This is a genomic window from Streptomyces sp. SudanB25_2051 (assembly GCF_964272635.1).
Taxonomy (GTDB): Bacteria; Actinomycetota; Actinomycetes; order Streptomycetales; family Streptomycetaceae; genus Streptomyces.
In genome coordinates this window covers 5,681,641-5,738,231 of sequence record NZ_OZ186787.1, presented here as the reverse complement: position 1 = coordinate 5,738,231, position 56,591 = coordinate 5,681,641, and the positions used below count along the sequence as shown (strand labels likewise).

Here is a 56,591-nt window from a genome sequence, read left to right as displayed (position 1 = left end):
TTCCCGGACTCGCGGGGCGACGCGGCGGCCTGGCTGCGGCTCCTCCAGCGGTCGGGGGCCGCCGACGCGGTGGTGGCGGGCCGGGTGACGCCGGAGGGCGGGGTCGCCGGATGGCTGGGGCGGTACACGCGGATGTACTCCCACGGGCGGCGCGGCGGCGGTGTGGTCCGGCAGCCGATGCCGCAGGAGCTGTTCGACCTGGTGGCCCGGTTCGCGCCGCGGCTGCGGGCGGCGGAGGCGCCGGTGCGGCTGCACGAGGACCGCTACCGCTATCCGGGGCTCGACGCGGACCTGCTGGACGCGTGCCTGGCCGAGGGGGTCGCGGTGGAGGACCCGGGCGACGCGGTGCGGCTGGAGTTCTGGGGCGAGCGGTCGCGGCGCGATCTGCAGGCGCTGGCCGCGGACCCGGTGTTCGGGCGGCGGCTGGAGGGCACGGTCCACGCCGGGCTGCGCGGGGGCGGCACGGCCATCACGCGGATGCCGGAGAACTCCGGCATCGCGGCGGAGGTCCGCGCCCGGATCGACGCGCTGCTGCGGGAGGTGCGCGGTGGCGGGCTCGCGGCGGCCGACGAGGCGGTGGACGAGCTGGCGCGGCTGCTGGACCGGCCGACGGCCACGGCCCTGGACGGTGTCGACGAGGCGCTGGCGGGCCTGGACCTGACGGGGCCCCTGGCGCGCTCCCTGCGGGCGGGCCTACCGGAGGAGCTGGGCTGGCCCGCTCTGGAGGAGGCGGTCGCGGAGCTCGGCCCGGACGGGGTGCGGGGCGTGACCTGCACCTGGCCGGTGCTGACCGTGTACGGGCGGGACCGGGCCGTCGCCGTGGACCACGCGGGGCGGCGCGCCGCCTGCGCGTTCGCCGTCCCGCAGGACGCGACGATGCACGTCGCGCACTTCGCCGGCGGGCGGTTCCTGGTGAGCTGGACGGACGAGGAGAAGGGCACGTTCGCGCGGCGCGCCTTCTGGTCCGACCGGCCGGAGGAGGTGTTCGAGCCGGAGCGGGTGTCCGGTCTGCGGCCGTTCGACGGGCTCGTCGACGGCGCGTTCGGCTTCCAGTTCGCCACCCCGGACGGGGGCGGGCGGCACGACGGGACCCGGGTGCTGCGGCCCGGCGACCGGGGCGGAGTCGACGACGACGGCGAGCTCCAGATGGGCGACGGCACGCGGCTGTGGAGCGCGCGGGTCTTCCGCGGCGACTGGGAGCGCGTGGACCCGGCGACGGGCGCGCGGCTGGGGGACCGCGCGCTGCCCGCGTTCCACCGGGACGGCGAGGTGCCTTTGGGCCGGGCGGTGTTCGCGGACTCGCTGTCGCTCGCGGCCCTGCCGGAGGGCGCCCCGCCGTCGCCGCTGGGGCAGGACGGGCGGCTGGTCGGCTGCCGGGTGCTGTACGGGACGCCGTACGCCGGGCCGTCGCCGACGGACTTCGTGCTGGAGGGCGTCGACGGCCGCTGGGCCCGGTTCCGCAGTGCGCAGCCGGGGCGGCACCCGTGGGGTGTGCTGCGGATGCCCGCGGGCGGCGAGGACGCGGTGCTGGTCGAGCCGGACAACGTCCGCGCGTACGCCGCGCGGGACGGCTCGCTGCTGTGGGAGGCGCACGGCTTCCCCGGCGGCGAACGGCACCGGTGGCGCCGCCCGTCCGGGCACGCGGTCGGGCCGGTGCCCCCGCCCGCGTACTGGCACTTCCTCACCCCGCGCGACGAGGCGGCGTCGAAGGCGCTGCGCGCGGCCGGCGACGAGGCCGTGCGCGCCCTGCTCGACGCGGCGCTCGGCGGCGGCGCGCCCGGGGGCCGCGGCGGCGCGGACGGCGCGGCGCCCGGCGGGGCCGGGGCGGCGGTGCGGGAGGCGCTCGCGCGGGTGCTGCCCGAGGTGGCCGAGCCGCGGGTGGTGGCCGGTGTGGTGCGGGCGGCGCTGCTCGCGGCGGATGTGCTGCGGCGTCGTGAGGAGCTGTCCCGGCGGGTCGCCGTCATGCGGTCGGGCCCGGTGGTGACGCTGCCCGCCGAGGTGCCGGACACGGTGCTGCTGCCCGCCCTGTACGGGCTGCTTCCGCAGCTGCGCCCGTATGCCGCGCCGAAGGTCCGGCCGCTGGCGGCGACGCTCACGGCTGTCGCGGCGGACGGCCGCCATCTGCGGGGCGGGATCGACGCGGAGACCGCGGCCCTGGCGCTGCCCGCGACGCCCGGCGAGTGGACGGCCCTCGCGGGGCGGATCGACGCGGTGTGCTGGCGCGCGGCGGTGGAGACGACGCCAGGCGAGGAGCGGGACGCCCTGGCGGCGCTGCTGCGGGTGTGGAGCGGGCAGCCGTTCGCCGAGCGCGGCAGCCGGTGGCGCACGGGCCGCGCCCCGTACGCCGGTGTGGAGGCCCGCCGGGCCGCCGGCGGGCTGCTGGCCACGGGCGCGGGGCAGGACGGGGCGGTGCGGTTCCTCCAGTCCGCCGCCGAGCCCGCGCCGGACGGCGCCGAGGACGTGGCGACGGTGACCGTCGGGCGGGACGACGCCGCGCGGCTGCCGGGGCTGCTGGAGCTGGTGGAGCGGCACGGGCCGCTGCCGTTGGCGGCGGAGGCGGTGGACGTGTTCGCGCGGCGGACCGGGGTGCGGCGGCCCGTCGCGGCGCTGGTGCTGGCCGGGCTGCCGCGCCGCGAGGGGTACGACGAGGACCGGAGGATGCTGCGGTCGAAGCCGTACGCCGCGACGAAGGCCGTCGTCGACGCGTACCGGTCGCTGTGGAACGGGCTGGGCGCGCAGGGTCGGGCAGCGGTCCTCGCCGCGGGTGTGCCGGAGGACCCGGCGGAGCTGTGGGCGGCCGGCGGGATGGCGGCCGCCGCCGGGCGGATGGCCGAGGTGTGGGTCCGTCTGGTCGGCAGGCAGGTGTACGTCGACGAGGACCTGACCGCCGCGGTGGAGGAGGACCTTGGGCTGGGCGGCGAGTGGGCGCGGAGCCTCGCCACCGGGGAGCCGCCCGCCGGGGTGGCGGGCTTCGGCGCCACCGGGTTCGTCCTCGCGGAGGACGGCCGGGGCGGGCTCGATGTGCACGAGGCGGAGGCGGACGGCACGGCCGGCGCGTACGTGGGGCCGCGTGTGGTGGACGCCCGGCTCGTGTCGCTGATCGTGTGGGCGCTGACCGAGCGGCCCGTCGGCGATCCGGCCGCGGCCGCCGCCGTGCGGCTCCACGGGCGGCTGGCCGCGCTGATGGACGATCCGGGGACCCTGGTCCCGCTGTACGGGGAGCGGCGGCTGGCGGAGGCGCTGGCCGCCGACCCGGCCGTGCCGCCGTACCGGGGGACGGTCGCGCCCTGCCCGCGGGAGGGTGCGGGACGGAGCGTGCCGGTGGAGGCCGTGTACGACGACGGGACGTTCGTCGTCGCGCTGCCGAGCGGCGACACCTGCCTGCGGACGGCGGCACTGGCCGACCCCGTGCGGCTGGAGCGGGCCTTGCGGCTCTGCCGCGAGCTGGACCGGCCGTGGCTGCGGCAGAGGATCGAGCGGCTCGGGGCGATACGCGGCGGCGGGGTGGCCCGCCTGGTGGAGCGGGCGGCGTCGACGCCGGTCCCGGCCGGCGGGTACGAGCTGAACCCGGCGCTGAGCGTGCCCGCTCTGGTGGCGGAGGCGGCCGGGGCGCTCGGGGTGGGCGCGGACGCGGCGGCGCTGTATCTCCAGCTGCTGGCGCTGGCGCGGCCGACGGATCGCAACGTGCGCCGCTGGAACGGCTGGTCGCCCGCCCGCCACAAGGCCGCCCAGGCGGAGCTGGCGGCCGTGGGCGCCGTCGAGACGGGCCGCAGGGCACGGGCGGGGCGCACCGCGTTCGTACCGGGCCCGTGGACGGAGGTGAAGGCGCCGGAACTGCCGCTGGAGACGGCGAAGCTGGCGGCGTACCACGCGACGGTCGCCCGCAAGGAGGTGTCGTCCCCGTGCGTACGCCTGCTGCCGCTGCTGCCGCCGCACGAACTGTTCGCCCGCGCGTGGGAGTCGCGGCCGGACGCGGCGTAGGGGCACGGGCCGGCCGCCCGCCGACCGCCCCGCCACGCCGGCGCCCAGGCGCGGCGCTACGGGTGGACGGGCGGGCGGTGTTCGTGCCAGCGGAGGTCGTCCTCCAGTTGGGCGGCGAGGGAGACGAGGACGGCCTCGCCGCCGCGCGGTCCGAGCAGTTGGGCACCGACCGGCAGGCCGTCCCGGGTGAAGCCGGCCGGGACGCCGACACCGGGCCAGCCGAGCACGTTCCACGGCCAGGCGTACGGGCAGGCCGCCGCCATCGCCAGGTCGGTGCGCCGGCCGGACAGCCCGTCGAACGCGCCGATCCTCGGGGGCGGCGCGGCCGTCGTGGGCGTGAGGATCACGTCGTACGCGGCGAACAGCGCGCCGATCCTGCGGTGCTGGTGGCGTTCGCGGGCGCGGGCGGCGCGCAGGGCCCGGCCGCCGAGGAGGTGGCCGGCGCGGGTGGCGCCGCGGGTGCGCGGATCGAGGAGCGCGGGGTCGGGGTGCCGGTCGGCGTACGCGGCGATCCCGGCCGTGGCGCGCGGCAGGAAGCTCAGGCCGATGAGCCCGTAGCGGGGCCTGGCCTCCTCGACGGTGTGGCCGAGGCGGGCCAGGGTCTCGGCGAGGCCGGTGACGGCGCGGCGTATGTCGGGGTGGAGCGGCGTCGGGGTGGCGGTGAAGGGCGGCCGCCAGGCGAGGGCGACGCGCAGCCGGCCGGGGTCGCGGCGGGCGGCGGCCGAGGCGTCCACGGCGGGCAGCGGGTGCGGCTCGCCCGGGTGCGGCCCGGCGGCGGCGTCGAGGAGGAGCGCCGCGTCGGCGACGGTGCGGGCGAGGGGGCCGTTGACGGTGAGGCCCTCGAAGCAGTCGTCGTAGGGGTGGACGGAGACGCGGCCCCGCTGCGGTTTGATGCCGACGAGGTGGGTCCAGGCGGCGGGGATGCGGATGGACCCAGCGCCGTCGGAGCCGAGCGCGGCGGGCACGATCCCGGCGGCGACGGCGGCGGCGGACCCGCCGGAGGAGCCGCCGGGCGTGTGGCCGGCGTGCCACGGGTTGCGGGTCGCGCCGAAGGCCGGGCCCTCGGTGAACGCCCACTGGCCGAGCTCGCAGGTGTTGGTCTTGCCGACGACGATCGCCCCGGCGGCGCGGAGCCTGCGGACGGCCTCCCCGTCGGCGGTGGCGGGCGGGAGGTCGCCGGGGCAGCCGAAGCGGGTGGGCAGCCCGGCGACGTCGGTGTCGTCCTTGACGGCGACGGGCACGCCGAGGAGCGGCGCCCTCTCCCCCGCCGCGAGGCGCCGGTCGGCCTCCTCCGCCTCGGCGAGCGCGGCGTCGGCGCGGAGGCAGCGGAAGGCGTTGAGGGTGGCGCGGGTGGCCTCGGCGCGTTCGAGCGACGCCCGCACCAGGGCGGTGGAGGTGGTCAGGCCCTCCCTCAACCGCCGTGCCTGCTCTACGAGTCCGAGATCGCCGGGGGTGGCTTCGGTGGTCATGCGCGCGGAGCTTACCGCCCGGTAACCCCGGTGTCAGGAGGGCCCGCGGCTTCGGATGCGCCGCAGCAGGAGGTACGTGCGGCTGCTGGCGTGCTCGACGGCGGGGTCCGGTGCCCGGTCGAGGCGCGCGGCCGGGGTGAGGCCCGCGCGGGCGAGGGCTTCCGTCTCGGCCTCGGGGTCGAGGAAGTGAAAGGTGAGGTCGACCGGGTGGTCCCACCAGGTGGTCAGGCGCCTGGCCGTTCCGGGGGCCGCCTCGGCGTCGCCCGTGTGGAAGGCGAGGAGCGCGTGGCCTCCGGGGCGCAGGACCCGCGCGAACTCGGCGTACGCGGCGTCCCGCCCCGCCTGGTCCAGGTGGATCACGGCGTACCAGCACAGCACGCCCGCGGCCGCGCCGGAGCGGACCGGCAGCGCGGTCATGTCCGCCGCGGCGTACGGCAGGGCGGTGGTGCGGCGCGCCACGGCGCACATGCCCGGCGACAGGTCGAGGCCCAGCACCGGCGCCCCGCCGCGCGCGGCGAGGCGGGCCGCGGCGTGGCCCGGTCCGCACCCGACGTCGAGGACGGGCCCGTCGGCGGCGAGTTCGGCGAAGGCGTCCAGCAGCGCGCGGTCGAGCGGTTTGCCGTCGAGCTCGCCCGCGATCTGTGCCGCGTACCGTTCGGCGACCGCGTCGTAGCCGCGCCGTGTCCCGTCCGGCGCCCCGGTGCTCCGTGAGGTGGTCATCGCACCAGCCTGCCCGGCGGGGCACGCGCCGGGGAACCCCCGCGGCGGCTGCCCGGCGGGGAAGCCCCCCGCGGCGGCGCGCGGCCCGGTCCGGGCTCCGCACGCGCACGCCGGGGCGGGGCCGCGCGGACGCGGCGGACACGGGGGCGGTTCAGAACGTCTCGACGTACTCCTCCGGCGGGCCGAGCCCGGGCCGGTCGCGCAGCTCGATCCGGTCGCCCATGCGGTGCAGTTCCAGCACGGTCACGGTGTTGCGTCCCGCGCGCACCAGGGGAGCGGGCAGGTACAGGGTGGTCTGCGGGCCGGTCTCCCAGTGGCGTCCGAGCAGGGTGCCGTTGACCCAGACGAAGCCCTTGGCGAAGCCCGGCAGGGCGAGGAAGCCGTCCGCCGGCTCGCGGGTGGTGAACCGGGCCGTCGCGAAGCCCGCCGTACCGGACGGGGCGGCGGCGCGGACCGCGCGGGCGAGGTCGTCCGCCGTCCACAGGTCCAGGGGCAGCGGGTGCGACCGCCAGCCGTGGACCTGCCGCCTGCCGACGGTGACCGCGCCGAGGATGCCCTTGCGGCCGCCGAGCAGGTGCCCGTAGTTGACGCGTCCCAGGTTCTCCACGAGGAGGTCGAGGCGGACCCGCCGCCCGGTGCCGGTGACGTCGAGCGAGGCGGTCTCCCGGTCGAGGACGCCGGCCGGCACGCCGTCGAGGAACACCTGGGCCCGGTCGTGCAGGCCGTGCACCGTCAGCGGGTACGTGCCGGGCGGCAGCAGCGGCTCCGCCCGGTACAGGACGAGGCCCGACGCCTGGCCCAGCTCCTCGAAGGAGGGCGGGCAGGGCGTGGCGGCCGGCTGGGACATGGCGCCCAGCGACTGAAGGAGTCCCGCGCGGGGGACGGCCGCGAAGGAGCGGGGCGCGAGCAGCCGGGGGTCCGGCGGCAGGGGCGGGGCGGGCCCGCCGGTCGCCTGGAGGATGCGCGCGCGCAGGGCGTGGAACTTGGGTGTGAGGGCGCCGTGTTCGGCGATCGGCGCGTCCGAGTCGTAGCTCGTGACGGTGGGCCGGATCGCGGTGCCGTCGTGGTTGGCGCCCGCCCACAGCCCGAAGTTGGTGCCGCCGTGCGCCATGTACAGGCTGACGGAGCCGCCCGCGTCCAGGATGTCGGAGAAGGTCTTCAGGGCGCTGCCGGGCGCACGCACATGGTGGTTCCCGCCCCAGTGGTCGAACCACCCGTTCCAGAACTCGGCGCACAGCAGCGGCTCGTCCGCGCGGCGCGAGCGCAGCAGCGCGGCGGCCTCGCGGGCGCGTGAGCCGAGGGTGACGGCCGCGAGGTGGCCGGACAGGGAGCCGCCGTCCTGCATGAGGGCGGTGGGACCGTCGGCCGTGTAGAGCAGTTCGGTGATGCCCCGCTCCACCAGGGCGTCCCGTATGCGGCGCAGGTACTCCCGGTCGTCGCCGTGGCTGCCGTACTCGTTCTCGATCTGCACCGCGACCACCGGGCCGCCCCGGCCCGCCTGGAGGGCGGCGACACGCGGGATCAGCTCGTCGAACCAGCGCGTGACCTCCTCCAGGAACGGCGGGTGGGAGCAGCGCGGGCGCATGCCGGGCCGGCCGGTCAGCCAGGCCGGCAGGCCGCCGTTGTCCCATTCGGCGCAGATGTACGGGCCGGGCCGCACGATCGCGTCGAGCCCGGCGTCCCGGGCGAGCCGCAGGAACGCCTCGACGTCGTGGCCGCCGGTGAAGCGGTACCGTCCCGGGCTCGGCTCGTGGAAGTTCCACGGGACGTAGGTGTCCACGGTGTTGAGGCCCATGGCCGCGAGGCGCGCGAGCCGGTCGGCCCACTGGCCGGGGTGGACGCGGAAGTAGTGCAGCGACCCGGCGAGGACCCGGTGCGGGCGGCCGTCGCTCAGGAACGCGCCGTCGCGGTGGGTGAGGACGGGCGAGGGCCGGGGCGCGGGGCCCGGCGGGGGCGTACGGCTCATGTCGCGGCTCCCGCGGGCGGTCCTCCGCCGCGGCGCGTGGTCCGCACGGCGCTGGCGCCGCCGCGGCGCGTGGTCCGCACGGCGCTCACGCCGCCGCGCCCGCGAGCAGGTGCAGGAGGCGGGCCGCCTCCGTCGCCACGGCGGCGCGGGCGGGGCCGAGGTACTTCCGGGGGTCCACCACGGCGGGATCGGCGGCCAGGTGTTCCCGTACGGCCCGGGTGAACAGCTTGTTCAGATGGGTGGAGACGTTCACCTTGGTCATGCCCGCGGCGACCGCCTTCGCGAGGCCGCCGTCGCTCACCCCCGACGAGCCGTGCAGCACGAGCGGGACGCGCGCCTCCTCCCGCAGCCGGGTGATCAGCGGCAGGTCCAGCTCGGCGTCACGGGTGAGCATGGCGTGGGAGCTGCCGACCGCGACGGCCAGGGCGTCGACCCCGGTCGCCCGGACGAAGGCCCTCGCCTCGTCGGGGTCGGTCCGCACACCGGGGGCGTGCGCCCCGTCCTTCCCGCCGACCTCCCCCAGCTCGGCCTCCACCCACACGTCCGCCCGGTGGCAGCGCTCCGCGACCTCGCGGGTGAGGGCCACGTTCTCCTCGTACGGCAGCCGGGAGGCGTCGAACATGACGGAGCTGAAGCCGAGTGCGACCGCCTCCTCCACGAGGCCGACCGACTCGGCGTGGTCGAGGTGGACGGCGACGGGTACGCGCGCGGACCGGGCGAGGGCCAGCGAGGCGAGGCCGACGGGTGCGAGCGCGCCGTGGTAGCGGACGGTGTTCTCGCTGATCTGGAGGATGGCGGGGCGTCCGGCGTGCTCCGCCCCGGAGACGATGGCCTCGGCGTGCTCGATCTGCACGACGTTGAAGGCGCCGACGCCGGTGCGCGCGGTGTGGGCCGGGCCGACGATGTCGCCGGTGCGGGCGAGCGGCATGGTCGGCCTCCTCAGGGGCGCGGTGCGAGGACCACGGACCGGGTGAGGTTGCGGGGCCGGTCGGGGTCGAGCCCCCGCCGCAGGGCCAGGTGGACGGCGAGCCGCTGGACGCGCACCAGGTCGGCCATCGGGTCGAGACCGGTGTCCGGTCCCCCGGACCCGGCGACGAAGGTCCCCCCGGTCGCGGCCACGTCCCGGTCCAGGCCGTCGGGGGCCGGGCCGAACAGCCACGCGACCCGTCCGGGCCCGGTGACGCTGATGGGCCCGTGGCGGTACTCCATCGCCGGGTACGCCTCGGTCCACGCCCCCGCGGCCTCCCGCATCTTCAGCGCCGCCTCCAGGGCGATGCCGTAGCACCAGCCGGCGCCGAGGAAGGTGAACTGCCCGGCCTCGCGGACCGCGGGGGCGAGGGGCTCGGCGATCGCCCGTTCCGCGTCCTCGACGGCCCGCGCGAGCGGCCGCACCCCGGGCGGCGGGGCGCCCTCCTTCTCCAGGTGCGCGCGGAAGAGGGCGAGGACGGTGGTGGCGAACCGCGTCTGGACGACGGACCGCTCGTCGGCGAAGTCCAGTACGGCGACGGTGTCGGCGGCCCGCATCACCGGCGTTCCGGGGTCGGCGGTGACCGCCGCGGTCGGCACGGTGCCCCGCACCCGGTCGAGCAGCTCCAGGACCTCCGTGGTCGTCCCGGAGCGGGTGACGGCCACGATCCGGTCGTACGCACGCCCGTACGGGAACTCCGACGCGGCGAACGCGTCGGTGGCGCCGTGACCCGCGTCCTCCCGCAGCCGGGCGCAGGCCAGCGCCATGTACCACGACGTGCCGCAGCCCACCACGGCCACCCGCTCGCCCCGGCGCGGAAGCGCGTCGGCCACCCGGCCCGCGGCGTCGGCCGCCGCTCTCCAGGTGCGCGGCTGGGAGGCGATCTCGGCGGACGTGCGGCACTCCAGCGGATCGGGCATGGGCCAACTCCTTCTGACGGCACATCAGGCGGCCGGGGCGGCACCTGACCGTAACGGCCCGCGCCGCGCCCCGTCCAGGCTCCGCGGCCCGGCCGGCGGTCAGCCGTTCAGCGCGGGGATGACCTCGGAGCCGTACGCGTCGATGGCGGTCTCCTCCGCGTCGTGCATGGCGTACACGGCGAACTGGTCCACGCCGAGGTCCCGGAGGCGGCGCAGCCTGTCGATGTGGGCCCCGGCGGGGCCGAGGAGGCAGAAGCGGTCGACGATCTCGTCCGGGACGAAGTCCGCGGAGGGGTTCCCTGCGCGGCCGTGGTGGCTGTAGTCGTAGCCCTGGCGGTCCTTGACGTACGCGGTGAGGGCCTCGGGCACCAGGCCCGAGCGCTCGCCGTAGCGGGAGACGAGGTCGGCCACGTGGTTGCCGACCATGCCGCCGAACCAGCGGCACTGCTCGCGGGCGTGCGCCAGGGCTCCGGGCGAGCCGTCGGCCGTCACGTAGGCGGGGGCGGCCACGCAGACGGTGACGGCGCCGGGGTCGCGGCCCGCCCGCTCGGCGGCGTCCCGTACGGCCTTGACCATCCACTCGGTGAGGAACGGGTCGGCGAGCTGGAGGATGAAGCCGTCGGCCTTGCGGCCGGCCAGGGCGAGGGCCTTGGGGCCGTACGCCGCCATCCACACCGGCAGCTTGCCGTCCCTGATCCACGGGATGCGCACGGGGTTGCCGTCCACGACCGCCTCGCGCCCCTCGGCCAGGTCGCGGATGACGTCGATGGCCTCGCCCAGCCGCGCCAGGGTGTCCGGCGCGCGGCCCGCCACGCGCATGGCGGAGTCGCCCCGCCCGATGCCGCAGACGGTCCGGTTGCCGTACATGTCGTTGAGCGTGGCGAAGGTGGAGGCGGTGACCTCCCAGGTGCGGGTGCCCGGATTGGTGACCATGGGGCCGACCCGCAGCTTCGTGGTGTGCTCCAGGATCCGGCTGTAGATCACGAAGGGCTCCTGCCACAGGACGGCGGAGTCGAACGTCCAGCCGTAGCGGAAGCCGTTGCGTTCGGCGCGGCGCATCAGGCCGACGACGCGGGAGGCCGGGGGGTCGGTCTGCAGGACGAGTCCGAAGTCCATGGCTGCGTCCTCTCAGCTCAGGTACTGGCAGGTGGCGCGCGGGGTGTACACGCCGTGCCCGGCGCGGCCGGTGAACTTCCGCCCGTCGATGACGGGTTCGCCGCGCGACAGGACGGTCTCCACCCGGCCGGTGACGGTCCTGCCCTCGTACGCGGAGTAGTCGACGTTCATGTGGTGGGTCTCGGCGGACAGGGTCTGCACGGCCATCGGGTCGTAGACGACGATGTCGGCGTCCGCGCCGGGCGCGATGGTGCCCTTCTTCGGGTAGAGGCCGAACATGCGGGCCGGGGTGGCGCAGGCGATCTCGATCCAGCGGCGCCGCGAGATGTGGCCGTCCACGACGGCCTGGTGGAGCAGGTCCATGCGGTTCTCCACGCCCGGCAGCCCGTTGGGGATGCGGGAGAAGTCGCCCCGCCCCAGCTCCTTCTGGCCGCGGAAGCAGAACGGGCAGTGGTCCGTGGACACCACCTGGAGGTCGTTGGTGCGCAAGCCCCGCCACAGCGCCGCCTGGTGCTCGCGCGGCCGCAGCGGCGTGCTGCACACGTACTTGGCGCCCTCGAAGTCCGGCTCCGCCAGGTGGTCGGCGGAGAGGAACAGGTACTGCGGGCAGGTCTCGCCGAAGACCGGAAGGCCCTTGTCGCGGGCGGCGGCCAGCTCGGCGACCGCCTCCTGGGCCGACACGTGCACCACGTACAGCGGCGCCCCGGCGACCCGGGCCAGCTGGATGGCGCGGTGCGTGGCCTCCGCCTCCAGCAGCACGTGCCGGGTCTCGCCGTGGAACCGGGGGTCCACGTCGCCGCGGGCGAGGGCCTGCTCGATCAGCACGTCGATGGCGATGCCGTTCTCGGCGTGCATCATGATCAGCCCGCCGTTGAGGGCGGAGCGCTGCATGGCGCGCAGGATGCGGCCGTCGTCGCTGTAGAGCACACCGGGATAGGCCATGAAGAGTTTGAACGAGCTCACGCCCTCCTCGACGAGGCCGTCCATCTCCCTCAGCGACGACTCGTCGACGTCCGACATGATCATGTGGAAGGCGTAGTCGATCGCGCACTTGCCGTCGGCCTTGGCGTGCCAGGCGTCGAGGCCCTCGCGCAGGGTGTGGCCGACGCTCTGGACGGCGAAGTCCACGATGGTGGTGGTGCCGCCCCAGGCGGCGGCGCGGGTGCCGCTCTCGAAGTCGTCGGAGGCGAACGTCCCGCCGAACGGGAACTCCATGTGGGTGTGGGCGTCGACGCCGCCCGGGATGACGTACTTGCCGGTGGCGTCGATGAGGCGGTCGGCGGTCCACGCCCGGGCCGCCGCGCTGCCGTGGGCGGCGAGCGCGGCGACCCTGCCGTCCTCCACGAGGACGTCGGCGTGGGTCTCCTCGGCGGCCGTGACGACGAGGCCGCCGCGGATCAGGGTGCGGGTGCTCATGGTGTGGGGCCCCTTGCTGTGGCTTACCGGAGGACGCGCAGGGCCTGTTCGAGGAGGGCGGCGCCTTCCTCGGCCTCGGCGACGGTGAGGGAGAGCGGCGGGGCGATCCGCAGGACGCTCGTGTCGTGGCCGCCGCCCTTGCCGATCAGCAGGCCCTGCTCCCTGGCCGCTTCGAGGACGGCCGCCGCGGCCTCGGGGTCGGCGGCGCCGGTGGCGGGGTCGGCCAGTTCGACGCCGATCATCAGTCCGCGTCCGCGCACCTCGCGCACCCGGTCGACGCCGGCCCCGATGGCGCGGATCCGTTCGGCGAGCAGGCCGCCGACGCGCCGGGCGTTGCCCTGGAGGTCGTGTTCGATCAGGTACGCGAGGTTGGCGAGCCCGGCGGCCATGGTGACCGGGGAGCCGCCGAAGGTGGAGATGGAGTTGGCGGTCAGGCAGTTCATCACCTCGGCGCGGGCGACGACGCCGCCGATGGACATGCCGTTGCCGATGCCCTTGGCGAAGGTGAGGATGTCCGGCGGGCCGCTCGCGGCGTGCGCCTGCCAGCCCCAGAAGTGGTCGCCGGTGCGGCCCCAGCCGGTCTGCACCTCGTCGCTGATCCACAGGATGCCGTGCCGGTCCAGGACCTCGCGGAACGCCGCGTACAGCCCGTCGGGCGGGAAGGTGAAGCCGCCGACGCCCTGGACCGGCTCGGCGATCAGCGCGGCGATGTCGCCGGTGTGGCCGATCAGGTCCTCCAGGTCGGCGACGCACGCGGCGGTGAAGTCGGCGTCGCCGAGGTGCGCGAAGGGGCCCCGGTGGCGCACGGCGCCGTGGACGTACAGCGTGTGCAGGCCGGAGTGTCCGGTGGTGGTCCAGGCGCGGTTGCCGGTGACGGAGACGGCGGAGAAGGACCGTCCGTGGTAGCTGTTGCGCATCGCCAGGACCTGGTTGCTGCGGCGGTACGCGGTGGCGAGGAGCAGCGCCGTGTCGTTGGCCTCGGTGCCGGAGGTGGTGAAGAAGACGCGGGCGTCGGGGATGCCGGAGAGCGCGGCCACCCGCTCGGCCAGCTCCACCATGGGCCGGTTGAGGTAGAGCGTCGAGGTGTGGATGATCCGCCCGGCCTGCTCCGTGACGGCCTTGGTGACCTCGGGCAGCGCGTGGGCGGTCATGGTGGTGAGGATGCCGCCGAAGAAGTCGAGGTACCGCCTGCCCTCGGCGTCCCAGACGTGGCGGCCCTCGCCGTGGGTGATCTCGATGGGCTCGTCGTAGTAGAGGGACAGCCAGTCGGGCAGGACGCCGCGGTGGCGGTCGTGGAGGTGGCGGTGGACGTGGAGGGTGCGGTCGGTGGTCACGGTCGTACCAGCCCTTCGTACGCGTCGGGTCGCCGGTCCCGGTAGAAGGCCCACTGCTGCCGGACCTCGTCGATGAGGCCGAAGTCGAGGTCCCGCACGAGGAGTTGCTCCTTCTGGTCGGAGGCGGTCTCCCCGACCGTGCGGCCGCGCGGGTCGACGAAGTAGCTGGTGCCGTAGAAGTCGTTGTCGCCGTACTCCTCGCGCCCGACGCGGTTGATCGCGGCGATGTAGTAGGCGTTGGCGACGGCGGCGGCGGGCTGCTCCAGCTGCCAGAGATGGGAGGAGAGGCCGCGGTGGGTGGCGGACGGGTTGTAGACCAGCTGGGCGCCGTTCAGCCCGAGTTGGCGCCAGCCCTCCGGGAAGTGGCGGTCGTAGCAGATGTAGACGCCGACGCGGCCGACGGCGGTGTCGAAGACGGGCCAGCCGAGGTTGCCGGGCCGGAAGTAGAACTTCTCCCAGAAGCCCTTGAGCTGGGGGATGTGGTGCTTGCGGTACTTGCCGAGGTAGGTGCCGTCCGCGTCGACGACGGCGGCGGTGTTGTAGAAGAAGCCGGGGCCCTCGGACTCGAAGACGGGGGCGACGACGACCATGCCGGTCTCGCGGGCCAGTTCCCGCATGCGGGTCACGGTCGGGCCGTCGGGCACGGGCTCCGCCCAGCGGTAGTGCCCGGCGTCCTGCACCTGGCAGAAGTACGGGGCGTTGAACACCTCCTGGAACCCGATGATCCGCGCGCCCTGGTTCGCGGCCTCGCGGGCGTACTCCTCGTGTTTGGCGATCATCGATTCGGTGTCGCCGGTCCAGGTCGCCTGGACGAGCGCGGCGCGCACGGTCGGGGACATGAGCTGCTCCTTCGGCAAGGCGTCGACGAGCCTCTACGCACGTAGAGCGATGGGTAGGAGGAGAACGTAAGCCTCGTCACATCCCGGGGCAAGACCGTCGCCGCCTGCCGTCCGACTCGATCATTTTTCATACCCGAGTGGTCCATAACGAACGCGCCGGGTACTGAGATCGGCCGGGTTCGTACGCTCCGGGGGCGCGGCACGCCGCGCGCCCCCGGACGCGCCCCCCTGGCGCCCCGGAGCCGCCCCCGGAGGCCCGGCGGGCGTGAAGGCCGGCGCCCCCGGACGCGGTCGGCCGGGTCAGCCGGCCGGGCGGACCACCATCGCGGACCCGCCGCCGCGCCGGACCGTTTCGGCGGCGGCGAGCCAGCGGCCGTCGGGGAGCCGCTGGACCCCGGTGGCGGCGCCGATCTCCGGGTTCTCGCGGAAGGCGTGGCCGAGCGCGGCGAGACGGGCGCGCAGCGGGCTGCCGTACAGGGCCGGTTCGAGGTCGGTGACGGGCTGGTTGCGCTGGCTTGCGCGGGGCGCGGCGATGGCGTCGACCAGCGGGAGGCCCCGGTCGACCACGCCGGTGAGGGTCTGCAGGACCGTCGTGATGATCGTGGCGCCGCCGGGCGAGCCGAGCGCGAGGACGGGCCGGTCGTGCCGGTCCAGGACGATCGTCGGGGACATGGAGGAGCGGGGCCGCTTGCCGGGGCCGGGCAGGTTCGGGTCGTGGACGGCCGGGTCGGCGGGGGCGAACGAGAAGTCGGTCAGCTCGTTGTTGAGCAGGAAGCCCCGGCCGGGCACGGTGATGCCGCTGCCGCCGGTCGACTCGATGGTGAGGGTGTACGCGACGACGTTGCCCCACCGGTCGGCGGCGGTCAGATGCGTGGTGTTCTCACCCTCGTACGTCGTCGGCGCGGCCTTCCCGCCCGTGGCGCACGGCTCGGGGCGGCGCGGGTCGCCAGGGGCGAGCGGGCTGGTCAGCGCCCGGTCGTCGCGGATGAGGCAGGCCCGCGCGTCGGCGAACCGCTGCGACAGCAGACCGCCCACCGGGACGTCCTCGAACGCCGGGTCGCCGACCCACCGCCCCCGGTCGGCGAAGGCGACGCGGCTCGCCTCGATGAGCCGGTGCAGGTACGCCTCCGGGGTGGCGCGCCGCAGGTCGGTTCCCTCCAGGATGTTGAGCGCCTCCCCGACGGTGGTGCCGCCCGAGGAGGACGGCGCCATGCCGTACACGTCGAGGCCGCGGTAGGAGACCTGCGTGGGGCGGCGGTCGACCGTCTCGTACTCGGCGAGGTCGCGGAGGGTCAGGTCGCCGGGGCGCACGGTCCGGTCGGCGCCGGGGCGCACGGGCGGGGTGCGGACGGTGCGGACGATGTCGCGTGCGAGGTCGCCCCGGTACAGCGCGCCGGTGCCCTGCCGGGCGAGTTTGTCGTAGGTGCGGGCGAGGTCGGGGTTCTTCAGGACGGAGCCGACGACGGGCAGTTCGCCGCCGGGCAGGAACAGTTCGGCGCTGGCGGGGAAGTCCCGGAACCGCTCCTCGTTGGCGCGGGTCTGCTCGCGGAACGTCTCGTCGACGACGAAGCCGTCCCTGGCGAGCCGCACGGCCGGTTTCAGCAGGTCCTTGAGCGGTTTGCTGCCCCACGCGCCGAGCGCGGCGTCCCAGGTGGCGGGGGTGCCGGGGGTGCCGACGGACAGGCCGCTGGTCATGGCCTCGGCGAAGGGGAGGGGCTTGCCGTCCTCCAGGAAGAGCGACGCGTCGGCGGTGCGGGGCGCGGTCTCGCGGCCGTCGACGGTGTGGACGGTGCGGGTGCGGGCGTCGTAGTAGACGAAGTAGCCGCCTCCGCCGATCCCCGCCGAGTACGGCTCGGTGACCCCGAGGGCGGCGGCGGTGGCGACGGCGGCGTCCACGGCGTTGCCGCCCGCGCGCAGCACCTCGATCCCGGCCGCCGACGCGTCGGGGTCGACGCTCGCGACGGCCCCGCCGTACCCGACGGCCACCGGCACCTTGGCGGGCGCCGCGGAAGCGGGCGCGGGGGCGGGGGCGGCGGTGCCCGGCGGGGCGGCGGCACCGAGGGCGAGGACCGTCGTGGCGACGGCGGCGAGGGAGACGTTCCGTACGGTGGAGCGACGCATCCGGTGTACCTCCAGTCAACGGCCGTCCGCGCAGCGTAACTTCATGCCGCACGGCGCGTCAGGACCGCTAGCATGCGCGCCCATGGACCAGGACCTGTGGAACATCGTGCTCGGCGTGGCCGCCAGTGGGCTCAGCGCGTCACTCGGATGGCTGGGCCGGGCGGCGCTGGCGCGCCGCCGGCTCCGCCGCGAGCAGGGGTTCTTCGGGCTCCCGGACGACTCCGACTGCCTGCTGGTGGTGAACCGGGAGGCGGGCGGCGAGGGGGTGCACCGCAACGACGTGTTCGCGCTGCTGGAGCTGTCGGCGCTGATCCGCGACTGCGGGGCGCACGCCAGGATCGTGCGCCACGACCAGGCGGTCCAGGGCTTCGGGGACCGTACGGAGTTCTGCCTCGGAGGGCCCACGTCGAACCAGCGGATGCGGGCCCATCTGCGCACCCTCCTGCCGGGGCTGGTCCTGGAGGAGTCCCCGGACCGCAGCCCGGACGTGTACCGGGTCGGCGGGGAGGTGTACCGGGCGGAGCACGGGGTGAGGGAGTACGTCGTGCTGGCGCGGCTCACCGCGGGCGAGGGGCGGCGGCCGGTGTTCCTGTTCTGCGGCCAGAAGGCGGTCACGAACCAGGCGGCGACCCGCTATCTGGTGCGCCACCACGAGGAGCTGGCCCGCCGGTACGGGCGCGGGCCGTTCGTGCTGCTGCTGAAGGTGGTGAACTCCGAGGCGTACGGTCCCGACGTGGTGGAGCTCGCGGCCGATGTGACGGACGCGGCGACCCGCCCGCCGGCGGCTCCCGCGCCGGTCCCGGCACCCGCGACCGCGGCGGACGGCGACCAGGCGGGCGACGCCGGGGACGGGGACGGCGGACACGGTGGCGGCGAGGCGGGCGAGGCCCCGGCGGGCCCGGCCGATCCGGCAGCCGGCTCCGCGACCGGACGGACCCCCCGCAGGAGCCGCGGCTCGCGGTCCGGGGGGCCGGCGGGGACCGGGGCGTCCGGGACCTCCGGGTGAACTGACGGCCCGTCAGTCCCGTGCGTACGCCGTGAAGGGTCTGGGGGGCGTCGTGTAGGCGCCGTAGCGGGCGACGACGATCCGGTCCTTGTACACGAAGAGCGTGTCCGCGGGGCCCGGGTCGTCGGGGAAGTCGCGGGCTTCGCGCTGCTCGGCCGTCGCGGGGTCGAGGACGCGCAGGCCGTGGTCGGAGCCGTCCGACGTGGCGAGGACGAGGAGTTTCCCGTCCTGGAACTGCAGGTGGTAGCCGGTTTCGCCGTCGAGGCGGTCGTCTTCGAGGGTGCCGCCCCAGACGGGCTCACCGGTGGCCAGGTCGAAGGCGGTCAGGCGGTACTCGAAGCGGCTGATCCTCACCCGGTGGTAGGGCAGGACGTAGAGCCTGCCGTCGCCCACGGCCGCCGTGAGCCTCCTGTCGCGGCTGATCTCGCCGTAGGAGCCCTTGAAGTCGATGGGCGGGTTCGGGCGTCCGTTCCCGCCGAAGGAGAAGTAGGCCCCGAAGTCGGAGTCGGATGACTCGGAGGCGGCCACGACCACCGGGTCGGCCGAGACGAAGGCCGCCGCGGCGTCCCAGCCGACGGCGCGCCGGTCCCCGAGCGGGCCGGACCACAGCAGCGCGCCGGTGTCCGGGGCGAACGCGGCGGCGTGCAGCTCGGCGCCGTCCGGCACCTTCTCGTCCCAGCGCTTCCCGGTGCCGCCGCACGCGAGGAGGGCGGCGACGTGCCGCTTCGCCGTCGCGGTCCTGCCCGGCACACAGCCCTTGGGGAGGGCCGCCTTCCAGCGCGGCTTGCCGGTGCGCGCGTCCACGGCCCGCAGCTGCTCGCCGGTGAGGAGCACGGCGATGCCACCGCCGGCGGACACCGTGTAGGGCTGGAGGCGGTGGAGAGCGGGGTCGGTGACGGAGAGGGGACGCTCCCACAGGACGCGGCCGTTCGCCATGTCGATCGCGACGGCGGTGGCGCACGGCTCGCCCTTGGCGGTGGCGGATGCGCCGTCCCGGTCGCGGGTGAGGACGAGGACGGAGCCGTCGGTGTCGGCTGCGGCGTGGCAGACCGCGGAGCGGCCGGGCGGCACGTACTCCCAGCTCCGTCTGCCGCTGGAGGCGTCGTATCCGCGTACGGCGTCGAAGCGGCTGCGGACCAGGGTGTCGCCCGCCAGCCAGGCGCCGTTGCCCTGCGGTTCGCCCTTGCGGTCCGCCGGGGTGTCCCAGACGACGCGCATCTCGTCGGGGCCGAAGAGGGAGCACCCGGTGGCGAACGCGCAGAGGGCCACCAGCGCGGCCCCGGCCCTGGCCAGAGCGCGCCTGGTGCGTCTGGTGCGTCCGGTGCGTCTGCCGGACGGTGTGTCGTTCCTCTGCGCGGTCACGTCCGCTCCCCCGTGTATCGCCGTCGACGGCCCGCCGGACCGCTCGCGCTTCCGGCGGCGATCATGTTACGGAGCGGGCCGCGGCGAGCGGAAGGGACGGCCGTGCCCGAGGGGGCGGCGTACGGTCCGCGCGCGCACCCCCGCGGTGGGCCGTGATTGAGCGAGCCGCCCCCGCGCGGGTCCGCCGCCGTGCGAGTCGCTGTGCGGGGCCGCGGCCCTGCGAGTCGTCGGTGCGGGGCCGCGGCCCTGTCGGCTCGCGGCCCGGCGCGGTACGGGTGCGGTCAGGCGGCGTCCGGGTTCTGCCCGGCGGCGGCCTTGCGGATGCGGTCGATCTGGAGCCGGGCGAACTCGCCGAGGACCTTCTCGTCCACGACGTCGTTGCCCTGCATGCGGATCATGACGGCCCCGCCGCGCATGACCACCTCGGCGTCGCCGTCCTTGTCGGCGAACGCCTCCGCCGCCTCGGCGCCCGTGTCGACCTTCAGCTCACGGGTGCCGCTCCCGGCGTCCTCCCGCTCCTGGGCGAGGGTGCCCTTCATCGCGACCGAGGCGTTGTCCACCGTGTCGAAGGCGTACACGCTGTACTTGATCTTCTGGTCGGACTCGCCGTCGCGGTAGTACCGGCCCCCGCCCGCGGCGCCGAGGCCCGCGCAGTTCGACGCGGTCTCCTCCTGGCAGGCCTCCAGGGCGCGGGAGCCGTCATCCGTCTCGGGGTCGCCGGCCTCCCACCCCTGCGGCGCGGAGAGCTTCCCGGGAAGCGCCATCAGCAGCTGGTTCTCGTCGAGCGTCAGCGGCCTGCCGTCGTCCCGCGTCCAGTCCGCCCCATCGCTTCCGCACGCGGTCAGTACGACCATCAGCGCAGCGGCGCCAGCGATTCCCCGTAGTGCAACGGCCACCGGATTCCCTTCCCTCGGCCATGAAGTTGATCATGCACACTCAACCGCATGACGGGGCGTCAGCCCGCTTCCGTTACCAGGGGGAGACCAGGTCGTAGCCGGTCCGGGACATCGGCGCGACGGTCGTCGGCCGCGCGGCCGGCACCGTGCCCGACGTCACCGCGAAATCTTCGGGACACCGGCAACCCGCCGCGCCCGTTCCCCCTCTCTCCCTGCGACGACAGAACGTATCGGAGGTTGTCCCGTTGAGCCGCACACGTGCCCGCATCCTGCTCCGCACCACCGCCCTCGCCGGTACCGCGGTTCTGACCGCGGCCCTGACCGCGTGCTCGGGCGGTGGCGGCGGGTCCTCGGCCGGCGGCGCCGGCGGGGACGCCAAGGCCAAGCCCGAGACCCGCATCACCGTGAACCTGACGGGCAAGCAGGCCAGGCCCGGCAGCCCCGTCGAGGTGACCCTCGCCGAAGGCCGGCTCGCCGGGGTCACCGTCACCGACTCCAAGGGCGCCACGCTGGAGGGCAAGGTCTCCGCGGACGGCCGCACCTGGACGTCCGTCCGCAACGCCGCCCCCGGCACCGGTTACACGGTCGAGGCGCGCGACGCGGACGGCGGCACGGCGAAGGCCGACTTCGCGACCGCCGCGCCGGAGAAGGTCAACAAGCTGACCCTGGCGCCCGGCAAGAACTCCACGGTCGGCATCGCGCAGCCGCTGTCGATCGTCTTCGACCACCCGGTCAAGAACAAGGCGGCCGTCGAGAAGGCGCTGAAGGTCACCACCTCGAACAACACCGAGGGCTCCTGGGGCTGGATGCAGGACTGGTCCGGCAAGGACCGCGTGGACTGGCGGCCCAAGGAGTACTGGAAGGCGGGCACGAAGGTGACGCTCGACGCCCGGCTGAACGGCGTCGACTCCGGCCCCGAGGGCGGCTGGTTCGTCCGCGACTACGCCACGGGCTTCACCGTCGGCAAGAACCAGGTCGTCAAGGTGGACCTGGACGGCCACCGGCTGAAGCTGGTGCGGGACGGGCAGGTCGTCCGGGACGTCCCCATATCGGGCGGCACGCCCGGCGGCGAGAAGGCGTCCTGGCGGGGCCGGACCGTGCTGATGTCGAAGGAGGGCACGATCAACATGCGCTCCGAGACGGTCGGGCTCGGCGACGCCTACGACAAGATGGTCGACTACTCGATGCGGCTCACCTGGTCCGGGATGTACGCGCACGCGGCCCCGTGGAACGCGCGCTACATGGGCAACGCCAACCGCAGCTCCGGCTGCATCGGCATGAACGACGACAACGCGGCGTGGGTGTACGGGCAGGTGCAGGTCGGCGACCCGTTCGAGATCGAGGGCGCCGACGCGAAGGGCACGCAGGCCGTCAACAACGGCTACGGCGAGTGGAACGTGTCCTGGAGCGAGTGGCAGGCGAAGAGCGCGCTGCGCTGAGCCGCCGCCGGGCGCGGGCCGTCCCTCACCCGCGGGGCCGCCACCCACCCGGAAGGCCACCCCCTCGCCGGCGGGGCGGCCCGCGCCCCATTGTTACCGTCACGTGACCGACCAGGGTGTTACCCCAGGTAAGCCCAGCCGGTTACCGTCGGGTCACTTTCAACCACCGCTGATCGGCGAGTGAGGAGTGACCCGTGGGACACACGCGCACAGCCATGCGTACGGCGGCCGTCGGCACCGCCGCCGCCGTGCTGGCGACAGGGGCGGCCTTCGGGCTCACCCCCGCCGCCGCGGCCGCCCCCGCCACGGCCACCACGGCCACGGCCGCCGGGGACACCGCGAGCGCGACCGCCGCGGCGGAGAGCGCGGGCATCCGCTTCGTCGACATCGCGGGCGACGGCGGCACCGTCCTCAAGGCGAACGTCCTCACCCCCGCGAACGCCGACGGCACCCGCCGCCACCCGCTCATCGTGCTCCCCACCAGCTGGGCGATGCCGCAGATCGAGTACCTCGCCCAGGCCCGCGCCCTCGCCGACGCCGGGTACGTCGTCGTCAGCTACAACTCGCGCGGCTTCTGGCAGTCCGGCGGTGAGATCGAGGTGGCGGGGCCGCCCGACATCGCCGACGCCTCCAAGGTGATCGACTGGGCCCTCGCCCACACCCCCGCCGACCCCGGGCGCATCGGCATGGCCGGGGTCTCCTACGGCGCCGGGATCAGCCTCCTCGCCGCCGCCCACGACCCGCGGATCAAGGCCGTCGCGGCGCTCAGCGGCTGGGCCGACCTCATCGAGTCGATCTACAGCGGCCGCACCCAGCACCTCCAGGCCGCCGCCCTGCTCGGCGGGGCCGGCCATCTCACCGGCCGCCCCAGCGCCGAACTGCGGCACATCCTCGAAGGGTTCCTCTCGTCGGACCTGGAGCGCGAGCAGGAGATGATCGACTGGGGCCGCAAGCGCTCCCCCGCCGCGTACATCGACCGGATCAACGCCAACGGCGCCGCCATCATGCTCGGCAACGCCTGGGGCGACACGATCTTCCCGCCCAACCAGTACGCCTCCTTCTACGAGAGGCTCACCGGCCCCAAGCGCCTGGAGCTGCGCCCCGGCGACCACGCCACCGCCGAGGCCACCGGCCTGTTCGGCCTGCCCAACGACACCTGGACCAGCACCCGCCGCTGGTTCGACCACCACCTCAGGGGCGTCGACAACGGCGTGGACCGCGAGCAGCCGGTGCGGATCAAGTCCCGCACGTCCGGCGGCTACGAGGGCTATCCCGACTGGGCCTCCGTCGGCGCGCGCGAGGAGCGCATCCCCCTCGACCGCGGACACGCCGTCCGCACCGGCGCCGACTCGGGCGCCAACGGCGGCGTGGTCCTGCTGTCCAACGCCCTCGACCAGTTCCTGAAGCTCCCGCCGACCGTCTCCGTGCCGCTGCTCCCCCGCTCGTACGCCGCCGTCTGGCAGTCGGAGCGGTACGCGACCGCGCAGCGGGTGCGGGGCACGGCGAAGCTGCACACGACGGTCACCGGCACGGCGAGCAGCGGGACCCTGATGGCGTACCTGTACGACGTGGGGCCGCTGGGCTTCGGCAAGCTGGTGAGCAACGCCCCGTACACCTTCCACGGGCGGACGCCCGGTGAGCCGTTCACGGTGGACCTGGAGCTGTTCTCGACGGCGTACGACGTGCCGGCCGGGCACCGGCTGGCCCTGGTCGTCGACACGGCCGACCCGCTGTACATCGAGCACAACCCGGCCGGCGCGCGGCTGACCTTCTCCTCGCCGCCGTCCGACCCCTCGTACCTGTCGGTGCCGCTGCGCGCGGAGTGATCTCCGGCCGCTGCCGGGTCGTGCCGGAGGCCTTCCTCCCCCTTCGGGGGTGCCGGGGGCCAGCGCAAACTATCCAGTGCGGAAGGGCACTTCACGTCCCGACACGGAAGTGCGGCAATAGCGGTATTTCATGATGAAGCGGGGCGGTACGGGCGCCGGCGGCGCCGCTCAGCGGCCCTCGGCCGCCTCGCCGTACATCTGGGACAGCTGCGGGGAGCCGGTGATCGCCCAGTCCAGGCCCGCGGCCACCACGTCGATCTCGCGGCCCGAGGCCAGCCGGACCACGGCGCGGCCGCCGGGCAGCACGTCCCAGCCGGCGCCGGGCACGGTCCTGACGATCACCGTGCCCAGGTACAGGCCCGCGTCGTTGCCCACCCACGGCAGCTCCTCGGGGTCCTCGCGCCAGCGGGGCGTCAGCTGGTCGAGGGCCTCCAGCGAGCGGGGCGTGTCGTCCAGGAGCACCCCTGCCTCCTCGGCCCGGGAGCGCAGCAGGGCGCACTCCGAGAGCAGACCGGCCACGCCCTCCGGGTCCCTCTCGAAGGCGGAGGCCAGGGCCGTGCTCGGTCCGCCGCCGCGCCGCTTGCGCCAGGAGTCCAGGAAAGGGATGTTCATACGGCCCAGCGTGACACCCCGCGCGGCCCGGCACTACAGGGCGCGCGGGGGCCGCGCACCGGGCGCGCGGCCCGCCGTCACACGTCGAGGTCGACGACGACCGGGGCGTGGTCGGACGCGCCCTTGCCCTTGCGCTCCTCGCGGTCGACGTAGCTGTCCTTGACGGCGTCGGCGAAGGGCTTGTTGCCGTACACGAGGTCGATCCGCATGCCGCGGTTCTTGGGGAAGCAGAGCTGGCGGTAGTCCCAGTAGGTGAAGGGGTGCTCGTACTTCAGGGGGCGCGGCACGACGTCGGTGAGGCCCGTGCCGCGCAGGCCCTCCAGGGCGGCGCGCTCGGGCGCGGTGACATGGGTGGAGCCCTCGAAGAAGGAGCGGTCCCACACGTCGTCGTCGGTGGGCGCGATGTTGAAGTCGCCGAGCACGGCGAAGGGGCGGGGGCCCGCCGCGTCAGCCGCGACGGCCGCCTGGAGGGCCTCCAGCCAGCGCAGCTTGTAGGCGTAGTGGTCGTGGGCGACCTCCCGGCCGTTCGGCACGTACACCGACCAGAGGCGGACGGGGCCGCAGGTCGCGGAGATGGCCCGCGGCTCCTGCACGCCCTCGTACTCCGGTCCCCCGGGCAGGCCCGTGACGATGTCGTCCAGGCCGACCCGGGAGACCAGGGCCACGCCGTTCCACCGGCCCGTGGCGTTCACCACCGACTCGTAGCCGAGCTCGCGCAGCTCGGCCGCGGGGAACTGCTCGGCGGTGCACTTGGTCTCCTGGACGCACAGCACGTCCGTGCCGCTGCTCTCCAGCCAGGCCAGCAGGCGCGGCAGCCGAGCGGTGATCGAGTTGACGTTCCAGGTGGCGATACGCATGTCGGACAGCCTAACGGCGGGGTCTGACAACGGGCGCTCACAGCTCCGTGTAGGCCCCCGGGGTCAGCCGGCGGTGGTCGGTGCCGCCGAGCGCGCCGATCTGCCGGTCGTAGATGGGGCGGGCGAGCGGGGTGAGGAGCGCGTCGTGGATGTCGATGGCCCGCTGCGGCTTGACCTCGCGGACGTAGTCGATCACCTCGGAGATCTTGTTCCAGGGGGCGTGGACGGGGAGGAACAGGGTCTCCACGGGCCGTCCCGGCACGGTCAGCGCGTCGCCGGGGTGGAAGACCGCGCCGCCGTCGATCAGGAAGCCGATGTTGGTGACGCGGGGGATGTCCGGGTGGATCACGGCGTGCAGTTCGCCGTGGACCTCCACGTCGAAACCGGCGGCGGAGAAGGTGTCGCCGTCGCCGACGGTGTGGACCCGGCCGGGGAACGCGGCGGAGAGCTGCTCGGCGACGCTGCGCAGCGTCCAGATCTCCGCGGCCGGATTGGCCTCCATGCCCGCGCGGAGCTGGGCCTCGTCGAAGTGGTCGGGGTGTTCGTGGGTGACGAGGATCGCGTCGGCGCCGAGCGCCGCGTCCTGCTCGGTGAACCCGCCCGGGTCGATGACGAGGGTCTGTCCGTCCTTCTCCAGCCGTACGCAGGCGTGCGCTTTCTTGGTCAGCTTCATGCCCCCCATCCTGCCCCGCACGGGGTGCCCGAGTCCCCGTGCGGGAGCGGCGGGTTCCGCCCGTGTCAGGGCTCCAGGGTGGTCTCCTCGCGGATGACGCGCGCGGCGACGCGGAAGGCGGCGTTCGCGGCGGGGACGCCGCAGTACACGGCGGCCTGGAGGAGTACCTCGCGGATCTCGGTGGGCGTGAGTCCGTTGCGCAGGGCGGCGCGGGTGTGGACGGCCAGCTCGTCGAGGTGGCCGCGGGCGGTGAGCGCGGTGAGCGCGACGCTGCTGCGGGTGCGGCGGTCGAGGCCGTCGCGGGACCAGACCTCGCCCCACGCGTAGCGGGTGACGAGCTCCTGGAAGTCGCGGGTGAAGTCGTCGGCCGTGTCGAGGGCGGCGTCCACGTGGGCGTCGCCGAGGACCTCCCGCCGCAGCTTCAGTCCCGGTTCGTACGGGTCGGGCCGGTGCGCGGCGGGCGGGGCGGCGGGGGCGGGGACCTGGGCGGGCTGCGCCCCCGCCGGGTCGGCGGCCGCCGCGGCCGGGCCCTGCGCGAACGGGGTGGGCGTGCGGGGCGGCGCGGGCACCTCGGCGAGGGTGTCCTGCCAGGACGCGGCGAAGTGCCGTACGAGCAGGTCCGTGACGGCGGCGGGCTGCTCGACGGGGGCCAGGTGCGCGGCGGCGGGGACGACGGCGAGCCGGGCGTCGGGGATGCCGGCGACGAGGGTGCGGGCGGCGGCGGGGCCCGCCACGCGGTCGTCGGAGCCGACCAGGACGAGCGTGGGGACGCCGATCCGGGTGAGGTCGGCGCGGACGTCGAACGCGGCGAGCGCCTCGCAGGCGGCGATGTAGCAGCCGGGGTCGGTGGTGCGGACCATCTGGACGGCCCAGTCGACGATGGCGGGCTGGGCGGCGGCGAAGGCGGGGGTGAACCACTGCTCGGGGGCGAGGCGGGCCATCGGGTCCATGCCGTGGGCGCGGACGACGACGCCGCGCTGCCGGTACTCGTCGGCGGTGCCGAACCGGGGGGACGCGCCGACCAGGGCGAGGGAGGCCAGCCGGTGCGGGGCGCGCAGGGCGAGTTCGGCGCCGACGGCCGCGCCGAGCCCGGCACCGGCGTACCCGAACCGCTGGACGCCGAGCGCGTCGAGGGTGTCGAGGAGCCGGCCGGTGAGTTCGGCCGCAGAGGAGGCGGGCCGGGCGGGGGCGCCGCCGTGGCCGGGCAGGTCGAAGCGGAAGACGCGGTGCCGCGCGGTCAGTTCCGCGATCTGGCGGTCCCACATGTGCCAGGTGGTGCCCAGTGAGGGAGCCAGGACGAGGACCGGGGCGTCTTCCCGCCCGTCGAAGCGGTGTCGCAGGGTGTTCGGTGGTGTCTCGCTCACCGTCAGACCCTCTCACGGACGCGGAATCCCGCAGGGCTCGGGAGGAGCCCGCCCGCTCCCCCGCGCCGACGGGGCGCCGCGGCGGACGCGAGGTCCGGGGCGGGGCCGTGCGCCGTGACCCGGTCTCCGTCACGGCCGTTGGTCCACTGGACAGCCGCCGTGCGGAATCGCAGGATCGGCAGTCGAGCACCTGACGTCCGCACGCGCTTCTCCCCTCCGACGGAAGGCCGCGCCCGTGAAGTTCAGTTACGCCATGCTCCCCGACTACCCGCTCGCCGAGTCCCTGGAGTCCATCCGGCTCGCCGACGCACTCGGGTTCCACGCCTGCTACGCCGCCGACGAGACCTGGCACAAGGACCTGTGGCTGCTGTTCGCCGCCGCTGCCGGGCAGACCCGCCGCATCCGCCTGGGCCCGAGCGTGTCGCCCGTGACGCTGCGCGAACCGACGCTGATCGCCCAGGCCCTCGCCACGCTGGACGAGTTGACCGGCGGGCGCGCCGAAGGCGTCCTGTCCAGCGGCAACTTCGGCCTTCTCGCCCAGTACCGCGTCGACTGGACCCGCACGAGGCCGCTGTCCCGCGTCAAGGAGGCGCTGCACGTGATGCGGACCTTCCTCGACGAGGGCGCCCTCACGTACGACGGGGAGTTCTACTCGTACGACGGCCTGTTCACCTTCGCCCGGCCGGTGCAGGAGCGGCTGCCGCTGAAGCTCGGCGCGATGCGCGGCCCGAAGTCCTTCGAGGCGGCCGGCGAGTTCTCGGACGGCTGCCACCACGCCCTGAGCTACACCCGTGAGGCGTACGACTACGCCGTACGGCACATCCGGGCGGGCGCCGAACGCGCGGGCAGGGACTGGCGGACGCTGGACATCGGCGCCTGGGTGGTCTTCGCGACCGGCCCGGACGCGGCGGCGGCCAAGGAGGCCGCGCGCAGCATGGTCGGCATCTACGCGTCGTCCATGCCGGAGGAGCAGTTGCGCCGCAACGGCGTGGACCCGGCGGAGCTGAAGCCGGTCGTCGACGCGATCGCGGCGGGCGATCTGGCCCGCGGCATCGAACTGACCTCCCCCGAGGTGGCCGAGCGGCTGTCGGTGTCGGGAACGCCCGAGGAGTGCCTGGAGAAGATCCGGCGGGACATCGCACCCAGCGGCGTGAACCACATGATCTGCGCCATCACGGACCGGTCGCTGGTCAAGGCGTTCACCGGCCGCGACCTGGCGGACGCCGCCGATGTGGACACGCAGCTGAAGTTGATCAGTGAACGGATCATGCCCGCGTTCGCCTGACCCCGTCCGGCTCCGGCGAGTTGGGCCCTGGCCGGGGCCCGGCTTGCCGGATTGCGCCGTGTGCGCTACGGCGTGACGATGGAGGAAAGGGCCTGTTCCCAGCGGCAGTCCGCCGCTGACCGGTGCCGCGCCGCGCCGCGCCCGCGGTGGGCCGTCTGCTCCGAGCTTCCCCGAAACCCCCGCACCCCTGTGGGAGGACGACGGACATGACGGAAGAAGAACGCTTCACCGTCCCGGTGAGCCAGAGGGAGGACCTCGGTGCCTCGGGCGGCGCGAAGTTCCAGGACCGCAAGACGAATGTCACGGTGCGCCGGCCCTACCGGACGGCTCAGGCACCTGACGTGCTCGTCGCGCTCGAAGGCCGCGAAGGCGTGCGTCCGGCTCCGGGCCGGGCCACGGAGTCCGGGCAGAGCTGAGGACCCGGAGGGAAGTGGCCGCGATGCTGCAGTATCTGAATCGTTGCCCGTTCACCGTCTCGGTGGCCATCATGCGCTACACGCCCGGCTGCTCGGACGGCGGTGACTGGACGAAGGAAGGCTGGTGGAACATTCCACCGGGCGGCTCCAAGATCCCGTACGGCGGCGACCTGGACGATGTGAACGCCTGGTGGTGCGACTTCATCATGGGCGGCGGTCAGGTGTGGCCGGGCTCGGGCATCATCCGCGCCCTGCCGCCGCGGGTGTTCAGCTGGTGCGAGTGGACGGCCAGCACGGACTCCTTCGACGCCGACATGTTCCTGTTCAACGTGGACGACAACTCGGACCAGATCTTCGAGATCGTCCCCTAGGGACAGGACACCCCAAGACGGCGGGACATCCGCGGACTCCGGGACATCCGGAGACTCCCCAGGACGCCTCGACACATCCCGGGAAGGGGGCCCGAGGGCCCCGCACCCCGCCGGGCGGCGCCGGGCGCCGCCCGGTTCCCGTGCCCGGCCCCCGGATTCCTGCCGGGGCGTCAGGTCAGGGGGTCGCGGTGGAGACGACGTAGACGCGCGGCGCGGCCGGGTCGGTGAGGTCGACGGTGATGTCGCGGGTGGGCCGGGGGCGGTCCTGGCGGTGGGTGGTGCCGGACCAGTCGCGGCCGGGCGCGAACCTCCAGCCGACGATGCCGGCGTCGCGCTCGCTGACCGTGATGTCGCCGGCCTCCAGGGCGGAGCGGCTGGTGCCGCTGTCGCCGAGGAACGTGTCGAGCCCGGCGCCGGTGGTGGTGAACTGGACGTACAGGCGGCTCGACTTCCAGTTGCTGGTCTCGAAGTAGGCCACATCGCGGGAGCGGGCCGGGATCGGCACCTCGAAGACGCGCCGCTTCATCTTCGACGGCCAGCTGGCCTGGAGGCCGCTGACGGAGGACTCGGCCTCCTTGTCGCGGCCGCTGGAGCGGCTCTGCTCGGCGGAGACCGCGAGGTACCCGGCGGGGATGCCGATCAGCAGCACGATCACGAGCGCGGTGAACCAGCGGCGCAGGATCGTCTGGGCGCGGGTCTCACCCGCCGGGCCGGGCGCCTTCCTGGCCGGCGGTGCGGGCGCGGCCGGCGCGCCCGCACCGCCGGCATCCGGGTCGGGGGTGGCCGCGGCGCCGGTCCCGTCGGCGGCGCGAGCGCTCGCGGGCGTTTCGGTGCCGGTGGGGGGCTGGGTGGGGCTCATGCTCCGGGTTCCTCGGTGGTGCTCCTGGGGCGGGTGGGGCGGACGGCACCGGCGCGGAACGCCTGCGCGTAGCGCTCGTACCGCTCGTACCGCTCGACACGGCGCCGGTTGGCGCGGCGGAAGCGGCGGGCGACGAGCCGGGCGAGGTCGGCGGCCCCGACCATGCCCGCCTCCGGGCCCAGCTCCGCCTTGGCGATGCGGGCCTCGGGGCGGTAGCCGCGGCCGGTGAGATTGCGGCGGAAGGCGTCGCGCGCGGGGCCGATGAGCAGGTCGTCGGCGGCGCTGACGCCGCCGCCGATGACGAAGCAGGACGGGTCGAGGGCGGCGGCGAGATTGGCGATGCCGACGCCGAGCCACTGACCGATGTCCTGGAGGAGTTCGACGCACATGGCGTCGCCCTCGCGGGCCAGCTCCGTGATGAGCGGCCCGGTGATGTCCGGGACGTGGCCCTTGACGCGCTCGATGATGTTGTATGCGACCGGGGAGTCGGCGGCGGCGAGTTCGCGGGCCTCGCGGACGAGGGCGTTGCCGGAGCTGTACTGCTCCCAGCAGCCGCGGTTGCCGCAGGGGCAGCGGTGGCCGCCGGGGACGACCTGCATATGGCCGAACTCGCCGGCGACGCCGTACTTGCCGCGCTTGACGCGGCCGTCCTCCAGGATGGCGCCGCCGATGCCGGTACCGAGCGTGATCATGACGAGGTGGTCCTCGCCCCGGCCGGCGCCGAAGCGCCACTCCGCCCAGGCGGCGGTGTTGGCGTCGTTGTCGACCATCACGGGGACGGCGAGGCGGGCCTGCAGGGAGTCGCGCAGGGGCTCGTTGCGCCAGGCCAGGTGCGGGGCGAACAGGACGCGGCTGCGGTCGGCGTCCACCCAGCCGGCGGCGCCGATGCCGACGGCGTGCACATCGTGCCGGTCGGACAGGTCCAGGACCAGCTCCACGATGGTGTCCTCGACCACCTTGGGGCTCTTGGACTTGTCGGGGGTCTCGGTGCGGACCTTCTCCAGGATCACGCCGTCCGCGTCGACGACGCCGGCCATCACCTTCGTGCCGCCGATGTCGATGCCGACGGTCGGGACGCGGGGCGCGCTGAGGTGGGAGCGGCGCTCGCGGCTGCCGACGGTGCGCAGGACGGTGGCGCGTTCCGAGACGAGGTCCGTGACGCGGAGGGGGTCGCGGTGCGTGCTCACGGGTCCTGTCGTCCCTGCCGGTCGGTGGGCCGGGCGCGCTCGGGGTCCGGCGGCGGGCGGTGCCCGCCGTCGTCGATTGTGCCAGGAGGGGCCGCCCGTTCCAGTTCATGACGCAGGGCGTCGAGCTCGCTGCCGCCGGCCATCTGGCGGGTCAGCTCGTCCAGGGTGACCGAGTCCTTGGTGTGGTTTGCCGCCATGGCCCCGCGCTTGAGCAGCACGAACCGGTCGCCGACGAGATAGGCGTGGTGCGGGTTGTGGGTGATGAGCACCACGCCGAGGCCCTCGTCACGTGCGGCGGCCACATATTTGAGGACGACACCGGACTGCTTGACGCCGAGGGCGGCGGTCGGCTCGTCCAGGACGAGGACCTTCGCACCGAAGTGGACGGCGCGGGCGATGGCGACGCACTGCCGCTCACCGCCGGAGAGGGTGCCGATCGGCTGGTCCACATCCCGCAGGTCGATGCCCATGCGGAGCAGTTCGGCGCGGGTGGTGGCGCGCATGCGGGCCACGTCGAGCCGCTTGAAGGGGCCCTTGCCGGTGGTGGGCTCGGAGCCGAGGAAGAAGTTCCGCCAGACCGGCATGAGGGGGACGACGGCCAGGTCCTGGTAGACGGTGGCGATGCCCCGGTCCAGGGCCTCGCGGGGAGAGGCGAAGGCGGTCTCCTCGCCGTCGACGCGGAGCGTTCCGGCGTCATGGGCGTGCAGCCCGGAGATGATCTTGATGAGGGTGGACTTGCCCGCGCCGTTGTCGCCCAGGACGCAGGTGATCTGCCCGGCGTGGACCTGGAGGGAGACGTCGGTGAGGGCGCGGACGGAGCCGTACCGCTTGCTGACCGCGTCGAGCTCCACGAGGGGGGTCGTCATGAGGTGGCCTCCGCCCGCTTGCGGACCCAGGCGTTGAGGAGGGTCGCGAGGAGGAGCATCGCTCCGAGGAAGAACTTGAACCAGTCCGGGTTCCACTCGGCGTAGACGATGCCCTTGCTGGTCATGCCGAAGATGGCTGCGCCGACGGCGGCGCCGACCGCGGAGCCGTAGCCGCCGGTGATCAGGCAGCCGCCGATGACCGCGGCGATGATGTAGATCAGCTCGTTGCCGACGCCCTCGCCGGACTGGACCACGTCGTACGAGAAGAGCAGGTGCTGCCCGGAGACCCAGGCGCAGAAGGCGACGCCCATGTAGAGGAGCGTCTTGGTGCGGCGTACGGGGACGCCGACGGCGCGGGCCGCCTCGGCGTTCCCGCCCACGGCGAAGATCCAGTTGCCGAAGCGGGTGCGCAGGAGGATCCAGGTGGCCACCGCGACCAGGCCGAGCCACCACAGGACGGTGACCTTCAGGGTGGCGCCGCCGATCGTCGCCTCGGAGGCGAACAGGGCGCGGGCGGAGGCGAAGCCCTCCATGTCCGCGATGGTCTTGGTGGAGACGGTGCCGCTGATGAGCTTGGTCAGACCGAGGTTGAGGCCGGTCAGCATCAGGAAGGTGCCGAGCGTGATGATGAAGCTGGGCAGCCTGGTCCTGGTGAGCATGAAGCCGTTGAAGAACCCGACGGCGAGGGTGACCAGCAGGGACACGGCGACGCCGACCCAGGCGTTGGCGGTCATCTGATAGCTGAACATCGACGAGACCAGCGCCGACGTGGTGACGAGGACGCCCGCCGACAGGTCGAACTCGCCGCCGATCATCAGCAGCGCGACGGGCACGGCCATGATGCCGATGGTGGAGGCCGCGTAGAGCACGGTGCCGAGGCTGGCGGCGCGCAGGAAGCCGTCGGCGGCGAACGCGAAGAAGACGAAGACGGCGGCGGCGCCGACGACCGAGCCCAGCTCGGGGCGGGTGAGCAGCTTCCTCAGCGGGGCGGCGGGCAGCAGGCGCTCGTCGCCGGGAGCGCCCTGCGTGCCGCGCCCGGCGGGCGGGGCGGTGGCGGTCATCGCGTCCTCCGCCCGGTGCGGATGGCGGTCGCGGTCATCGCGTCCCCCGCTCCGTGTAGGCGGCGAGGGCACCGGCGTCCTTCTTGGTGATGATCTGCGGGCCGGTGAGGACGGGACGGCCGCCACCCAGCACGTCGGCGTTGTAGCGGTAGAGCCACAGCAGGTCGACGGCCTCGTACCCCTGGAGGTAGGGCTGCTGGTCGACGGCGAAGCCGAGGGTGCCGCTGTTCAGCCCGGCGGCGACCTTGGCGTTGAGGTCGAAGGTGTCGATCTCGGCCTTGGACCCGGCGGTGCGCTTGGCCTGCGCGGCGGCGTCGGCGAAGGGGGCGCCGAGGGTGACCACGGCGTCGATGGCCGGGTCGCTCTGCAGCTTGGCCTCGATGGACGCCTGGACGTCGGGCATGTTGGTGCCGTCGACGTAGAGGTTCTGCAGCGTGCCCCCGAAGGTCGCGCGTACGCCGGCGCAGCGCTGCTCGTGGCCGACGTTGCCCTGCTCGTGCAGGACGCACAGGGCCTTCTTGCGGCCGCGCTTGTCGAGCTCGTCGCCGACGGCCTGGCCCGCGACGGTCTCGTCCTGCCCGATGTGGGTGAGCGCGCCGTACGCCTTGGACTGGGCGGAGCCGGAGTTGACGGTGATCACGGGGATGCCGGCGGCGACCGCGCGGGCGACGGACGCCTTGAGCGCGTCGGGCTTGGCGAGGGTGACGATCAGGCCGTCGACCTTCTTGTCCACGTACGAGTCGACGAGCTGCGCCTGCTGCTGTCCCTCGTCGCTGTGGGCGTACAGGAAGTTGATGTTGTCCTTGGCGGCGGCCTGGCGGGCGCCCTTCTGGACGATGTCCCAGAACGTGTCGCCGTCACCGGAGTGGGTGACCATGGCGAAGGTCCAGCGGGGCGTGGTGACGTTGGCCCGGCCCGAGGCCGCCTCGGCGGCGGCCTTCCTGGCGTCCTCGGCGCGCTTGCCGCCGGTCGCGCTGCAGGCGGTCAGGGTCACTCCGAGTGCCACCGCCAGCACGGCGGCGACCGCGCGTACTCCTGTCCGAACCGTTGCCACGAGTCCGTGCCCTCCTGCCGTCCGCTGTCGTCCTGCCGCTGCCGGGGTGGGCGTTTCGTCCCGTCCCGACCGCCCAAGTATCGGTCATCGGGTCCCGCCGGGTGCCCACCGGGTACGGGGGACCGGCCGCCGCGCGAGGGCGCGCCCGTCTTTGACACGGCGCCCGGCGCGTGCCCCACTGTGGGACATGCGTATCGGATTGATCGGAACCGGTCGTATCGGGACCTTCCACGCGAAGGTGCTCAGTCGGCATGCGCGGGTCGGCGCGCTGGTCGTCACCGACGTGGACGCGCCGCGGGCGGAGCGCCTCGCCCGGGCCATCGGCGCGACGGCCGCGCCGAGCGCGGACGAGGTGTTCGCCTGGGGCGTCGACGCGGTGGTGATCACCTCGGCGACCGCGTCCCACGCCGACCTCCTGGTGCGCGCCGCGCGCGCCGGGCTCCCCGCGTTCTGCGAGAAGCCGGTCGCCGCGGACCTGCCCGGCACGCTGCGGGCGCTGCGCGCGGTGGCGGCGGCCGGGTCGCCGCTGCAGCTGGGCTTCATGCGGCGCTTCGACGCCGGGTACGCCAAGGCCCGCGAGGCCGTCCGCGCCGGGCGGCTGGGGCGGCTGCACACCGTGCGGACGGTCACCTCCGACGCAGAGCCGCCGCCCGCCGCGTACGTCCCGCTGTCGGGCGGGCTCTTCCGCGACTGCCTGGTCCACGACTTCGACATGGTGCGCTGGGTCACCGGCCGGGAGGTGACCGACGTGTACGCCGCGGGCTCGGACCGGGGACCCTCGGTGTTCCGCGAGGCGGGGGACGTGGACACGGCGGCGGCGCTGCTCACGCTGGACGACGGCACGCTGGTCACGGCGACCGCGACACGCTGCAACGGCGCCGGATACGACGTGCGGATGGAGCTGGCCGGTGAGCGGGACCAGCTGGTGGTGGGCCTGGACGACCGCACGCCGGTCACCTCCGCCGAGCCGCTGGGCCCACCCCCGGCGACCCGCCCGTGGACGGGCTTCCTGGAGCGGTTCGGGGCGGCGTACGAGGCGGAGCTGGACGCCTTCGTACGGTTCGCGCGCGGCGAGCGGGACAACCCGTGCGACGGGCGGCAGGCCCTGGAGGCGCTGCGGGTCGCCGAGGCGTGCGAGCTCTCCCGCCGGGAGCGGCGCCCGGTGCGGCTGGCGGAGGTTCCGGGGCTGGAGGGCGCGGTGTAGGGGCCGCGGCCGGTGGCGGCGGCCGCGGGGCCGTCCGGCACGTTCAGTCGCGGGCGGGGTCGGCGGCGAGGACGGTGCCCTGGGCGACCGCGCACAGCGTCTCCTCGCCGCCGTCCTCGCCGACCGTCAGCAGGTCGCAGCGGACCACGGCCTGCCGGCGCCCCGCGTGCACGACCGAGGCGCGCGCGACGAGCGTCCGGCCGACGGCCGGGCGCATGTACTGGATGGAGAACCCCGCCGTCAGCACGGCCGGGCCCAGCGCGGTGCCGGCGGCGAAGGTGAGGGCGTTGTCGGCGGCGTACGACAGGACGCCGCCGTGCAGGAAGCCGTTCTGCTGGAGCAGGTCGGGCCGTACGTCCACCTCGAGGACCGCCCGGCCCTCGCCGAACGCGGTGACACGGGCCCCGACGAGGCGGCTGAAGGGCTGGCTGTCGAGGACCTTGCGGGCGAGTTCGAGCGCGGGATCTCCGGTCATGGCGGCAGCGTAGGGGGCGCCGCCGGGGCGGACCAGGGTGCGGACACGGATAGGCGACGGGCCCGGCACGGACGAGCGGTGGGGCTAGCGGACGTCGTCCGTGTCCAGGAGGCCCGCGTCGTGGACGAGCAGGGCGATCTGGACGCGGTTGTTGAGGCCCAGCTTCGCGAGGATCCGCGAGACGTGGGCCTTCACGGTGGGGACGGACATGTACAGCGCGGCGGCGATCTCCGCGTTGGAGCCGCCCCGGCCCACGGCCAGGGCGACCTCCCGCTCCCGTTCCGCCAGCTCCGCGAGGCGCCGGGCCGCCGCCGTACGCCGGTCGTCCTCCCGTACGGCCGGGCCCGCGACGCCCGCGACATGCGTCATCAGCTGGCGGGTGACGGCCGGGGACAGCACCGGGTCGCCCGCGGCCACCTTCCGTACGGCGTCGACGATCTCGGCGGGCGGGGTGTCCTTCAGGACGAACCCGGCGGCCCCGGCCCGCAGCGCGCGCAGCACCTGCTCGTCGGCGTGGAAGGTGGTGAGGACCACCACCTCGGGCGCGCCGGGCCGGGCGCGCAGCCGCTCCGTCGCGGTGAGCCCGTCCACGCCCGGCATGCGGATGTCCATGAGGACGACGTGCGGGGCCAGCCGCTCCACGAGCGGGGGCACGTCGGCGCCGTCGGCGGCCTCGCCGACGATCTCGATGTCCTGGGCGCCGCCGAGCATCAGGGAGAGTCCCGCGCGGACGAGGGGGTCGTCGTCGACGACGAGCAGCCGGATGGTCATGAGGGCCACGGTAGCCAGGCGTGCACGGTGAACCCGCCACCGGGACCCGGCCCGTGGCGCAGCCGGCCGCCCGCGAGGGTGGCCCGCTCGGTCAGGCCGATGAGGCCCTGGCCGGAGCCGGGGACGTGCGGGACGGGGCCGGGCGGCTCGGCGTTGCGCACGTCGACGGTGAGCCCGTCGCCGGGGCGGCCGTGCACGGAGACGGCGACCTCGGCGCCGGGCGCGTGCTTGCGGGCGTTGGTCAGGCCCTCCTGGACGATGCGGTAGACCGTGCGGCCGGTGGCGGCGGGGACGGCGGCCGGGTCGGGTACGCCGATGTCGAGGGTGACGGCGGCGCCCGCCTCGCGTGACTCGGCGATCAGCGTGTCCAGTGTGGCGAGCGTGGGCTGCGGCCGGTCGCCGCCCGTGTCGTCGCGGTCGCCCGGGGCGCGCAGCACCCCGATGATCTGCCGCAGGTCCTGGAGCGCCTCGTGGGCGCTGTCGCGGATGACCCCGGCGGCACGGGCGACCTCGGCGGGCGGCGCGTCGGGCCGGAACTCCAGGGCGCCCGCGTGGACGCTCAGCAGGGTCAGCCGGTGCGCGAGCACATCGTGCATCTCGCGGGCGATGGCCTCGCGCGCCGCCCGCTGCGCCTGCTCGGCGCGCAGCCCCGCCTCCGCCTCGGCGCGCCGGGCCCGCTCGCGCAGGGCTGCGACGAGCTGGCGGCGGGAGCGGACGAGCATGCCCCAGCCGGTGACGAGGAGCAGCAGGACGAGGGTGACGACGAGCCCGAGGAGCGGGTCGACCTCCGGGTCGGGGCGGATGAACCCCTGGAGGGTGCTGCACGCCAGGACGACGCTCGCGACGGCGGCGAGACGGCGGGGCGGCAGTCGCACGGCGGCGCCGAACACCGTGACCAGCACCGCCCCGCCGGTGGCCGGGCTGATGACGCCGAGCACCGACACGGCGACGGGGATCGCGGCGGGGCGGCGGCGGCGCGCCCACAGCAGGAGGCAGGCGGCCGCGCCGAGGACGAGGTCGGTCCACACGACGGCGTCCGACTCGTTGAGCCTGCGGCTGTTGTCGACCGCGGCGATCCCGACGAGCACCGCGAAGGCGAACGCCACCGTGTCGACGGCCCAGTCGCGCACGGTACGGGGACGGCTCGCGCCGTCGGGGTCGGGGTCGGCGTTCCGCGCCAGGTCGGAGGGCAGCAGCCAGGGGTACTCGGCGTGTGTCACGCGCTCCACGCTACGCAGCCCGGACCGGGCGGACGGCCCGCGGCCGGCCGGCGGCTACCGAAGTCGGCGAAGCGTGGACTTCCGGACCGGGACGGCCATCCGGAGGTCGGAAGCGGAGGGGCCCGGGGCGTCGGAGGATCGGGGCCATGAAGAAGATCCTCGAAGTGTTCGGGACCGTGCTGCTCGTGGTGGGCGGCGTGGGCGTGGTGCGCGAGCTGACGGACGGGTGGTTCGCGTTCATGGGCGTCACGCGGGTGGTGGTGGAGAGCGTTCCGCCGCTGCGGGACTCGCCGCTGGCCGCCCACGCGGTGCTCGCCGCGGCCGGTCTCGCCCTGCTCGCCGCCGCGGACCGCCGGGGGCGCGCGTAGGCGGCGCCGGGAGGCCCGGCGCGGTGCGGCCCGCGCCCCTCGGGCCTCCGCTCGCGGGCGGCTCGTGGCGGCGGGCCGGCTCGCGGCGGCGGCCCGCACGTCGGCGGGGTGGTTGGCCGGGGGGCCGGCGTTCGGCGGGCGGGCGGTCCGGCGAGTGGCCTGGCGGTCCGGCGGGGGTCCGGGCGGACTGGTGGTCGTCGACGGGGTGGTCCGGAGGGTGGCCGGGCGGTCCGGAGGGCGGCCGGGTGGTCCGGTGGGCGGGTCACGTCACTCCGGGAGGCCGAAGGTGCCGAACTCCGCCGGGCCGGCGGGCCGGTACGTCTGGACGGTCGCCCCGGTCGACGTGGTGCGGTGCCCGGTGAGCTCGTACGCCGTGGGGCTGCCGCCCTCCGGGAACAGCCGGCGGCCCTTGCCGAGGAAGACGGGGAAGACCAGCAGGTTCAGCTCGTCCACCAGGCCGTGGGCGATGAGCCCCTGGGCGAGGCGGGCGCTGCCGTGGACCTGGATCTCCCGGCCGGGGCCCGCCTTCAGCCGGGCGACGACCTCGGCGATGTCGCCCTCCACCAGGTGGGAGTTGTTCCACTCGGCCTTGTCGAGGGTGCGGGAGACGACGTACTTCGGCAGGTTGTTGAGGCGGCTCGCGATCGGGTCGTCCGGGTCGGTGACCTGCGGCCAGTACGAGGCGAAGATCTCGTAGGTGCGGCGGCCGAGCAGGAAGGCGTCGGCGCGGTCGAAGACCTCGTTGACGAAGCGGCCCATGTCCTCGTCCGCGAAGGGGACGAGCCAGCCGCCGTAGTCGAAGCCGTCGCTGCGGTCCTCGTCGCGGCCGCCGGGGGCCTGCATCACGCCGTCGAGGCTGAGGAAGGTGGTGAGGGTGAGCCGGGCCATGGCTGGCACCTTTCGTCGCTGGTCCGTTTCCGTCACCAGCTCAGACCCTGCCGCCGCCCGGAACTCATCGCCGGGCGGCGACGCGGCGGGCGTGTCCCACCGGAGGAGCAACACCCGCGCGAGCCGACCCCGCGCGAGTCCGCCCCGCGCGAATCGGCCCCGCGCGGGGGAGGCGCGGGGCCGGGTCACCCGGCAGCGTCACGGTCGTCGCCGGGTGGGCAGGGGGGCCGGGAGAGGCGTCAGCCGCCCAGCTCCTGGTGGCGGGTGGCGAGGCGCTTGGCGCCCTCCTCCGTGAGGGAGCCGAAGAGGCGCAGCCGGGAGATGCCGCCGTCGGGGTAGATGTCGATCCGCACGTGGGTGCCGGTGGCCGGGGCGGGCAGCACGAAGCGGTGGTTCGTGTCGGGCTGGAGGCGGGTCCGGGGCAGGAACTCGGTCCACGACCCGTCCTCGCCGTCGCGCACGGACAGGGCGGCCCAGCCGGCGCTGTTGCCCTTCAGGTACGCGGTGTCGATCTCCACGGCGCGGATCTCCGCCTGCTCGACGAGCCGGTAGCGGATCCAGTCGTTGCCCTGGTCGCGGCGGCGCCGCGTCTCCCAGCCGTCGTCCATTTTGCGGGAGCGGCCCGGCTGGATGGTGTTGGTGGCGGGCGAGTAGAAGCGGTCGGACGCGTCCTCGACACCGCCGCCGTTCTCCAGCGCGACCAGGTCGAAGGTGCCGAGCGCGCCCAGCCACTCCGGGTCGGGGGCGACCTCCCCGTGGACACGGAGGCGGGCGATGCCGCCGTCGGGGTGCTGGTTGAGGCGCAGGTGGGTGAAGCGGCGCTCCACGTCGACGGCGAAGCCGTTGGCGGCGTGCCCGCCGACGGCGGTGCGCGGGACGATGACGGTCCACTCGACGTCGGGGCCGAGCAGCTCCTCCGGGGACGGGGAGCCGGGCACGGACGCGGCTTCGACGGAGACGGCCTGCGGGTAGTTGCCGCGGAAGTGGGCCGTGTCGACGACGATGCCGCGGATCACGCCGGGCGCGCCGAGCCGTACGAGGGCCCAGTCGTGGTCGTCGGCGTCCGGGTGCGGGCGGTCGGCGGAGGCGCCGCGCCGGCGGCGGGTCTCCCAGCCGTCCATGACCTTGCCCTTGTGGCCGAAGTGCTCCGGGTCGAACTCGGCCGGGCCGGGCTTGAGGAGGTTCTCCCGCTCGGCGAAGAACTCGTCGTTCGCGGCGACGACACCCGCGCCGAGGCGGCGGTCGGCGAGGTCGGCGTACCCGGTGAAGGGCAGGTCGGCGGTGCGGTAGTCGGCGTACGGGTCGCCGCCGCCGTAGGGGCTGGCGTCACCGGTGAAGCGCGGGATGCCGGTGCTGGAGCCGGTGTCCTTGGAGTCGGAGCCGGTGTCCTTGGAGTCGGCTGCGGAGTCGGTCACGGGATTCACTTGTTCCTTTCGAGCAGTCGCCCGCTGGGTGCGGCGGGTCGGCCGCGGTCGGCGATGCGTACGCCGCGCAGCCAGGTGGAGGTGACGACGCCGTACAGGGTGCGGCCCGCGTAGGCGGTGACCCGGTTGCGGTGGTGCAGCCGGGCCGGGTCGACGGTGAAGGACTCGTCGGGGGCGAGGACGGCGAAGTCGGCGTCGCGGCCGGCCTCGATGGCGCCCTTGCGGTCGAGTCCCACGAGGGACGCGGGGGCGGTGGACATCCAGCGGGCCACGTCGTCCAGGGTGTGGCCGCGCCGGCGGGCCTCGGTCCAGACGGCCGGGAGGCCCAGCTGGAGGGAGGAGATGCCGCCCCACGCGGTGGAGAAGTCGGGGGTCTTGAGGTCGGCGGTGGACGGGGAGTGGTCGGAGACGACGCAGTCGATGACGCCGTCGGCGAGGCCCTGCCACAGGGCGTCCTGGTTGGCCGCCTCGCGGATGGGCGGGCAGCACTTGAACTCGGTCGCCCCGTCCGGCACCTCCTCGGCGGTGAGGGTGAGGAAGTGCGGGCACGTCTCGACGGTGACCTTGACGCCCTCGCGCCTGGCCGCGGCGATGAGCGGCAGCGCGTCGGCGGACGACAGGTGCAGGACGTGGACGCGGGCGCCGAGGCGGCGGGCCTGGGCGATGAGGTTCTCGACCGCGGTGTTCTCGGCGTCGCGGGGGCGGGAGGCGAGGAAGTCGGCGTATTTGGCGGAGCTGCGGCTGGGCGCGGCGTCGAGGTGGTGCGGGTCCTCGGCGTGGACGATCATCAGTCCGCCGAAGCCGGTGATCTCGGCGAGGGAGGCGGCCAGCTGCTCCTGGTCGAGCTGGGGGAACTCGTCCACGCCGGACGGCGACAGGAAGCACTTGAATCCGAACACCCCGGCGTCGTGCAGCGGCCGCAGGTCCTTGACGTTGTCCGGCAGCGCGCCGCCCCAGAAGCCCACGTCGACATGGGCCTTGGGCCGGGCGACGTCCTGCTTGACCCGCAGGTGCTCCACGGTCGTCGTGGGCGGCAGGGAGTTGAGCGGCATGTCGATCAGCGTGGTGATGCCGCCGGCGGCCGCGGCGCGGGTGGCGGTCCAGAAGCCCTCCCACTCGGTGCGGCCGGGGTCGTTGACGTGGACGTGGGTGTCGACCAGGCCGGGCAGTACGGCGTGGTCGCCCACGTCCTCCAGGCGGGCCCCGGCGGGGACCTCGGCGTCGTACGGCAGGACCGCGGCGATGGTGCCTGCGGCCACGGCGACGGACGCGGGGCGCGTGCCGTCGGGGGTGACGACGCGCGTCGAGCGCAGTACCAGTTCCACGTCACCACTCACGTGCACGCTCACGTCCAACGCTCTCCCCTCCAGCGGATTTCAACGTTCTGTTGAAGGAGTCTCGCCCTCCGGCCGACCCCCGTCAAGGGGTGTCCGGAGCCCGAAGATCCACTTGGCGGTTTCCACAACATGGAAATATGATTCCGCATGGAAGAACGTAGCTCCGCACGAAGGAGGCGTCCGGAGGCAGCGGGGAAACAGTGCGGACACATGGACAAACAGGCCCTGACCGGCCGGGATGCCACCCCGTGGGCGATGTGCCCCGCCGGAGGGCCCGGTAGGCTGCTGCCTTGTCCATCCGCCTCGAAAGGACCGTTGACGTGCCGTCGTCCAGCGCCAGCACCACCGACGCCGCCAAGCCCGCCGCCGGGTCCGGTGGCGTGCAGTCCCTTGAGCGTGCCTTCGACCTCCTGGAGCGGATGGCCGACGCCGGGGGCGAGGTCGGGCTGAGCGAGCTGTCCGCCAGCAGCGGCCTGCCGCTTCCCACCATCCACCGCCTGATGCGCACCCTCGTGGCCTGCGGCTACGTACGCCAGCAGGCCAACCGGCGGTACGCGCTCGGCCCCCGGCTGATCCGCCTCGGCGAGTCCGCGTCCCGCCTCCTGGGCACCTGGGCCCGCCCCTATCTCGCGCGCCTGGTCGAGGAGACCGGCGAGACGGCGAACATGGCCCTGCTCGACGGCGACGAGATCGTGTACGTCGCGCAGGTGCCGTCCAAGCACTCGATGCGGATGTTCACCGAGGTCGGCAGGCGCGTACTGCCGCACTCCACCGGCGTCGGCAAGGCGCTGCTCGCGCACACCCCGCCCGAGGAGGTGCGCGCGCTCCTCGCCCGTACGGGGATGCCCGCCGCCACGGAGAAGACCATCACCACGCCCGACGAGTTCCTCGCGGCGCTGGAGCAGGTGCGGGCGGCGGGGTACGCCGTGGACGACAACGAGCAGGAGATAGGGGTCCGGTGCCTCGCGGTGTCGGTGCCCGACTCGCCGACGCCGGCGGCGATCTCCATCTCGGGCCCCGCGGGCCGGGTGACGGAGGCGGCGACGGACAAGATCGTCCCCGTGCTCCAGGAGGTGGCGCGCGATCTGGCGACGGCGCTCACCAACACGTCGTCGCCGAGCTGACGGCGGCGGGCAGCGGCGTGCGGCGCCGTCGCGGGCACGTCCTGCGCGGGTCGTGAGGCGGGGCGGCGCGTCCGCGCCCGGACAACGTGGCGTCGCGGACACGTCCTGCGTGGTTGGTGAGGCGGGCGGGTGCGTCCGCGCCCGGACGGCGTGGCATCGCGGACACGTTCCGCGCGGAGGCGGGTGGACTCGTGCGGCACGCCCGGGCCCACCGCGTGTGCGCGAAGCCGTCGGGGCCTGCGCGCGGAAGCCGTTGAGGCCGGTGCGCACGGCGCCGTCGGGCCCGTGCGTGGAGCCGTTCAGGTCAGGGTGTGGCGAGACGAAGGCCGCTCGGCGCGGGGCCGCCGCGTGAGGGGCTGAGCGGCGATACCCCTGGCCGGTGAACCGCCCCCGTACAGGCGGTCGTTCACCCGGTGCACGACACACGGCCCCGCGCGCGGTGGCGGCGGGGCCGTGACGCCGGACGCGGCACCGCGACCGGACCGACGGGACCAGGCCGGCCGGGAGGGCCGCGGGGCGCCTCCCGGCCGGGCCGTCAGCTGGACTGCTCCACATCCATCGCCCCGCGCCACACCGTCACGTCGAGGCTGATGTAGTCGCTGGGGTCGGACTCGGGCGAGAAGCCGAGGACGGTCAGCAGGGCGACGTCACCGGCGCCGTTCTGCAGGCAGATGCGGGACCCCTTGGTCATCTGCGAGTCCTCGATCGTGGTCGTGTAGCGGGTCTCGTCCAGGCACGTCTGCAGCGAGCCCTCCTGGCCGTTGCGCAGCATCACCAGCCGGCCGGCGTCGTTGGCGTTGAGGCCGGAGATGCCGTACCGGATGTCGCCGCCGTCCCCCTTGGGCTTCACCGGGTCGTCCGCCAGCGACAGCTCGTACCCCTCGGTCAGGTCGATGCCCTTGTAGTCGACCGGCTGGGGCGGCGTGGCGGGGGCGGCTCCGGTGCCCTGCGACGGGGTGCCGCCTCCGGCGCCCGCGTCGGCGCCGGTACCGGCACCGTCGCCCGCCGGTTCGCCCTGGCCCTGGCCGGTGGTGCCGCCGCTCGCGGAGGGCCTGGGCGCGCCGGACGTGGCGCCCTGCGCCTGGCCGGTGCGCTGCTCCTTGGCGTCCTCCTTGTTGAGCAGTACGTACGCGGTGGCGCCGCCCGCGACGGCGAACGCGATGACCGCGGCGATGGCGACCAGCGCGGCGCGCCCCTTGCGCTTCGGGGCGGGCGCGGCCGGGGTAGGCGCGCCCGGGGCGCCCGGGCCGTACGGGGCGGTGCCCACGACCGGGTGGGTGTACGGGTGCGGCTGGGGCTGCGGGGGCGGCGTCGGGGCGTGGCCGGGGCCCATGGTGGGCGGCGGGCCGAAGCCCTGCGGCGGTGCGGACGGCTCGGCGTGGGCGGTCACCGGGTGGGTGGGCGGCGGGGTGGCGGGGCCTCCCGTCGGCGCCTGCCCGGCCTGCCCCTGCGGCGGGCCCACCGGGGCCTGGGCCACGGGGGCCGTGGGCGGCGTGGCGGGCGGGGGCGGGGTGGTGGCGGCGGCAGGCGCCGGGGCCGCGGTGCGGGTGGTGATGTCGGCGGCGACGGCGCCGGGCAGCCACTCCTCGGGGCGGCGCAACGCGGTGACATCACTGGCCTGGTGGCACATCGTCAGCACGTCGGCGATGGACGGCCGGCCCGCCGGGTCCTTCGTCAGGCAGCGGGTGACCAGCTCCCGCAGCTGCTCGGGGAGCCCGTCCAGCGAGGGCTCCTCGTGCACGATGCGGTACAGCACGCCGTGCGACGTGCCCTCGCCGAACGCGGGGCTGCCCAGCGCTGCGTACGCGGCGACCTGGCCGAGCGCGAACACGTCCGTCGCGGGCGTCACCTCGCTGCCCGCGGCCTGCTCGGGCGCCATGAAGGACGGCGTGCCGATGGTGACGCCGCTGCTGGTGAGCGAGGTGGCGTCGGCGGCGCGGGCGATGCCGAAGTCGATGACGCGCGGCCCGTCGGCGGCGAGCAGGACGTTGCCGGGCTTCAGGTCGCGGTGGACGATACCGGCGCCGTGGATGACCTGGAGCGCCTCGGCGATGCCGGCGACCAGCAGCAGGACCGTGTCGACAGGCATCGGGCCGTGCTTCTGGACGGCGTCGGCCAGGGACGGGCCGGGCACGTACGCGGTGGCGAGCCAGGGCTCACGGGCGTCCGTGTCGGCGTCGATGACCGGTGCCGTGTAGAGGCCCTGGACACGCTGGGCGGCCTGCACCTCGCGGGCGAAGCGGCGCCGGAACTCGGCGTCCTGCGCGAAGTCGGGCCGGATCACCTTGATGGCGACGGGCCGCCCGCCGGGCGTGTACGACAGATAGACCTTGCCCATGCCGCCGGCGCCGAGGCGCGCCGCGAGCCGGTATCCCGCGACCGAGCGCGGGTCGTCCTCCTCCAGCGGCTGGAAGACGGTTCCCCCATGGTGCTGACCACCACTCATCAATCCATGTCTCCTGAAAAGGACTCACCGCGCGCGCGGTGCGTACGTGTTGCGTGAACGGCGTTGCGGTGCCGGACCCGCACCCTATCCAAGCGGGGCGGCCGGGCTCCACGCGCGTGCGGGAACGGAACGCGCTCCGGGTGGGGGTCCGGGCTTGAGCGCGCGGGCGGGTGGCACGCGTCCGTTCACCGGCGGTGCGGTATGCACTCCTCCATGGACGACTACACGGCCGACCGCACGGACGGCTTCACGGACGGCTCCCCCCGCGGCGTCACGTCCGGTGCGCGAGCGGACGCTGCGCGAGCGGACGATGCGCGGGCGACCGACGTGCCGGCGCATGACTTGAGGACGGACGACACGAGGACAGCGGACGCGGTAAGGGAGCACTCGGGGACGGAGCAGGCGGGCACGCACGGCGGGCGGGATCCCCGCGCCTCTCCCCCACTGGCCGCCGGGCGGGCCGGAGGGCCGGTCGCCGGGCTGCTGCTCGCGGCGGGCGGCGGGCGCCGGCTCGGGGGGCGGCCGAAGGCACTGCTGGAGCACCGGGGGCGGCCGCTGGTGGAGCACGCGGTGGCCGCGCTGCGGGAGGCCGGGTGCGGGCCGGTGCACGTGGTGCTGGGCGCCGCGGCCGGGGCCGTACGGGAGCGGGCCGGCCTCGCGGGGTGCGTGGTGGTGGAGAACCCGGACTGGGAGCGGGGCATGGGCTCGTCGCTGCGGGCGGGGCTGGCGTCGCTCGGGTCCCCGGCGGAGACGGGGGGCGCGGACGCGGTGCTGGTGGTGCTGGTGGACCAGCCGGGGATCGGCGCGCGGGCGATGGCGCGGGTGGCGGGGGCGTACCGGGGGCGCGGCTCGCTGGCCGCGGCGTCGTACGGGGGCAGGCGCGGGCACCCGGTGCTGCTGGGGGCGGACCGGTGGGCCGAGGTCGCGGAGGGCGCGGAGGGCGACCAGGGCGCGCGGGCGTACCTGCGGGCCCACGAGGCGGAGATCACGCTGGTGCCGTGCGGGGACGTGGCGGAGCCGTACGACATCGACACGGCGGCGGATCTGGCGCACCTTGAGGGGGCGGGGTGAACGGGCCGTGTACGGCGCGGCACCGAGCGCCACGTTGTGTCGACCCGAAGAATCTCGATATCAACAAACCATTGAACTTCCACTATGAGGAAACTACTATCCACTGACCAGAAGGACCGGACAGTCCCACAGGGCCCGTGACCGCCCCGCGGCTCCCACGGCACCGCGTGCCATGCGCATCCGAGCCCGTCCCAGCCCCGCCAAGCCCGCTGAAGGAAGTGACAGCTCATGTCCGCACCAGCGCCGTCTCCGCTGGCCATCGTCGAAGCCGAGCCCCTGCCCCGGCAGGAGGAGGTCCTCACCGACGCCGCCCTGGCCTTCGTGGCGGAGCTGCACCGGCGGTTCACGCCCCGGCGTGACGAGCTCCTCGCCCGCCGCGCCGAGCGCCGCGCCGAGATCGCCCGCACCAGCACGCTCGACTTCCTCCCGGAGACCGAGCACATCCGGCGGGACGACAGCTGGCGGGTCGCGCCGGCCCCGGCCGCGCTGGACGACCGCCGCGTGGAGATCACCGGTCCCACCGACCGCAAGATGACCATCAACGCGCTCAACTCGGGCGCGCGGGTCTGGCTCGCCGACTTCGAGGACGCCTCCGCCCCCACCTGGGAGAACGTGATCCTCGGCCAGCTCAACCTCACCGACGCGTACGAGCGGCGGATCGACTTCACCGACCCGCGCACCGGCAAGTCGTACGCGCTGCGCCCCGCCGAGGAGCTCGCAACCGTCGTCATGCGCCCGCGCGGCTGGCACCTGGAGGAGCGCCACCTCGTCTGCGACGGCCGGCCCGTGCCCGGCGCGCTGGTCGACTTCGGCCTGTACTTCTTCCACAACGCGCGCCGCCTGCTGGACCTGGGCAAGGGCCCGTACTTCTACCTGCCGAAGACGGAGTCCCACCTTGAGGCCCGCCTCTGGAACGACGTCTTCGTCTTCGCGCAGGACTACGTCGGCATCCCGCAGGGCACGGTCCGCGCGACCGTCCTCATCGAGACGATCACCGCCGCGTACGAGATGGAGGAGATCCTCTACGAGCTCCGCGACCACGCGTCCGGGCTCAACGCGGGCCGCTGGGACTACCTCTTCTCCATCGTGAAGAACTTCCGTGACGGCGGCGCCAAGTTCGTCCTGCCGGACCGCAACGCGGTCACGATGACGGCCCCGTTCATGCGCGCCTACACCGAACTCCTCGTCCGCACCTGCCACAAGCGGGGCGCGCACGCGATCGGCGGCATGGCGGCGTTCATCCCGTCGCGGAAGGACCCGGAGGTCAACAAGGTCGCGTTCGAGAAGGTCAAGGCCGACAAGGACCGCGAGGCGGCGGACGGCTTCGACGGCTCCTGGGTGGCGCACCCGGACCTGGTGCCCATCGCGATGGCCTCCTTCGACGCGGTCCTCGGCGACAGGCCCAACCAGAAGGACCGCCTGCGCGAGGACGTCGACGTCAAGGCCGCCGACCTCATCGCGATCGACTCGCTGGACGCGAAGCCGACGTACGCCGGGCTGGTCAACGCCGTGCAGGTCGGCATCCGCTACATCGAGGCGTGGCTGCGGGGCCTCGGCGCGGTCGCCATCTTCAACCTGATGGAGGACGCGGCGACGGCGGAGATCTCCCGCTCCCAGATCTGGCAGTGGATCAACGCCGGGGTCGTCTTCGAGAACGGCGAGAAGGCCACCCCGGAGCTGGCCCGCAAGGTCGCCGCCGACGAACTCGCCGCGATCCGCGCCGAACTGGGCGAGGAGGCCTTCGCGTCCGGCACGTGGCAGCAGGCCCACGACCTGCTGCTGAAGGTCGCCCTGGACGAGGACTACGCGGACTTCCTCACCCTCCCCGCGTACGAACAGCTCGTCGGCTGACCCGCACACCAGCCGACGGCCCCACCCCAGGGGCACCCCCGCCCCGCCCCCGGCACCGCACAGCGCCGGGGGCGGGGCCATTCCCGACCCCCACCTTGCCGGCCGGGAGGGCAGCCCGCACGACCCTGCCGCTGGCGACCGGGGTCAACCGCGGGGGCACGCGCCGCTGTTACCTGACCAACGTCATGATGTTCTCCAGCATCGCCTCGATGACATACGGAGGCTCGGCATCCGCTGTGCGGGCCGCCTCCCGGTATGTCGCGGCGTTCTTCTCCGGGAAGCCGTCGCCGGACGCAACCAGCTCCCGCCTGCGCGCGCCCCAGGCAGCCCAGTGCTCCCCGAGATACGCCTCCAGGTTGTCCTCGAAAACGGTGTGGGTCGCACAGGTGGCAGTCGTGGGGAACGACGCCGGGGAGGCACCGAGGTAGCTCAGCAGGCCGGCGTTGAGGGCCATGTCCTTGCGGCGCTGCCCCTCGTAGGTCTGCTCTTTCGCGCGCCGGCTCTCCGGGTCGGTGATGTCCTCCAGCCTGCGGCGGTTCCGCTCCACATTGCCCGCGTCTCCGTCGAACACCACATGGGTGGGGATCTCCAGAGCGTCGAGAATCGCCCGGCACAGGGCGATGTTGTCCTTTCCCCCGGCGCTGATCACGCTGATGCCGCGCGCACCGAGGCTGTACCGCCGCCGCTCAGCGCACCCGGTGAGCACCGCGCCGTCGGTGTCGCCCTCCACGAGGACGACGGCCCGAGCGAAGAACGCCTCGGCGAGGGTCCCGGCGCACTGGATACCGGCCTTCCTCCGGATGGCGCCCTCGTTCACCAGGTCGTGGGGAAGGGAGCCGATCAGCTCGCGCTCGGTGATCTGCCGCACCCGGGTCACCGGGTGCTCCTCGGTGCCGTCGCGGCTGAGACGGCGGATCTCGTGGTAGTTGCGCGGGTCGATGAAGACCGGACTGTGGGTCGCGTACATGACCTGGGTCCGGCCCTCGGGCGCGGAGGTCACCAGATCCCGCAGCACCTCGGCGAAGGTGCGCGCCTGCGGCGGATGCTGGAACAGCTCCGGCTCCTCGACGGCCAGACACAGGGTACGGCTCCCGGACTCGGGCCTCCTGCGCTCCGCGAGGAGCTTCAGCGCCGCGATGATGAGCGCACGCTGGAAGCCGTGCCCCTGCCGGTGGACCGACGTCTCGGCGGCGCCGTCCCTGATGCTGACCTGGAACGACGTCTTGACCGGTCTGGGTGTGTGCACCACAGGCGTCACCACGATCTCCCGGCCGGTCGTGAACCGCGCCACCTCCTGGGAGAGCGCGGTCGACAGGTCCGTCAGCACGGGCCCGTACACGGTCGCGTGAACGTCCAACCGCTGCTGCTGCGCCCGCTGCTCGATCTCCCCGAGCTGCTCATGCGCCTGTGTGCGATCCACGGCATGGTCGAGGATGCGGCCGATGGCAGAAGCCTTGCGGTCGTCCGTCTCCTCGTAGGCACGGAGGTCGGCGGAGATGAACACGAAGTCGATGAGTTTGGCCAACACGCTCTGCCCCGCGAAGCCGAACAGGTGCGTGTCCTCGACCTCCGACTCGGTGAGCAGGTGGCGGTGGCTCCGCTCCCACTCGGCCATGGCCGCGACGAGAGCCTTCTCGTTGCTGACGCTCGGCAGGCCGAGTGAAGGGTCGCCGTCGCGGAGCGCGTTGTACGCTCTCCGCTTGGCCAGGGCGCCCTCCTGGCGCCGCACCTCCTCGAACGGCGCGTAGGCCAGGCCCTTGCCGGTGATCTTGTCCTCCCCGGTGTCCCAGGTCCGCCAGATGCTGACGGTCTCCGCGCCATCAGGGGCGTACCGGCCCAGCGTCTCGCGGTCGAAGGCCGTGAGGCCATCGAACTCGACCTCGACGGAGATGCGCTCCCCGTCGGCAGCCGAATGGACGTCCTCACTACTGAGCGAGACAGACTTTTCCCCGTTGAAGAACCAGTCGAGCGCGCGCAGCACAGTGGACTTGCCGACGCCGGTCGGGCCGATGAACGAGGTGATCTCCTCGAAGGAGATGTCCACCTTGTGCAGACAGCGGAAATTCTCGACGCGTACTCGCTTGATCTTCACGTTGGTCCTGTATCGCGGATGAGTGGACACGGCAGCACAGGACAGCGCCGCTGACCGAGTTCAGACTGGTCAGTGCGCCTGCCCGCCGGAGACGGTCAGGATGCTAGCCGCGACTGGCGGGTAGTCAGATGATTTTCCGCTCGCACCATAGGACCAACCGCCCATGCGCGCACTGGGGTTCGGCATCGGCTGATGCGTTCCCATTGGTATCCGTGGTCGCACAGGTCAGGGGGAACGAGCGCGTTTTCGCCTACAGGATGAGGGCCGCGACGTCTCAGGCCTCCGCCCGGATCAGCGCGGTCATCGCGCGGCGGGATTCCTCCGGAGCGGGCAGCCGTTCGAACGTGCCTTCTGCGGTCTGGTAGACGCAGTCGATGCCGTAGCGGTGCAGGTACGCCGTGTCCGTGTGGTCGAGCGGGGCGGGGAAGAGGGCCGTGAGCCGGGCGTCCGGCGTCGGGCAGTGCGGCGCGTAGTCGAGGAGCTGGGCCAGTGCCTGCCGCACATGGGTGCGCGTGGTGCCGCCCTTCGCCTCGATGAGTTCCGCGACAGGCGCCTCGACATACAGGTCCGTGATACCCGAGGGGCAGTAGTACCGCTTCCCTTCCGCCAGTCCGAGAGCCTCGCGGTAGGCACGGACCAACGCCCCTTCCCTGCGGCGGACGAACTGCCTGGCCCCCGGCCGGTCATAGGCCAGATGGGTGGCGCGCAGCTCCTCCGCGGCGGCGACGCGTACGGCCCGCACCGCCGGATCCGCGTCGCGAGGGCGCGGCACCCGTCGAGGGCTGATCAGGAAGGCGTCGCAGACGGCGCGGGCCCGGTCCCCGGTGAGCAGGAGCTGTCCCGGGTACGTGTGGTTGCTGTTGTAGCCGATCACTCCGTTGAGTTCCCCGTACGGGATGTCCGTCCGCTCGAAGGCGGTGAGGCTGTAGACCGTGTGCCATCCTTCGGCGCCGTCCCGGGGAGGCCACAGGGCGGCGGCGAACTCCGCGTTGCGGAAGATGACACCCACCTCGCCGATGGCCCGCACCTGCTTCTCGCCGGTGAACAGCACGACGTCCCCCGACACGACCGTCGCCATCTTCTTGTCGTGGGTGGGCCTCGCGCCCCAGAAGCGCGCCCTTCCCTCCGGGTGGAGCCGGTCCAGCTCCGCCGCCTCATCCCCGGTGAGCCGGCTCCGCAGGTCGGGTGCCTGGAAGTCCACCTCCTGGTCGAGCGTGTCGCGCCAGTGCCGCCGCGCCTCCGCGCTGCCGTACGACGGGGACACAAGGACCTTCACCATCGGACCTCTACCTCTTCGGAGTTGAACCGCCACCACGTGCACGAACGATTCTCCACGAGGTGCGCCCCTGGGCCTTCGGCGGCCGGGGCGGGGGGTGTTGTCGCTGCCGCCGCCGGCCAGATCGTCGGCGTCCACTCCGGCACGTGCATGGACGTGCAGTACGCCAAGACGGAGAACGGCTCGCTCCTCGGCCTGAACACCTGCCACGGCGCCGGGAACCAGCGGTGGGAGAAGCTCCCCGGCGGCCTGCTGCGCAATGTCCACTCGGGCCGCTGCCTGGACGCCCTGGGCTGGCGCACCGCCGACGGCTCCCGCCTGGGCATCTGGGACTGCACCCCGCACCACACGAACCAGCAGTGGACGGGCCCCGGTCTGGGCGCCTGACCGCTGCACGGCTCCATCTAGCCCCGTCCCGCCACGTGCGGGGCGGGGTCCGTGCATGCGGGGGTGTCAGGGGCAGACCGGGACCGGGTTGGTCTCGCTGTGGATGTGGTTGTCGTTCATGAATCCCCATGCGCCGTTGTCCGCCTGGGTGTAGAGCCAGCGGGTGGGGTGGGGGCCGCCGTGGTTCGGGCCGTACTCGTAACGGCACTGGAACCAGGAGGGGTTGGAGTACATGTAGCCCACGACCGTCTTGTAGTCGGCGGTGGAGTACACGGGCGAGCCGGGGATGTTGTTGCACCAGTAGTAGTAGCTGCCGCTCTTGGGCCAGCACGGGGTGGCCTGGGGCGCCGCGGTGGCGCTGCCCGAGGTGGCGAGGACGGCGGCCGCGGCCGTGAGGGCTCCGAGCGTGGCGGCGAGGGTCTTTCGGACGGGCGTCATGGTGGGGCCTCTTCCGGTGTCGGTTCGTCTTCTGCCCCGGAGACGGGTGGGGGCGCGGTCCCGTATGAGTCGGAACGCGCGTCGGGTGCGTTGTCAGTGGGGGGTGCTTCACTGGTTTCGTCACGGAGAGTAGTCGAATCCAGGGGGAGTCGTGACGGACCGTACGGTGTTCGTGTCGTTGGAGGGGCTTCGGTCGCGTGGGTGGACCGACGGGATGGTGCGCGACCTGCTCGGGCAGCCGGACATCCAGGGGCGGAGTCCCCGGCAGGCCGCCGGGGCGTCGATGGTGCGGCTCTACCTGCTGGCGCGGGTGGAGGCGGTGGAGCGGGCGCGGGAGTTCCGGGTGTGCGCCCGGGCCGGCGGGGCGGCGGGGCTGACCGGGACGCGGGTGGCGGCGGAGGGCAGGCGGCGGGCCGTCCTCGCCACACTGCGGGCGGAGCCGATCCGGGTGCCGATCCTGCCGCCCGCCGAGCTGGAGCGCCGCGCCGTGCGGTATCGCAGGGAGGTCGGCGGGGCCGGGGCCGACGACGGGGCGGGGCCCTCGGGGACGGCGCGCTGGCAGGTGGGCTATCTGCGGAGCGCGCTGCGGTCGTACGACCGGCTCCTGGACGGGCTGTTCGCCACCGCCGGGCGCGCGGAGGCGGAGCGGCTGCTGCGGCGCCGGGTGTACGGGGCGATCGCGCAGGCGTACCCGTGGCTGGCCGAGGAATGCCGGCGGCGGATGGAAGGGGGCGCGGGCGGGGGCGGGCGATGAGTTCCGGGGCCGGGGACGGTCTGCAGGTGTATGGAGACACAAGCGCAGAGGACCGACCTCGGGCCCGCGGCCCGCCGGGTCGCCGGGCTGCTCGCCCGGGTCGAGGACCGGCAGCTCGGGCTGCCCACACCGTGCCCGGACTACGCCGTGCGGGAGCTGCTCGCCCATGTCGGCGGGCTCGCCCTCGCCTTCCGGGACGCGGCGCGCAAGGCGTTCGGGCCGACGACGGACACCGATCCCGGCAGCGCGCGGCCCGTCCTGGACGAGGAGTGGCGGACCGTCTTCCCGCGGCGGCTGGAGGAGGTCGCCGAGGCGTGGCGGGTCCCCGCGGCCTGGGAGGGCATGACACGGGCGGGCGGGGTCGACCTGCCCGGCGGGGTCGCGGGGCTCGTCGCGTTCAACGAGCTGCTCGTGCACGGCTGGGACCTGGCGCGGGCGACCGGTCAGCCGTACGCGCCGGGGGAGGATGAGTTGCGCGTGTCGTACGGGTTCCTGGAGCCGGGTGCGTCCGAGCGGGTCGCGGGGCAGGACCCGTTCGGTCCGCCCGTGGCCGTGCCGGACGACGCTCCGCTGCTGGACCGGGTCATCGCCCTCAGCGGTCGCCGTCCGGACTGGCCGGGGCGCTCGGCGCAGGGGGAGGCGGCGCCCGCCGGCTGAGCCCGGCCGCCGGGCCCGCGCTGGGCCGCCGCGGGGCGGACGGCTGCCCGGATCGGCCCGACGCCCGGCGTGGCCCGCCACCCGGCGGCCGGCTACCCGGAGCGACCCGCCACCCAGGCCGGCAGCCGCCCGGCGACGCCCGCCGCCCAGGCCGCCACCCAGCGACGCCCGCAACCCCGCGGCGGACGCGGAGGGTGACGCGGACGCGCCGGGGCCCTGCACGGCCCGCCACCCACCCCGGCAGCCGCCCGGCGGCGCTCACCACCCGCGACGCCCGCCGCCCAGCTGCGCCCGCAACCCGGCGCGACCCGCGCGCGACCACGCGCCGCGCCCCTGCGCGGCCCGCCGCCCCGCCGCCCGACCACGCCCGCCACCCGGGACGCCCGTCTCCCGGGACGCCGCCCCGTCGCGTGGTGCGCGGGTGTGGAATGCTCCGCGGCATGGTTCAGCGTGTGCGACCCAGTCTGTACATCTCCGTGGACGTGGAGGCCGACGGGCCCGTTCCGGGGCCGTACTCGATGCTCAGCTTCGGGGCGGCCGTCGCCGGGCGGCAGGATGCCGAGGGGTATGTGGCGGCGGACCCCGAGGCGGAGACCTTCTACCGGGAGCTGCGGCCCATCAGCGGGGACTTCGTGCCGGAGGCGCTCGCGGTGAGCGGGCTGGACCGGGAGCGGCTGGCCGCCGAGGGGGCGGAGCCGGAGGCGGCGCTGCGGGAGTTCACCGCCTGGGTGCGGGAGGTGAGCCGGGGCGCGCAGCCGGTGATGTGCGGTTACCCGGCGGCGTACGACTGGATGTTCCTGTACTGGTATCTGATGCGGTTCACCGGCGAGAGCCCGTTCGGGCACGCGGGGTGCCTGGACATGAAGACCCTGTACGCGGTGAAGGCGGGGGTGCCGCTGCGGGCGGTCGCCAAGCGGACCATGCCGGCCGGGCTGCTGTCGCGGCGGCGGCACACCCATCACGCGCTGGACGACGCGATCGAGCAGGCGGAGATGTTCAGCAGGCTGATGGCCTGGCCCGGGGCGTGACGGCGCGCCCCGGGCCAGGCCTCCCCGGCGGTGGCCGGGTCAGTGTGCGTGGACCGGGTTCGGCGCGCGGGTCTCGCCGATCTCCTCACCCGGTTCCATGGGGGCCGTGACGTCGTCGGAGTCGCGTCGGGCGGCGGCTCCCAGGTGGTTGAAGACCAGGTTGAGGAGGACGGCGGCGACGCAGCCGGTGGAGATGCCCGAGTCCAGGATGATCTTCGCGGTCTCCGGGAAGGCGTGGTAGAACTCCGGCGCGGTGATCGGGATGATGCCGACGGCGAGGGACACGGCGACGATCAGGACGTTGTTGTCCTTCTCCAGGCCCGCCCGGACGAGCGTCTGGATGCCGCTCGCGGCGACCGAGCCGAAGAGGACGACGCCTGCCCCTCCGAGGACCGGGCGGGGTACGACGGCGATGAGCGAGGCCGCCATGGGGCACAGGCCCATCAGGACGAGGAAGCCTCCACCGGCGGCGACGACGAAGCGGCTGCGGATGCGGGTCATCGCGACGAGGCCGATGTTCTGGGCGAAGGCGCTGCACATGAAGCCGTTGAACAGGGGGCTGATGGCCGAGCCGAGGGTGTCGGCGCGCAGGCCGCCCGCGATGGTGCGCTCGTCGGCGGGCTTGTCGACGATCTCGCCCAGGGCCAGCATGTCGGCGGTCGACTCGGTCATCGACACGAGCATCACCACGCACATGGAGATGATCGCGGCGACGGCGAACTGCGGGGCGCCGAAGTGGAACGGCGTGGGGAAGCCGATCAGGTCGGCCTCGGCGACCGGGCTGAAGTCGGTGACGCCGAACGGTATGGCGATCAGCGTGCCGATCACCAGGCCGATGAGGACCGCGATCTGCTTGACGAACCCGCGCGTGAAGCGGCGCAGCAGCAGTACCACGACGAGGGTCGCGGCCGCGAGCGTCAGATAGGTGGTGGAGCCGTAGTCGTCGGCGGCCGGGTTCGGGCCCTGCGCCCAGCCGAAGGCGACGGGCAGCAGCGACACGCCGATCAGGGTGATGACCGTGCCGGTGACCACGGGCGGGAAGAAGCGGACCAGTTTGCTGAACCAGGGCGCCGCGAGGAAGCCGAGGGCGCCGGCCACGATGATCGCGCCGAAGATGACGGGCAGGGCGTCCGCCTTGTCCTCCGTCGTGTCCACGATGGCGAGCATGGGGGCAACGCCGGCGAAGGTGACGCCGTTGACGAACGGCAGCCGCGCGCCGATCTTCCACACGCCGAGCGTCTGGAGGAAGGTGGCGAGGCCGGCGGTGAAGAGGCTGGCGCCGGTGAGGAAGGTCAGTTCGGTGGCGGAGAGGCCGACGGCCGCGCCGACGATCAGGGGCGGGGCGACGACGCCCGCGTACATGGCGGCCACGTGCTGGAGGCCGCTGGTGAGCATGCGGACGGGCGGGAGCATCTCGTCGACGGGGTGCTTCGCCCCGCTCTCCGCCGTCGCCCCGCTCTCCGCTGTCGTCCCGCTCTCCACCGGGGCCGCGGGGGCCGCGGGGGCCACGGCGGTCTCGTGGGGGTTCCCGGCGCTGTTCTCGCCGGTCGGCGGCTTCTGGCTGCCGTGCTGGTGTACGGGCTGCTCGTCGGTGGGGGCCTCCGGCGGTGCGGGGGCGGTCCCCGGGGCGGGGTTCTGGTTGCCTGCATCGTTGTGGGACCTGGGCGTGGCGGCCACGGCGGTTCCTCCGGTCGGTTAACGCGTCGGCGGTGTGACACGGGTTTCAGGGAGGTGCTGCTGGTGATCCGGGAGGTCGGAGGGTGCGGGGGGTGCGGAGGGGCGAGGGGCGGTACCTGC

General features: G+C 74.4%; 47 protein-coding genes and 1 pseudogene (1 of these 48 running past the window's edge). 16 read left to right on the top strand and 32 right to left on the bottom strand.

The features are described 5' to 3' along the window. Positions 1-3,981, top strand: the 3' portion of a protein-coding gene (locus tag ACSUPT_RS25205) for a hypothetical protein (protein WP_436945587.1). Its footprint begins 687 nt before the window's first position; 3,981 of the gene's 4,668 nt are visible here — the last part of the coding sequence; the start codon falls outside the window, past its left edge; the stop codon is at positions 3,979-3,981. A gap of 56 nt (positions 3,982-4,037) precedes the next feature. Here the strand turns inward: ACSUPT_RS25205 and ACSUPT_RS25200 are convergent, their stop codons facing one another. From ACSUPT_RS25200 to ggt, 10 genes are all read right to left on the bottom strand, one after another. Continuing rightward, on the bottom strand, positions 4,038-5,450 hold the full coding sequence (locus ACSUPT_RS25200) for an amidase (RefSeq protein ID WP_404144893.1): 1,413 nt from the start codon (positions 5,448-5,450) through the stop codon (positions 4,038-4,040). Positions 5,451-5,483: 33 nt separating this feature from the next. Then, positions 5,484-6,170, bottom strand: coding sequence for a class I SAM-dependent methyltransferase (locus tag ACSUPT_RS25195; protein WP_436945585.1), 687 nt, complete (start codon positions 6,168-6,170; stop codon positions 5,484-5,486). A gap of 151 nt (positions 6,171-6,321) precedes the next feature. Beyond that, the gene (locus tag ACSUPT_RS25190; protein WP_436945583.1) at positions 6,322-8,136 is read right to left on the bottom strand and encodes a beta-galactosidase; all 1,815 of its coding nucleotides are present in this window, start codon (positions 8,134-8,136) and stop codon (positions 6,322-6,324) included. A gap of 85 nt (positions 8,137-8,221) precedes the next feature. Further along, positions 8,222-9,064 carry a class II fructose-bisphosphate aldolase gene (locus tag ACSUPT_RS25185; RefSeq protein WP_436945581.1) on the bottom strand — a complete coding sequence of 281 codons (843 nt, stop codon included), beginning with the start codon at positions 9,062-9,064 and terminating at the stop codon, positions 8,222-8,224. Between the two features lie 11 nt (positions 9,065-9,075). Continuing rightward, on the bottom strand, positions 9,076-10,023 hold the full coding sequence (locus ACSUPT_RS25180; protein ID WP_365725979.1) for an SIS domain-containing protein: 948 nt from the start codon (positions 10,021-10,023) through the stop codon (positions 9,076-9,078). Positions 10,024-10,122: 99 nt separating this feature from the next. Further along, complete coding sequence (locus tag ACSUPT_RS25175; protein ID WP_436945578.1) at positions 10,123-11,139, bottom strand: TIGR03842 family LLM class F420-dependent oxidoreductase; 1,017 nt, start codon at positions 11,137-11,139, stop codon at positions 10,123-10,125. Positions 11,140-11,151: 12 nt separating this feature from the next. Continuing rightward, entirely contained in the window at positions 11,152-12,555 is a 1,404-nt protein-coding gene (gene hydA, locus ACSUPT_RS25170; protein ID WP_365725977.1) for a dihydropyrimidinase, read from the bottom strand. A gap of 23 nt (positions 12,556-12,578) precedes the next feature. Continuing rightward, complete coding sequence (locus tag ACSUPT_RS25165; protein ID WP_404144905.1) at positions 12,579-13,889, bottom strand: aspartate aminotransferase family protein; 1,311 nt, start codon at positions 13,887-13,889, stop codon at positions 12,579-12,581. Then, complete coding sequence (locus ACSUPT_RS25160; RefSeq protein ID WP_351964683.1) at positions 13,886-14,728, bottom strand: nitrilase-related carbon-nitrogen hydrolase; 843 nt, start codon at positions 14,726-14,728, stop codon at positions 13,886-13,888. The genes ACSUPT_RS25165 and ACSUPT_RS25160 overlap by 4 nt, the downstream gene beginning before the upstream one ends. Before the next feature lie 300 nt (positions 14,729-15,028). Continuing rightward, the gene (ggt, locus tag ACSUPT_RS25155; RefSeq protein ID WP_436945576.1) at positions 15,029-16,849 is read right to left on the bottom strand and encodes a gamma-glutamyltransferase; all 1,821 of its coding nucleotides are present in this window, start codon (positions 16,847-16,849) and stop codon (positions 15,029-15,031) included. Positions 16,850-16,931: 82 nt separating this feature from the next. Here ggt and ACSUPT_RS25150 point away from each other — a divergent pair. Beyond that, a pseudogene (locus tag ACSUPT_RS25150) lies at positions 16,932-17,663 on the top strand (hypothetical protein); the annotation flags it as partial. A 204-nt stretch (positions 17,664-17,867) separates the two neighbouring features. Here ACSUPT_RS25150 and ACSUPT_RS25145 read toward each other — a convergent pair. Together ACSUPT_RS25145 and ACSUPT_RS25140 are read right to left on the bottom strand one after the other, a co-directional pair. Continuing rightward, a complete protein-coding gene (locus ACSUPT_RS25145; protein WP_436945575.1) occupies positions 17,868-19,217 on the bottom strand; it encodes an outer membrane protein assembly factor BamB family protein in 1,350 nt (449 codons plus the stop codon). 281 nt (positions 19,218-19,498) lie between these two features. After that, the gene (locus ACSUPT_RS25140; protein WP_351964680.1) at positions 19,499-20,071 is read right to left on the bottom strand and encodes a hypothetical protein; all 573 of its coding nucleotides are present in this window, start codon (positions 20,069-20,071) and stop codon (positions 19,499-19,501) included. A 287-nt stretch (positions 20,072-20,358) separates the two neighbouring features. Between ACSUPT_RS25140 and ACSUPT_RS25135 the strand changes: the two genes are divergently transcribed. Then, positions 20,359-21,552: a L,D-transpeptidase family protein gene (locus tag ACSUPT_RS25135; protein ID WP_403499704.1), complete on the top strand. Its 1,194-nt coding sequence runs from the start codon at positions 20,359-20,361 to the stop codon at positions 21,550-21,552. A gap of 215 nt (positions 21,553-21,767) precedes the next feature. Beyond that, positions 21,768-23,378, top strand: coding sequence for a CocE/NonD family hydrolase (locus ACSUPT_RS25130; RefSeq protein WP_436946266.1), 1,611 nt, complete (start codon positions 21,768-21,770; stop codon positions 23,376-23,378). Positions 23,379-23,546: 168 nt separating this feature from the next. Here the strand turns inward: ACSUPT_RS25130 and ACSUPT_RS25125 are convergent, their stop codons facing one another. The 4 genes from ACSUPT_RS25125 to pcaDC all read right to left on the bottom strand — a co-directional run bounded on the left by ACSUPT_RS25125 (position 23,547) and on the right by pcaDC (position 26,884). Then, positions 23,547-23,990, bottom strand: coding sequence for a DUF6278 family protein (locus tag ACSUPT_RS25125; RefSeq protein ID WP_403499701.1), 444 nt, complete (start codon positions 23,988-23,990; stop codon positions 23,547-23,549). Between the two features lie 77 nt (positions 23,991-24,067). Next, on the bottom strand, positions 24,068-24,847 hold the full coding sequence (locus ACSUPT_RS25120; RefSeq protein ID WP_351964676.1) for an exodeoxyribonuclease III: 780 nt from the start codon (positions 24,845-24,847) through the stop codon (positions 24,068-24,070). A gap of 37 nt (positions 24,848-24,884) precedes the next feature. Further along, positions 24,885-25,520, bottom strand: a complete 636-nt coding sequence (locus ACSUPT_RS25115; protein WP_351964675.1) for an MBL fold metallo-hydrolase — start codon at positions 25,518-25,520, stop codon at positions 24,885-24,887. A 65-nt stretch (positions 25,521-25,585) separates the two neighbouring features. Beyond that, positions 25,586-26,884, bottom strand: coding sequence for a bifunctional 3-oxoadipate enol-lactonase/4-carboxymuconolactone decarboxylase PcaDC (gene pcaDC / locus ACSUPT_RS25110; RefSeq protein ID WP_361658954.1), 1,299 nt, complete (start codon positions 26,882-26,884; stop codon positions 25,586-25,588). 235 nt (positions 26,885-27,119) lie between these two features. Between pcaDC and ACSUPT_RS25105 the strand changes: the two genes are divergently transcribed. From ACSUPT_RS25105 to ACSUPT_RS25095, 3 genes are all read left to right on the top strand, one after another. Then, entirely contained in the window at positions 27,120-28,169 is a 1,050-nt protein-coding gene (locus tag ACSUPT_RS25105; protein ID WP_351964673.1) for an LLM class flavin-dependent oxidoreductase, read from the top strand. Positions 28,170-28,375: 206 nt separating this feature from the next. After that, positions 28,376-28,585, top strand: a complete 210-nt coding sequence (locus tag ACSUPT_RS25100; RefSeq protein ID WP_351964672.1) for a hypothetical protein — start codon at positions 28,376-28,378, stop codon at positions 28,583-28,585. A 23-nt stretch (positions 28,586-28,608) separates the two neighbouring features. After that, complete coding sequence (locus ACSUPT_RS25095) at positions 28,609-28,956, top strand: DUF1036 domain-containing protein (protein WP_351964671.1); 348 nt, start codon at positions 28,609-28,611, stop codon at positions 28,954-28,956. Between the two features lie 175 nt (positions 28,957-29,131). On the opposite strand, the gene ACSUPT_RS25090 is transcribed toward ACSUPT_RS25095, so the two are convergent. Genes ACSUPT_RS25090 through ACSUPT_RS25070 form a run of 5 tightly spaced genes read right to left on the bottom strand, consistent with a single transcriptional unit; the run spans position 29,132 to position 33,983 of the window. Then, a complete protein-coding gene (locus tag ACSUPT_RS25090; RefSeq protein WP_436945574.1) occupies positions 29,132-29,815 on the bottom strand; it encodes a hypothetical protein in 684 nt (227 codons plus the stop codon). Continuing rightward, on the bottom strand, positions 29,812-31,002 hold the full coding sequence (locus ACSUPT_RS25085) for an ROK family glucokinase (RefSeq protein ID WP_351964670.1): 1,191 nt from the start codon (positions 31,000-31,002) through the stop codon (positions 29,812-29,814). The genes ACSUPT_RS25090 and ACSUPT_RS25085 overlap by 4 nt, the downstream gene beginning before the upstream one ends. Further along, complete coding sequence (locus ACSUPT_RS25080; protein WP_436945573.1) at positions 30,999-31,868, bottom strand: ATP-binding cassette domain-containing protein; 870 nt, start codon at positions 31,866-31,868, stop codon at positions 30,999-31,001. Before ACSUPT_RS25080 ends, ACSUPT_RS25085 begins: the two co-directional genes overlap by 4 nt. After that, positions 31,865-32,929, bottom strand: coding sequence for an ABC transporter permease (locus ACSUPT_RS25075; RefSeq protein ID WP_351964668.1), 1,065 nt, complete (start codon positions 32,927-32,929; stop codon positions 31,865-31,867). Before ACSUPT_RS25075 ends, ACSUPT_RS25080 begins: the two co-directional genes overlap by 4 nt. Before the next feature lie 34 nt (positions 32,930-32,963). Continuing rightward, positions 32,964-33,983 carry a sugar ABC transporter substrate-binding protein gene (locus ACSUPT_RS25070; RefSeq protein WP_351964667.1) on the bottom strand — a complete coding sequence of 340 codons (1,020 nt, stop codon included), beginning with the start codon at positions 33,981-33,983 and terminating at the stop codon, positions 32,964-32,966. Positions 33,984-34,170: 187 nt separating this feature from the next. On the opposite strand from ACSUPT_RS25070, the gene ACSUPT_RS25065 reads away from it, so the two are divergent. Next, positions 34,171-35,187 carry a Gfo/Idh/MocA family protein gene (locus tag ACSUPT_RS25065; protein WP_436945572.1) on the top strand — a complete coding sequence of 339 codons (1,017 nt, stop codon included), beginning with the start codon at positions 34,171-34,173 and terminating at the stop codon, positions 35,185-35,187. Positions 35,188-35,230: 43 nt separating this feature from the next. Here ACSUPT_RS25065 and ACSUPT_RS25060 read toward each other — a convergent pair whose 3' ends face one another. The 3 genes from ACSUPT_RS25060 to ACSUPT_RS25050 form a co-directional block, all read right to left on the bottom strand. Continuing rightward, positions 35,231-35,662 carry a PaaI family thioesterase gene (locus ACSUPT_RS25060; RefSeq protein ID WP_351964665.1) on the bottom strand — a complete coding sequence of 144 codons (432 nt, stop codon included), beginning with the start codon at positions 35,660-35,662 and terminating at the stop codon, positions 35,231-35,233. A gap of 84 nt (positions 35,663-35,746) precedes the next feature. Then, entirely contained in the window at positions 35,747-36,433 is a 687-nt protein-coding gene (locus tag ACSUPT_RS25055; protein WP_351964664.1) for a response regulator transcription factor, read from the bottom strand. Beyond that, complete coding sequence (locus ACSUPT_RS25050; protein WP_436945571.1) at positions 36,430-37,653, bottom strand: sensor histidine kinase; 1,224 nt, start codon at positions 37,651-37,653, stop codon at positions 36,430-36,432. The genes ACSUPT_RS25055 and ACSUPT_RS25050 overlap by 4 nt, the downstream gene beginning before the upstream one ends. 146 nt (positions 37,654-37,799) lie before the next feature. Between ACSUPT_RS25050 and ACSUPT_RS25045 the strand changes: the two genes are divergently transcribed. Further along, positions 37,800-38,021, top strand: a complete 222-nt coding sequence (locus tag ACSUPT_RS25045; protein ID WP_436945570.1) for a hypothetical protein — start codon at positions 37,800-37,802, stop codon at positions 38,019-38,021. Between the two features lie 267 nt (positions 38,022-38,288). On the opposite strand, the gene ACSUPT_RS25040 is transcribed toward ACSUPT_RS25045, so the two are convergent. The 3 genes from ACSUPT_RS25040 to allB all read right to left on the bottom strand — a co-directional run bounded on the left by ACSUPT_RS25040 (position 38,289) and on the right by allB (position 41,670). Beyond that, positions 38,289-38,909 (bottom strand): dihydrofolate reductase family protein, encoded by a 621-nt coding sequence (locus ACSUPT_RS25040; RefSeq protein ID WP_399217632.1) that lies wholly within the window; start codon positions 38,907-38,909, stop codon positions 38,289-38,291. 239 nt (positions 38,910-39,148) lie between these two features. Next, the gene (gene alc, locus ACSUPT_RS25035; protein ID WP_361659051.1) at positions 39,149-40,255 is read right to left on the bottom strand and encodes an allantoicase; all 1,107 of its coding nucleotides are present in this window, start codon (positions 40,253-40,255) and stop codon (positions 39,149-39,151) included. A gap of 74 nt (positions 40,256-40,329) precedes the next feature. Further along, entirely contained in the window at positions 40,330-41,670 is a 1,341-nt protein-coding gene (allB, locus tag ACSUPT_RS25030) for an allantoinase AllB (protein ID WP_351964787.1), read from the bottom strand. A 320-nt stretch (positions 41,671-41,990) separates the two neighbouring features. Between allB and ACSUPT_RS25025 the strand changes: the two genes are divergently transcribed. After that, entirely contained in the window at positions 41,991-42,794 is an 804-nt protein-coding gene (locus tag ACSUPT_RS25025; protein ID WP_351964659.1) for an IclR family transcriptional regulator, read from the top strand. Between the two features lie 535 nt (positions 42,795-43,329). Here the strand turns inward: ACSUPT_RS25025 and ACSUPT_RS25020 are convergent. Then, positions 43,330-45,240 carry a serine/threonine-protein kinase gene (locus tag ACSUPT_RS25020; protein WP_436945569.1) on the bottom strand — a complete coding sequence of 637 codons (1,911 nt, stop codon included), beginning with the start codon at positions 45,238-45,240 and terminating at the stop codon, positions 43,330-43,332. 444 nt (positions 45,241-45,684) lie between these two features. Between ACSUPT_RS25020 and ACSUPT_RS25015 the strand changes: the two genes are divergently transcribed. Together ACSUPT_RS25015 and aceB are read left to right on the top strand one after the other, a co-directional pair. Further along, positions 45,685-46,311 (top strand): nucleotidyltransferase family protein, encoded by a 627-nt coding sequence (locus tag ACSUPT_RS25015; protein ID WP_436946265.1) that lies wholly within the window; start codon positions 45,685-45,687, stop codon positions 46,309-46,311. Between the two features lie 228 nt (positions 46,312-46,539). After that, on the top strand, positions 46,540-48,162 hold the full coding sequence (gene aceB / locus ACSUPT_RS25010; RefSeq protein ID WP_365728698.1) for a malate synthase A: 1,623 nt from the start codon (positions 46,540-46,542) through the stop codon (positions 48,160-48,162). A 169-nt stretch (positions 48,163-48,331) separates the two neighbouring features. On the opposite strand, the gene ACSUPT_RS25005 is transcribed toward aceB, so the two are convergent. Together ACSUPT_RS25005 and ACSUPT_RS25000 are read right to left on the bottom strand one after the other, a co-directional pair. Next, entirely contained in the window at positions 48,332-50,254 is a 1,923-nt protein-coding gene (locus tag ACSUPT_RS25005) for an ATP-dependent nuclease (RefSeq protein WP_399217635.1), read from the bottom strand. 274 nt (positions 50,255-50,528) lie between these two features. Continuing rightward, positions 50,529-51,533, bottom strand: a complete 1,005-nt coding sequence (locus ACSUPT_RS25000; RefSeq protein ID WP_436945568.1) for a hypothetical protein — start codon at positions 51,531-51,533, stop codon at positions 50,529-50,531. Between ACSUPT_RS25000 and ACSUPT_RS24995 the strand changes: the two genes are divergently transcribed. Beyond that, on the top strand, positions 51,480-51,917 hold the full coding sequence (locus tag ACSUPT_RS24995) for an RICIN domain-containing protein (protein WP_436945567.1): 438 nt from the start codon (positions 51,480-51,482) through the stop codon (positions 51,915-51,917). The two genes, ACSUPT_RS25000 and ACSUPT_RS24995, sit on opposite strands and share 54 nt — an antisense overlap. 66 nt (positions 51,918-51,983) lie before the next feature. Here ACSUPT_RS24995 and ACSUPT_RS24990 read toward each other — a convergent pair whose 3' ends face one another. After that, the gene (locus ACSUPT_RS24990; protein WP_351964652.1) at positions 51,984-52,355 is read right to left on the bottom strand and encodes a hypothetical protein; all 372 of its coding nucleotides are present in this window, start codon (positions 52,353-52,355) and stop codon (positions 51,984-51,986) included. Between the two features lie 151 nt (positions 52,356-52,506). Here ACSUPT_RS24990 and ACSUPT_RS24985 point away from each other — a divergent pair, with 151 nt between their 5' ends. The 3 genes from ACSUPT_RS24985 to ACSUPT_RS24975 all read left to right on the top strand — a co-directional run bounded on the left by ACSUPT_RS24985 (position 52,507) and on the right by ACSUPT_RS24975 (position 54,794). After that, entirely contained in the window at positions 52,507-53,109 is a 603-nt protein-coding gene (locus tag ACSUPT_RS24985; protein WP_436945566.1) for a hypothetical protein, read from the top strand. 30 nt (positions 53,110-53,139) lie between these two features. After that, entirely contained in the window at positions 53,140-53,766 is a 627-nt protein-coding gene (locus ACSUPT_RS24980; protein ID WP_436945565.1) for a TIGR03086 family metal-binding protein, read from the top strand. A 428-nt stretch (positions 53,767-54,194) separates the two neighbouring features. Beyond that, positions 54,195-54,794 (top strand): 3'-5' exoribonuclease domain-containing protein, encoded by a 600-nt coding sequence (locus ACSUPT_RS24975; RefSeq protein WP_361658997.1) that lies wholly within the window; start codon positions 54,195-54,197, stop codon positions 54,792-54,794. A gap of 39 nt (positions 54,795-54,833) precedes the next feature. Here ACSUPT_RS24975 and ACSUPT_RS24970 read toward each other — a convergent pair whose 3' ends face one another. After that, positions 54,834-56,207 carry a nucleobase:cation symporter-2 family protein gene (locus ACSUPT_RS24970; protein ID WP_351964784.1) on the bottom strand — a complete coding sequence of 458 codons (1,374 nt, stop codon included), beginning with the start codon at positions 56,205-56,207 and terminating at the stop codon, positions 54,834-54,836. Positions 56,208-56,591: the final 384 nt, after the last annotated feature.

Bases quoted from the DNA above. Each gene is read 5' to 3' on its own strand.
- ACSUPT_RS25200 (WP_404144893.1), bottom strand. From the start codon at position 5,450: ATGACCACCGAAGCCACCCCCGGCGATCTCGGACTCGTAGAGCAGGCA.
- ACSUPT_RS25195 (WP_436945585.1), bottom strand. From the start codon at position 6,170: ATGACCACCTCACGGAGCACCGGGGCGCCGGACGGGACACGGCGCGGC.
- ACSUPT_RS25190 (WP_436945583.1), bottom strand. From the start codon at position 8,136: ATGAGCCGTACGCCCCCGCCGGGCCCCGCGCCCCGGCCCTCGCCCGTC.
- ACSUPT_RS25185 (WP_436945581.1), bottom strand. From the start codon at position 9,064: ATGCCGCTCGCCCGCACCGGCGACATCGTCGGCCCGGCCCACACCGCG.
- ACSUPT_RS25180 (WP_365725979.1), bottom strand. From the start codon at position 10,023: ATGCCCGATCCGCTGGAGTGCCGCACGTCCGCCGAGATCGCCTCCCAG.
- ACSUPT_RS25175 (WP_436945578.1), bottom strand. From the start codon at position 11,139: ATGGACTTCGGACTCGTCCTGCAGACCGACCCCCCGGCCTCCCGCGTC.
- hydA (WP_365725977.1), bottom strand. From the start codon at position 12,555: ATGAGCACCCGCACCCTGATCCGCGGCGGCCTCGTCGTCACGGCCGCC.
- ACSUPT_RS25160 (WP_351964683.1), bottom strand. From the start codon at position 14,728: ATGTCCCCGACCGTGCGCGCCGCGCTCGTCCAGGCGACCTGGACCGGC.
- ggt (WP_436945576.1), bottom strand. From the start codon at position 16,849: ATGCGTCGCTCCACCGTACGGAACGTCTCCCTCGCCGCCGTCGCCACG.
- ACSUPT_RS25140 (WP_351964680.1), bottom strand. From the start codon at position 20,071: ATGGTCGTACTGACCGCGTGCGGAAGCGATGGGGCGGACTGGACGCGG.
- ACSUPT_RS25130 (WP_436946266.1), top strand. From the start codon at position 21,768: ATGCGTACGGCGGCCGTCGGCACCGCCGCCGCCGTGCTGGCGACAGGG.
- ACSUPT_RS25125 (WP_403499701.1), bottom strand. From the start codon at position 23,990: ATGAACATCCCTTTCCTGGACTCCTGGCGCAAGCGGCGCGGCGGCGGA.
- ACSUPT_RS25120 (WP_351964676.1), bottom strand. From the start codon at position 24,847: ATGCGTATCGCCACCTGGAACGTCAACTCGATCACCGCTCGGCTGCCG.
- ACSUPT_RS25115 (WP_351964675.1), bottom strand. From the start codon at position 25,520: ATGAAGCTGACCAAGAAAGCGCACGCCTGCGTACGGCTGGAGAAGGAC.
- ACSUPT_RS25100 (WP_351964672.1), top strand. From the start codon at position 28,376: ATGACGGAAGAAGAACGCTTCACCGTCCCGGTGAGCCAGAGGGAGGAC.
- ACSUPT_RS25095 (WP_351964671.1), top strand. From the start codon at position 28,609: ATGCTGCAGTATCTGAATCGTTGCCCGTTCACCGTCTCGGTGGCCATC.
- ACSUPT_RS25090 (WP_436945574.1), bottom strand. From the start codon at position 29,815: ATGAGCCCCACCCAGCCCCCCACCGGCACCGAAACGCCCGCGAGCGCT.
- ACSUPT_RS25080 (WP_436945573.1), bottom strand. From the start codon at position 31,868: ATGACGACCCCCCTCGTGGAGCTCGACGCGGTCAGCAAGCGGTACGGC.
- ACSUPT_RS25075 (WP_351964668.1), bottom strand. From the start codon at position 32,929: ATGACCGCCACCGCCCCGCCCGCCGGGCGCGGCACGCAGGGCGCTCCC.
- ACSUPT_RS25065 (WP_436945572.1), top strand. From the start codon at position 34,171: ATGCGTATCGGATTGATCGGAACCGGTCGTATCGGGACCTTCCACGCG.
- ACSUPT_RS25060 (WP_351964665.1), bottom strand. From the start codon at position 35,662: ATGACCGGAGATCCCGCGCTCGAACTCGCCCGCAAGGTCCTCGACAGC.
- ACSUPT_RS25055 (WP_351964664.1), bottom strand. From the start codon at position 36,433: ATGACCATCCGGCTGCTCGTCGTCGACGACGACCCCCTCGTCCGCGCG.
- ACSUPT_RS25045 (WP_436945570.1), top strand. From the start codon at position 37,800: ATGAAGAAGATCCTCGAAGTGTTCGGGACCGTGCTGCTCGTGGTGGGC.
- ACSUPT_RS25040 (WP_399217632.1), bottom strand. From the start codon at position 38,909: ATGGCCCGGCTCACCCTCACCACCTTCCTCAGCCTCGACGGCGTGATG.
- ACSUPT_RS25020 (WP_436945569.1), bottom strand. From the start codon at position 45,240: ATGAGTGGTGGTCAGCACCATGGGGGAACCGTCTTCCAGCCGCTGGAG.
- aceB (WP_365728698.1), top strand. From the start codon at position 46,540: ATGTCCGCACCAGCGCCGTCTCCGCTGGCCATCGTCGAAGCCGAGCCC.
- ACSUPT_RS25000 (WP_436945568.1), bottom strand. From the start codon at position 51,533: ATGGTGAAGGTCCTTGTGTCCCCGTCGTACGGCAGCGCGGAGGCGCGG.
- ACSUPT_RS24990 (WP_351964652.1), bottom strand. From the start codon at position 52,355: ATGACGCCCGTCCGAAAGACCCTCGCCGCCACGCTCGGAGCCCTCACG.
- ACSUPT_RS24980 (WP_436945565.1), top strand. From the start codon at position 53,140: ATGGAGACACAAGCGCAGAGGACCGACCTCGGGCCCGCGGCCCGCCGG.
- ACSUPT_RS24975 (WP_361658997.1), top strand. From the start codon at position 54,195: ATGCTCCGCGGCATGGTTCAGCGTGTGCGACCCAGTCTGTACATCTCC.
- ACSUPT_RS24970 (WP_351964784.1), bottom strand. From the start codon at position 56,207: ATGCTCCCGCCCGTCCGCATGCTCACCAGCGGCCTCCAGCACGTGGCC.